The organism is Acuticoccus sp. I52.16.1 (genome assembly GCF_022865125.1).
Classification (GTDB): Bacteria; Pseudomonadota; Alphaproteobacteria; order Rhizobiales; family Amorphaceae; genus Acuticoccus.
In genome coordinates this window covers 1,764,337-1,822,007 of the sequence record NZ_CP094828.1, presented here as the reverse complement: position 1 = coordinate 1,822,007, position 57,671 = coordinate 1,764,337, and the positions used below count along the sequence as shown (strand labels likewise).

The following is a 57,671-nucleotide window of genomic DNA, read 5'->3' as shown; positions in this document are numbered from 1 at the left end:
CGGTGCCGAGATAGTAGGCGACGGCGGGCGGGCCGGGCATCGCCGCAAGCCCCGCGAACAGCCCGGCGACGAGCCCGGTGGGGATCGCCAGCGCGAGGCGGTCGGCGCTCGCCACCTTGGGCGCCCGCAGCAGGAAGACGAGGCCGACGATGACGAGCGCGGCGATCGCGAGGCGCATCACCGCCGGCTCCAGCACCACCAGCAGCGCCACGCCGAACGGGGTGCCGACCACCGCGCCGAGCGACAGGCGGGCGAGGGACGGGCGGTCGAGGATGGTGTGCAGGGCGACGACGTCGCGCAGGCCGACCATCAGCTGGAGCAGCATGGCCATGGTGACGGCCTGGGCCGGGGCGATCACGAGCGACAACAGCGGCACCGCCGCCAGCGCGAAGCCGAAGCCGGTCAGGCCGCGCAGGAAGGCAGCCAGCAGCACCGCGCCGCACAGGACGAGGAGGACGTGCGGCTCCGGCAGAGCCGCGAAGATTGCACTCAAGACAGCCTCTCGGGCGTGGCACCGCGACGAAGCCCGGCCGACCGCCGGCCGGGGCGTCGCGCGTGCGAAGGCGGGCCGCCGGCAGAAGGCGGGCGGCCCGGCGGCGTCGGTGCGCCGGCGTCAGATGGTGGCGGCGACCTCGCCGATGGCTCCGTCGATCGCGGCGGCGATGGCGGCGATCTCCGCCTCGGTCGCGATTAGCGCCGGGGCGATGCACAGCGTGTTGTTGAGGCCCGGCAGCGAGCGGTTGGTCATGCCGATGATGACGCCGCGCTTGCCGGTCGCCGCGACGACGGCGGCCACCAGCTTCTCGCCCAGCGGTTCCTTGGTGGTGCGGTCGGCCACCAGCTCGACACCCCAGAAGAGACCCTTGCCGCGCACGTCGCCGACGATGGCGTGCCGCGCCTCGAGGGCCTTGAGCGCCTCGCCGAGCTGGGCGCCGCGCACCAGCGTGTTGTCGAGGAGGTTCTCCTCCTCGATGATGGCCATGTTCTCCAGCGCCGCCGCGGGGCCGGCGGTGCAGCCGCCGAAGGTGGAGATGTCGCGGAAATAGCCGAGCGGGTCGGCCGGGTCGTCCTTGAAGAGGTCGAAGACGCGCTCGGTCGTCACCGTGCAGGAGATCGCCGCGTAACCGGAGGCCACGCCCTTGGCCATGGTGACGAGGTCCGGCTTGATGCCGTAATTCTGGTAACCAAACCACTCGCCGGTGCGGCCGAGGCCGCAGACCACTTCGTCGATATGCAGGAGCACGTCGTACTTGGCGCAGATCTCCTGCACGGTCTCCCAGTAGCCCTCCGGCGGGACGATGACGCCGCCGCCCGCCGTGATCGGCTCCAGCACGATGCCGCCGACGGTGTCGGGCCCTTCCTCCAGGATGACGCGCTCGATCTCCTTGGCGGCGCGCACGCCGTAGTCGGCGACCGCGCCCCACTGGCTGCGATATTCCAGGCAGTGCGGCACTTGCACGAAGCCCGGCGGGAAGGGGCCGTAATGCGCCGCGCGCTCCGGTTGCCCGCCCGAGGCGAGGGCGGCGATGGTGGTGCCGTGGTAGTCGCGCTCGCGGAACAGGATCTTGTGCTTCTCGCCGCCGTAGCGCTTGTGGGCGATCTGGCGGATGATCTTGTAGGCCTTCTCGTTCGCCTCCGAGCCGGAGTTCGAGAAGTAGACGCGGCTCATGCCGGGCATTTTCTCGATCAGCTTCTCGGCGAAGAGCGCGGCGGGGACCGACCCGGCCGCCGCGGCGAAGAAGTTCATTTTCATGATCTGGTCGCGCACCGCGTCGGCGATCCGCGCCCGGCCGTAGCCGACGTTGACCGTCCAAACCCCGCCCGACACCGCGTCGATCATCTCGCGACCGGTCGCGTCCCAGACCGAGAGGCCCTTGCCCTCGACGATGATCTTCGGGTCCACCGTCTCGAACGCGGCGTGCTGCGTCAGGTGGTGCCACACGTTGGCCTTGTCGGCCTCGATCACGTGGCTGATGTCGTTGGGGTTGAGCGGGATGTTCATGGCGGGGTCCGTGCGGCTCGGCGGGCGGTGGTCGAAGGGGCGTTGCACGACGAGGGCCAGTCGGCCCCCGCGGCGGATTCGCGTGTCGCGTCGAAGCACGTCGTGGCCGGGCGCCCCGGCGGTGGCGTGCCGGGCGAGGCCGACAGGCAGGGTCGAGGATGCGCCTTGCAGGGCGCGGGCGGCGTCGTTCAGGAGGTCGGCAGCGGGGTCTTCGCGCCACCGTCCGACTTTCCGGACGTGGCGATTTGCTCTTCCATCGCGGCGCAGCGGTGATCGTACTCCGGATGGATCGTGCCGAACACCCGGTCCCAGAAGGAAAAATGGTTGGCGTAGTTATAGTTGAACGTCGAGTGATGCATGTCGTGGAACGTCACCGACGCCAACGGCCAGGGCGTGCGCGACGACGGCCCCGCCGCGAACTCGAACCCCGAGTGGCCGATCATGCCGTTGAAGTGGTCGAAGATGCGGTGGGCGACGAGGATCGGCCAACCGAACGGCACGATCAGCGGCACGATCAGGAAGTAGCCCTGTTGGGTGAACGCGTCGAAGAAGGTGTCGGAGTAGTTCGACCACACGGTCGGCGCCACCGACTGGTGGTGCAGCACATGGTACTTCATGAACGGTCCGGTGTGGCCGAGGCGGTGGACGAGGTAGAACCATCCGTCGAAGAGGATCACCGAGGCGCCGAACATCAGCGGCGCGGACCACCAGGTGAGCGCCCACGGCTCGAACAGCGTCCACCCGTTGAGCATGCAGAAGAGCCCCCCGGCGAAGCAGCCGCAGGTGACGATCAGCGAGCGCGCCGAGGCACGGATCTCCTTGGCGCGGCGCTTCTGCCCGTCGCGCTTGGGTTGGATTTTTCGTTCCGGGTGGCGCTGCGACCAGGCGGTGAACGCCCAACCGAAGGCCAGATAGGACCCGAACACCAGGACGTAGGTCAAAACCCAAAGCCCCAGAAACTCCAGAATGGCAGCGGCCATTGCCATACCTCCGACGCGAGAGAACGTCCTTACATTTCATATCGAAAGCAATAACGCCATCCGTCGGATGCAATACAGTTCAGCAACCGCCTCCGGGGGGACGTTAAGCTCTTCCAGGTCCAGTCTGTCGCACTGTTGCCCATTTGCTGCAGATCTGACCGAAGCCACCCATAGATCCCACCATTGGCTTGTCACGGCGGGCCGTTCCAAGCCTATTAAAACTCCGAGCGAAGGGTGAAATTTGTGCGTTTGTCGATTGGCCAGACTTGCAGAGCGGGGGCGCTTGCGATTGCCCTCGGCCTCATGCCTGGGTCGGCGGACGCCTTCGAGATCTTCGGGATGCGCTTCTTCGAGGGGCCGCCCGAGCCGCCGCCCGAGGGCTCGGTCAGCTATACCGTCGAGTTCGAGGTCCTGGACAACGACGGCGGCCTGAAGTCGGCCATCGAGCGGGCCTCGGTGCTGGAGGAAGAGCGCGACGAGCCGAGCCCCGGCGCCGCGGCGCTGATATCGCGCGCCCAGTCGGACTACCAGCGCATCCTCGCCTCGCTGTACGAAAAGGCCCGCTACGGGCCGACCATCTCCATCCTGGTCGACGGGCGCGAAGCGGCGACCATGCCGATCGACGCCGAGCTGGGCGATACCGCGCAGGTGCACGTCACCGTCGATCCCGGCCCCGAGTTCCACTTCGGCCGCGTCGAGGTCACCAATCCGCCCCCGGACGTGCCCGACGACGACAGCCTGCCCCCGACGCTGGAGACCCTCGGCCTGGTCGCGGGTGGGACGGCCGAGGCCAACAAGATCATCGCCGGCGAGGCGTCCCTGGTCGGCCGCTGGCGCGAGAACAGCTACGCCAAGGCCCGCATCGCCGAGCGCACCGCCTCCGCCTACCACGACAACAGCACGCTCGACGTCGCGATCGACGTGGCGCCCGGCCGCCCGGCCGTGTTCGGCCCGACGACGGTCAGCGGCACGAGCCGGATGGACCCCGCCTTCGTCGCCTACTATGCGGGGCTGAAGGTTGGCGAGAAGTTCGACCCGGACCGGATCGATCGCGCGCGCGACCAGCTGCGCCGGCTCGAAGTATTCAAGGCGGTCCGCATCGTCGAGGGGGACGAGATCAACCCCGACGGTACGCTGGACATGGGGATCGAGGTCGCCGAGCGGCCGCTGCGCGTGTTCGGCGGCGGCGTCAACTATTCCACGCTCGACGGTGCGGGCGCCGAGGCCTACTGGCGCCATCGCAACCTCTTCGGCCGGGCGGAGAAGCTGAATCTGGGCGCCTCGGTCAGCGGCATCGATGCGCAGGACCCGACCGAGTACAACTATCGCGTCGAGGCGACGTTCATCAAACCGGGCGTCTTCACGCCCTACACGGACTTCCGCTCGACGATCTACGCCGACCAGGACTCGCCCGACACCTACCGGGCGCGCACGCTGGGCGGCAACTTCGGCCTGCAACACCGGCCGACGACGCGGATCACGATGTCCGGCTACGCCTCGTTCGAGGCCTCCACGATCGACCAGACCGACTACGGCGACGGCGACTTCCTGTTCGCCTCGCTGCCGCTGTCGATCGAGTATGACGGGTCCAACAACGAATACAATCCGACGCGCGGGTACAAGGTGATCGGCTCGCTGGAGCCGTTCTACGAGATCAACAACCAGAACATCGGCGGCATCGCCCAGCTGGAGGGTCGCGCCTACTACGGCTTCGCGGACGACCGCTTCGTTCTCGCCGGGCGGGCGGCGGTCGGCTCCATCTTCGGTGCGCCGTTGCAGGAAATCCCGGCGAACAAGCTGTTCTTCGCCGGCGGCGGCGGGTCGATTCGCGGCTATCCCTACCGCGGCGTCGGCCCGCGCGATCCGGTGACCGACGAGGTGCACGGCGGCCGCAGCTACTTCGTCGGCTCGGTCGAGGCGCGGGTGAAGGTCACCGAGAGCATCGGCGTGGTGCCCTTCTTCGACTTCGGCAACGCGTTCAACAGCGAGCTGCCGGACTTCGACGAGCCGCTGAAGACGGCGGCGGGCATCGGCCTTCGCTACTACACCAGCCTCGGCCCCCTGCGCTTTGACGTCGCCGTGCCGCTGGACCCGTACGACGGCGACCCGAACGTCGCCTTCTACATCGGCCTCGGCCAGGCATTCTGAGCGGCGGAACGTTCGCCCGGTCGGGCAACCAAATCGGCGCGGCCACGCATGCGGCGCCTCGACGGGAGTGGACGATGAAGAGGTTCCTGATCGCCTTCGTGGTGCTGGTTCTCGCCTCGGCCGGCGTGATCGGGACCCGCTACGCCCTGGCGCAGGACGAGGAATCGGGCCGCTTCGTCCGCTTCGTCGAGCGGCAGATCTCCACCCCCGACCGCCGCATCAAGCTCGGCCCGCTGCGCGGCGCGCTGTCGTCCGACGTGCGCCTCGGCTACATCACCATCGCCGACCGGCAGGGCGTGTGGCTGCGCCTCGACAACGTGCACCTCGTCTGGTCGCGCCTGGCGCTGCTGCGCGGGCGGCTCTCGGTCGATCTCCTCGAAGCCGAGAAGATCACCGTCTCGCGCAAGCCGCTGCCGGTGGAGAACGACACGCCGCTTGAGGAGGGCGCCGACCAGTTCGAGCTGCCGAGCCTGCCGGTCTCCGTCATCCTGCGCGAGCTGAAGGTCCCCGAGGTCGACATCGCCGAGGGCGTCATCGGCCCCGCGGCCAAGCTCTCGGTCGACGGCAACATCTCGCTGGCCGGCGGTGAACTCGACACCGACCTCGCGATCGAGCGGCTCGACCGGCCGGGCGACCTGAACCTCAAGGCGAGCTTCGACAACGTGTCGCGCAACCTGTCGATCGACTTCACGGTCGCCGAGCCGGAAGACGGCGTCATCGCTAACGCGCTCGACATCGAGGGCAAGCCGCCGCTGTCCTTCTCGATCAAGGGTGACGGCCCGCTGGCGGAGTTCAAGGCCGACATCGCGCTCGTGGCGAGCGACGAGACGCTGCTTTCCGGCACCACGACGATCGACAATACCGACGCCGGCTTCCGCTTCATCGCCGACATCTCCGGCGACCTGTCGGTGCTGGTGCCGCCGCTCTACGCCCCCTTCGTCGGCGGCGGCTCGGAGGTGAAGATAGACGCGACGCGCGCGCCGAGCGGGGCGATCACCATCGCCGAGGGCCGGCTGAAGTCGGGCGTGGCGCGGCTGGATTTCACCGCCGACGTCGGCGCCGACGGGGTGCCGACCGCGCTCTCGGTCGACGGCGAGCTGCAACGCGGCGACAACGAGCCGATCGCGCTTCCGGGCGGGGGCGGCGACTCGACGGTCCGCTCGGCCATCATCAAGGCATCGCTGGGCGGCGGCTCGGACGCGTTCTCGGCCGAGATCACGTTGACCGACCTCGACACCGCGCTGATCTCCGCGCCGCAGGCCACCATCAAGGCGTCCGGCACCGCGGCCAACCTCGGCGACGCGGCGAGCCGTGCCGTGACCTTCGAGGTCACCGGCGGCGCCTCCGGCATGGACTCCGACCGCGAGGGCGTCGGCAGCGCGCTGGGGGCCGCGCTGGACCTCGCCGCGTCCGGCGCCTGGAACGCGGGCGAGCCCGTCACTGTGCGCAACCTCTCGCTCGAGACCGAGACGGTGAAGGCCTCCTTCGCCGGCACCATCCTCGACGCGGTTTCCGGCCGCATGCGCCTCGCGACCGACGATATCTCGGCCTTCGCGGCGGTCACCGGCCGCGACCTCTCCGGCTCGATCGACATCGCCGCGGACGGTAACGTCGGCTTCGACGGCACGTTCGACCTTGTGCTCGACGGTAACGCCGCAAACGTCACGGCGGGGATCGAGGCTGTCGACGGGCTGATGGAGGGGCGCACGCGACTCAGCGGCCGCGCCGCCCGCTCCGCGACGGGCATCATCTTCGACACCTTCCGCCTCGAGAATCCGCAGCTCAGCCTCAACGCCGACGGCCGCGCCACCACCCAGGAAGCCAACCTCCGGGTGCAGGCCTCGCTCGCCGACCTCGGCCGGGCCAGCAGCGACCTCGGCGGCGACGTCAGCGCCGACCTCTCGGTCACCGGGAACCCGCAGAAGCCGGCGGTGAAGGGGGCGATCACCAGCACATCGCTCACCCTCTCGGGCCAGACCTTCACCAACCTCGCCGCCAATTTCGACGGCACCTACACCCGTAGCGAGGACGTCCCCTTCGACCTCGACGGTTCGCTCGACGTGACGGGGGCGCTGGACGGCGGCCCGGTGGCGATCCGCACCCGCCTCGAGAGCGGCCCCGACGCGCGCGCTCTGCAGGGCCTCACGGCCCAGATCGCCGGCGCCAGGCTCGAGGGCGACGTGGCGTTGCAGCGCGCCGGCACCGTCACCGGCAACCTCGACGTCTCCATCCCGGATCTCTCCCGCCTCGCCTCGCTGGCGATGCAGACGGCGACCGGCAGCATCGACGCCAACGTCACGCTCTCGGTCAACGACGGCAACCAGGTGGCGGCGATCGACGGAACTGCGCGCGGCGTCGTCGTGCCGGGGGTGACCCTCACCGAGGCGGACCTCGACCTCGTGGTCGACAACGTCTTCGGCATCCCGGCGCTCGACGGGCGGGCGAACCTGCGCGAGCTGAAGGTGGCCGGCTTCGACATCGTCTCCGCCGCCCTCACGGCGCAGCGCCAGGGCGAGACGTCGAACCTGTCGCTCGACGCCGACCTCGGCTCGGGCGACCTGTCGGCCACCGGCGCGCTCAGCCGCACAGAGACCGGCTTCAGCGCCCGGATCGCGACGCTGCGCCTCTCCGAGGGCGACTTCGTCACCGAGCTGCGCGCGCCGACCGAGGTCACGGTCGAGGGCGAAGTCATCACCATCGGCGATACGCGGCTCGCCGTCGGCGACGGCACGGTGGCGGTCGCCGGCCGCCTCGGCGAGGAATTGCAGCTCACGGCCGACATCGAGAACCTCCCGCTCGGCGTCGCCAACCTGATCCGCCCGGATCTCGAGACCGGCGGCACCGTCAGCGGCAAGGTCGACGTCACCGGCACGCGCGACGAGCCGGACGTCACGGCGGACGTCCAGGCGACCGGGGTCACGGCGGCGCTTCTCAAGGAGCGCGGGATAGATCCGCTGACGATCACCGCGCGCGGCACCTACATCGACGGCGTCGCGACATTGCAGACGTTCGAGACCAACGTCGGCGGTGGCGAGATCCGCGCGTCCGGCACGGTGGGCGACACGCTCGACGTCACGGCGACGGTGAGCGAGCTGCCGCTGGCGCTCGCCAACGCGCTGCGGCCGGAGCTGGAAATCTCGGGGACCCTGTCGGGCGAGGTGACGGCGACCGGGACGCTGAAGGACCCCGACGCGCGGTTCGACGTGCGTGTCGTCGACGCCGACGCCAAGCCGCTGCGCGATGCGCGGCTGGAGCCGCTGAACGTCACCGCGGTCGGCACCTTCGCCGACGGCACCGCCCAGTTGCAGACGTTCGAGACCACGGTCGGCGGCGGCCGCATCACCGCCAGCGGCACCATCGGCGAGCAGCTCGACGTCACCGCCGAGATCATCAACCTGCCGCTGGCACTCGCCGAGGCGGTGGCGCCCGACCTCGACGCGTCGGGCACCCTGTCGGGCAACGTCAGCGCGACGGGCACGCTGGACGACCCGTCGGCGCAATTCAGCGTGGAGGTGAAGCGGGCGACCGTGGCGCCGATGCGCAGCGCCGGCATCGAGCCGCTCGACGCCACGGCCCGCGGCTCCTACGCCGGCAAGGTCGCCACGCTCGACCGGTTCGAGACCACGGTGGGCGGCGGAGCGATCACCGCCGCCGGCACCATCGGCGACGCGCTCGACGTGACCATCAACGTCGACCGCCTGCCGCTGGCGCTCGCCAACACCGCGGTGCCCGACCTCGGCCTCGCCGGCACCCTATCGGGTCGCGCCGAGGTGACGGGCGCACCGAGCGACCCGGCGGCCGACTTCAGCATCGAGGTGCGCAACGCCACGGCGCGGCTGCTGGAGGGCGCCGACGCCGGCGCGATCAACGCCACCATTGCCGGCCGCTACGCGGACGGTGCCGCGACCCTGTCGACGGCGCAGGCGCGCCTCGGCGACGGCACGCTCAGCGTGACCGGCAGCGCCGGCCCCGACCGGCTCGACCTGACGGCGACGCTCGAGCGTATTCCGCTGGCGATCGCCAACGGCTTCGCACCGGAGCTGGGCGTCACCGGCGCGCTCTCCGGCCGTGCCACCGCCCAGGGCTCGCCCGGCAACCCGCAGGTGACGTTCCAGATCGACGCCCCGCAGGTCTCCGCGGCGCCGATCCGCGACGCGGGGCTGCCCTCCGGCTCGATCCGCGCCGCCGGCACCTACCGCGGCTCCACGCTGACCCTCGGCGAGGCGGCGGTGAACCTCGGTGGCGGCTCGGTGACCGCGCGGGGTACCGTCGGCCAGCGGCTCGACATCGATGTGACCATGACCCAGCTGCCGCTGGCGATCGCCAACGGCTTCGCCTCGGACCTCGGCCTCACGGGGCGCCTGTCCGGTACGGCGACGGCGACGGGGCCGCTCTCCAATCCGGCGGCGCAGTTCAACGTGTCGGGCACTGGGATATCGGCACTGCCGTTGCAGGACGCCGGCGTCGGCGCACTGACCGTCACCGCCGCCGGCCGCTACGCCAACGGCGGTGTCGACATCAGCTCCGCCCGCGCCGAGGGCAGCGGCCTCTCGGTGACCGCTTCGGGCTTCGTGCCGCTGTCGGGCGGCGGGCTCAACGTCTCGGTCGACGCCACCGCGCCGCTGTCGCTCGCCAACCGCTTCCTCGCCGCGCGCGCTACCACGCTCGAGGGCACCGTCGTCGCCGACATCCGCGCCACCGGCTCGCTGGCCAATCCGTCGGTGACGGGCAGCGTGCGCGCCAGCCCCTTCAGCCTGCGCGACCCGCTCTCCAACCTCACGCTCGCCAACGGCCAGCTCTCGGCCAGCCTCGACGGCAATCGCGTGGTGATCCAGCAGCTCTCCGCCACACTTGGCGACGGCACCATCTCCGTCACCGGCAGCATCGGCCTCGGCGCCGGCTTCCCGGCGGACCTGCGCTTCGTCGCCGATAATGCCCGCTACGCCGACGGCAGGCTGGTCGCCGTGACTTTGAGCGCCAACCTCGGCATCAACGGGCCGCTGGTCGCCGGGCCGACGGTGGTCGGCAACGTCGACATCGACCGTGCCGAGATCACCGTGCCGACGCGCCTGTCGGGCACCGCGGCGCTGATGGAGGTCACGCACTTCTACACCCCGCCGGACGTCCTGGAGACGCTGCGCTTCGCCGAGGCCGGCCCCTACGCCAACAGCAGCGCCGGCGAGGGCGGCACCGGTGCCTCGGGGCTCAATCTCGACGTCACGATCAACGCCCCGCGGCGGATCTTCGTGCGTGGCCGCGGCATCGACGCCGAGCTGGGCGGGCAGGTGCGCGTCACCGGGCCGATCTCCGATATCCAGCCGGTCGGCGAGTTCAACCTCATCCGCGGCCGCATCAACATCCTCACTCAGCGCATCGAGCTGACCGAGGGCCGCGTCACCCTGTTCGGCGACCTCGACCCGGTGATCCACCTCATCGCCGAGACGAGCCGCAACAGCGTGACCGTGCGCGTCGTCGTCGACGGGCCGGCCAACGACCCGCAGGTGCGCTTCGAATCGACGCCCGACCTGCCGCAGGACGAGGTGCTGTCGCAGCTCATCTTCGGTCGCTCGATCGACGATCTGTCGGCCTTCCAGCTGGCCCAGCTCGCCGCCGCGGTGGGCGAGCTGGCCGGCGTCGGCACCGGCCCGTCGATCATCGACCAGGTGCGGGCCTTCTCCGGTCTCGACAACCTCGAGATCGTCACCACCGAGTCCGGCGGCACCGCCGTCGAGGCCGGGCGCTACATCGCCGACAACGTCTACGTCGGCGTGCGGGCGGGGGCGCGGTCGACCGGGATCACCGTCAACGTCGACATCACCCGCGGCTTAAAGGCGCGGGCGGAGACCTTCACGGACGAATCGACGCTCGGCCTCTACTACGAACGCGAGTATTAGTGGGAGGTTAGGCTTTCGAATTGTTCTAATCAGACTAGAGATTTTAGCAATTCTAAGTTTTGATATCTTCCGGCGCGTTGACTGAAAGTTGCGTGCGGCCTACAGGCTCCGTCTCTACTTAGGGAGCCTGGACCGTGCACAAGACAATAACCGTCACTCTCCTCGCGAGCCTCCTCATGGGCGCCTCGGCCATGGCCGAGGAAGTGAATGTCTATTCCTCGCGCCACTACGACACCGACGACGCCTTCTTCGCCGCCTTCACCGACGCCACCGGAATCGCGGTCAACCGGATCGAAGACGACGCCGACGTCCTGATCGAGCGCATCCGCTCCGAGGGCGAGCTGGGCGCTGCCGACGTCTTCATCACGGTCGACGTCGGCCGCATCGCACGCGCCGACGAGGCGGGAATCTTCCAGCCGCTCGAGATCGAGGCCGTCGAGGAAAAGGTCGCCGAGAACCTGCGGACGGACGACTGGACCGCCTTCTCGACCCGCGCGCGCCTCATCTTCATCGACAAGGCCGACGTGAGCGACCCGCCGCAGACTTACGCGGACCTCGCCGACCCGAAGTACAAGGGCATGGTCTGCACGCGCTCGTCGTCCAACGTCTACATGCAGTCGCTGCTGGCCTCGATCATCGTCAACGAGGGCGAGGATGCCGCGCGCGCCTGGGCCGAAGGCGTGATGGCCAATCTTGCCCGCGACCCCGAGGGCGGCGACACCGACCAGCTCCGCGGCATCGTCTCGGGTGAGTGCGACATCGCCCTCGCCAACCATTATTATTTCGCCCGCGGCCTCGCCGGCGAGGTCTCCGGGCTGACCGAGGGGATCGACGGTATCGGCATCGTCTGGCCGAACCAGGAGACCAACGGCACGCACGTCAACATTTCCGCGATCGGCGTCACCAAGAACGCGCCGAACCCCGAGAACGCGCGCAAACTGGTCAAGTTCACGCTGACGCCCGAGGCGCAGCACCTCCTCGCCTCCGGCAACAACGAGTACCCGGTGGTCGAGGGGATCGAGCCGTCCGAGGCGGCCGTGACCATGGGGAGCTTCACCGCCGACACCGTGCCGCTGGGTGACGTCGCCGCCGCCAGCACGGCCGCGCAGAAGATCTACAACGAGGTCGGCTACAAGTAGGACGCCGTCCGGCCGCGGGGCGGATCTTGCGCCCCGCGGACCAGTTATGCCGCGATTGTGCAAGCAATCGTGGCCCCGTGGGATTGTGAACCACGGCGAGAGGGCCTTTAGTGCTCCATGGCGGTGCAGAATGCCGCCGAGCATGTTGGAGCCGCCGTGAACTTGCCACCGCTACAGGAGGAGTTCGTCCTCCACTTTGGCGAGATGGGATCGCGGTGGGGCATCAACCGCACCGTCGGGCAGATCTACGCACTGCTGTTCGTCAACGAACGCCCGCTGAACGCCGAGGAAATCGCCGAGAGCCTCGGCTTTTCACGCTCCAACGTCTCCATGGGGCTGAAGGAGCTGCAAGCCTGGAAGCTCGTCCGGCTGAAGCACTTTCCGGGCGACCGGCGCGAATACTTCACCACCCCCGCCGACCTTTGGGAGATCGTGCGCACCCTCGTCGAGGAGCGCAAGCGCCGCGAGATCGACCCGACGCTCACCAAGTTGCGTGAACTACAGATGTCGCGCGAGCGGCTGGACGGCGACGCCTACGCCAACCACCGCATCGAGGAGCTGACCCAGCTCATCGAACTTCTCTCCGGCTGGTACGACGACATGAACGGCCTGGAGACCGACCGGCTGATTCAACTCCTGTCGCTGGGGGCACGCGTCACCGACCTCATGGCCAAGGCCGGCAACGTTCTGCCGATGCGCCGCCGCAAGGGCGCGGCCGAAACGGACGGCGGCGCCACCTGACGGCCCTGTCGACCTCCGCCCTGTCGACGCCAGCCCTGTCGACCTTCAGGGGGCGCCTGCCCTAAGTTCATGGCCAGCGCCATGAACCGGAGGACACCATGCGGGCACTCATCGTCGACAAGAGCGACAGCGGCGTCTCGGCCAAGGTCGAGACCATCGGCGAGGATCGGCTCCCCGCGGGGGAGGCCGGCGACCAGCTCGTCACCGTCGCCGTCAGCCACTCGACGGTGAACTACAAAGACGGCCTCTGCCTCACCGGGGCCGGTGGCCTGGTGCGGACTTACCCGCATGTGCCGGGGATCGACTTCGCCGGCACCGTCGAGGCCTCCGACGACCCGCGCTACAAGCCCGGCGACGCGGTCGTGCTGACCGGCTGGCGCGTCGGCGAGGTCTGGTGGGGCGGTTATGCCGACAAGGCCCGCGTGAAAGGGGACTGGCTGGTGCCGCTGCCCGCCGGCCTGACCCCGCGTCAGGCGATGGCGGTGGGCACGGCGGGGCTGACGTCCATGCTCTCGGTGCTGGCGCTGGAGGGGCACGGGCTGGTGCCCGGCGGTCGGCCGGTGCTGGTGACCGGTGCCTCGGGCGGCGTGGGCTCCGTCGCCGTCGCGATCCTCGCAAAACTCGGCTACGACGTCGCCGCGGTGACGGGCCGGCCGGAGTGGGAGACCTACCTCAAGGCGCTCGGCGCCGACACGATCGTCGCCCGCGCGGCCCTCGCCGAGCCGCCGAGCCGCCCCCTCGGCCGCGAGAACTACTCCGCCGCCATCGACGCCGTCGGCGGTGCGATGCTCTCCCACGTTCTGACGCTGATCCAGTATGGCGGCTCCGTCGCGGCGGTGGGCCTGGCCGGCGGTCCTGCGATGGAGGGGGGCACGGTGCTCCCCTTCATCCTGCGCGGCGTCAATCTCCTGGGCATCGACTCGGTGATGCAGCCGCGCGAGGCGCGCCTCGCCGCCTGGGAGCGCCTCGCCGCCGACCTCCCGCTCGGGCTCCTCGAAACCATGATCGAGGACGTGGCCCTGGAGGACGTCCCCGGCCTCGGTGCCGAGATCCTCGCCGGCAAGGTCCGCGGCCGCCTCGTCGTCGACATGGCGCGCTGAACGACGAGCTTCGTCGCACCGGCGACGGGTCAGCCGGCCCGCCGCGGGGCCTTCCAGGGGTTGGCGGCGGCGTCGTCGCGGGCGAACGTGGCGATGGCCTCGGCGTAGCTCTGCGTCAGGTCGATGTCGTTCCAGCCGTTGAGGAGCTTGGTGCGCCACACCGGCTCGATCTCGAACCGCACCACCGTCTCGCCCGCCCGGATCGTCTGCGCCTCGAGGTCGACGGTCAGCGGCGTGTCGGCGGCGCGGGCGAGCAGCGTCTCCGCGTCCGCCTCCGACACGCGAGCCGGCAGCAGGCCGTTGTTGACCGCGTTGGAGGCGTGGATGTCGCCGAAGCTCGGCGCGACGACGCAACGGATGCCGTAGTCCACCAGCGCATAGACCGCCGCCTCGCGCGAGGAGCCGCCGCCGAAGCCGCGCCGCGCCACAAGGATCTGCGCCTCGCGGAAGCGGGGGTCGTTCAGGGGGAAGTCGCCGCTCGGGGTCCCGTCAGCGTCGATCCGCAGGTCGTGCAGCAGGAACCGGCCGTAGCCCTCGGATCGTGGGCGCTTCATGAAGCGGGCCGGGATCAGCTGGTCGGTGTCGATGCCCGAGAAGGGGAGGGGGCAGGCCTGCGCCGTCAACGTGGTGAACGGGGTCATGCGGGCTCCTCCACGGGGCGGCCGTCCAGCAGCGGGCGCAGGTCGGTGAGGTGGCCGGTGACGGCGGCGGCGGCCACCATCGCCGGCGACATGATGTGCGTGCGTGCACCGGGCCCCTGCCGGCCGCGGAAGTTGCGGTTGGTTGTGGAGGCGCAGCGCTCGCCCGGCGGCACCAGGTCGCCGTTCATGCCGACGCACATGGAGCAGCCCGATTCGACCCACTCCAGCCCCGCCGCGGTGAAGATCCGGTCGAGACCCTCTTCCTCCGCCTGCCGCTTCACCAGCGAGGAGCCGGGCGACACCAGTCCCGGCACCCGTGCCTTGCGCCCGGCCAGCACCGCCGCCGCGGCCCGCAGGTCCTCGATCCGCGCGTTGGTGCACGAGCCGATGAAGACGCGGTCGACCGAGATCGCGTCGAGCTTCATGCCGGGCGCGAGGCCCATGTAGTCGAGCGCGGTGCGCACGTGGGCGGCGCGGGCCTCGTCGGCGATGCGGGCGGGGTCGGGTACCGTCCCGGTCACCGGCAGGGCGTCCTCCGGGCTGATCCCCCAGGTCACGGTGGGGGCGATCTCGGCACCGTCGAGCACCACCTCGCGGTCGAACGCGGCATCGGGATCGCTGGCGAGGTCGGCCCACACTTCGGCCGCCATGTCGAGCCGTGCGTCCTCGGGGGCCATCGGGCGGCCCTTCAGGTAGGCCAGCGTCGTGGCGTCGGGGGCGATCATGCCGAGCCGGCCGCCGCTCTCGATCGAGAGGTTGCACAGCGTCAGCCGTCCCTCCATCGACAGCGCGCGAACCGCCGACCCCGCGTACTCGATGGCATGTCCGCGCGCACCGTCCGAGCCGACCTTGGCGATGAACGACAGGGCGATGTCCTTGGCGCTGGCGCCGGGCGGCAGCGTGCCCTCCACTCGCACCCGCATCCGCTTCGACTTGCGCTGCCAGATGGTCTGCGTCAGCAGCACGTGCGCCACTTCGGACGCGCCGATGCCGAAGGCCATCGCCCCGAACGCGCCGTGGGTCGAGGTGTGGCTGTCACCGCAGACCAGCGTCAGTCCCGGCAAGGTCAGCCCCTGCTCGGGGCCGACGACGTGGACGATGCCCTGGCGCGGGTCCGTCAGTCCGAAGAGGTGGACGCCGTGGGCGGCGCAGTTGGCGCTCAGCTTGTCCACCATGCCGACGATCGACGGGTCGACACCGTCGAGCGAGGCGCGGGCGCGGGTCGGCACGTAGTGGTCGGCGACGCCGAAGGTGAGGTCCGGGCGGGCGACCGTCGCGCCCCGCTCCTTCAGTGCGTTGAAGGCGTGGTGCGATCCCTCGTGGACGAAGTGGCGGTCGATCCACATCAGACTCTCGCCGTCCTCGCGGGTGACGACGACGTGCGCGTCCCAGACTTTGTCGTAGAGCGTCCTAGGCTCGGGTGCGCGTCCGGACTTGGGGGGATCGGCGGCCGGCATTAGGGTTCCTCCGCAGGGCGCGATCCCACCGGGGCGCGCTCGCTCCTGTATTAAACACCATACAGCATCGAACGTAAGGTGCATGGCGCGGCCGGCCAGTCGGTCCGCGCGGGGCGAAAGGAACCGACTTCATGGCCGACCTCCCACTCGACGGGCGCGTGGCGATCGTGACGGGCGCCAGCGGCGGCATCGGCGCGGCGATCGTGGCGCGCTACACCAAGGCCGGCGCTCGCGTCGCCGCGCTCGACCTGGCGCGCAGCCTGCCCGCCGCACCCGGCGGCGGCATGGTGATGGAATGCGACGTGACCGACGATGCGGCGGTGGCGCGCGCGGTGGCGGCGGTCATGGAGCGGTTCGGGCGGATCGACATCCTCGTCAACAACGCGGCCGGGCCGGTGCTGGTGGGCAAGGTGACCGAGATCACCGCCGCGACCTGGCGCCAGACGCTGGAGATCAACCTCACCGGCGCGTTTCTGATGTGCCAGAGCGCGATCCCGCACATGGCGGCGGGCGGCGGCGGAGTGATCGTCAACGTGGCCTCGCAGCTCGGCACGGTGACGACGAAGGGCCGCGCGCCCTACTCGGCCAGCAAGGCCGGGCTCATCTCGTTCACCCGGACCCTGGCGGTGGACCATGCCGAGGACGGCATCCGCGCCGTCAGCCTCTCGCCCGGTGCGGTGATGACGAGCCGGCTGACCACGGTGATGAACGGGGAGGCGGGCGTCGAGGAGGCCCTGGGGCCCAAGCACGCGCTCGGCCGCGTCGGTCGCCCGGAGGAGATCGCCGAGGCCGCGCTCTTCATCGCCAGCGACGGCGCCAGCTTCATGACCGGCTCCGACATGCTGGTCGATGGCGGCTACTGCGCCACCTGAGCCCCCGCGGGCGCCGCCTCTCGGCGCGGGTTCTCCAGCGCCGCGAAGCCAGTGGCGCCGAAGTCGGCGACCCAGGCGGCGTAGTCGCCCGCCGCCTCGTCCGGGGTCATGAAACGGTAGCCGAAGTCGCGGGCGAGGCGGGCGTTGCTCAGCGCGCTGCGCCGGCGGGACAGGTCGTCGTTGTAGGAGATGTTGGGCGGGCCGATGGACCAGTCGACCGGCAGGCGCATCGAGAGGGCTTCGGCCAGCCGCGCCGGGCTCCACGTCTCACCCAGGCTGATATTGTAGGTGTCGTGCGCCAGCGTGTCGGTCGTCAAGAGCAGCGCGAAGACGCGAGCGACGTCGCGGCTGGAGGTCCAGTCGCGCCAGCCGCGGTCGGCGATCACCACCGGTTCGCTCGCCACCGCCTTGCGGGCGAGCTGGTAGGGCGGGCTCAGCGTCTCGCGCACGCCGGTGTCGTGCTCCCAGGGGCCGAAGGCGGCGGTGATGCGCCCCAGCGCGATCGACAGGCCATGCCGCGCCGCCGCTTCCAGCGCCAGCCGCTCGCAGGCGAGCTTGGTGTAGCCGTAGAGGGCGTTGGGGGTCGGCGCCATGTCCTCGGTGACGAGTGCCGCGGCGAAGGCGTAGCCGGCATAGACGGCGGTCGAGCTGGGGTAGACGAAGCGGGCGATACCGAACTCGCGGGCAAGTTCCAGCAGCACCGCCATCGAGACGACGTTGATGTCGATCACGTCGGTCGGCGGGGCGATGGTCCCGGCCGGGCCGAGGGTGATCGCCGCGCCGTGGAAGATGCGCGTGACGCCGAAATCGGCGATCGCGGCGCGCAGGGCCGCGGCGTCGCGAACGTCGGCGGTGACGGGGTGGAGCTGGCCGGGCAGCACGGAAAAATGGTCGCGCGCGATGCTCGGCAGCGGCCGGTTGCCGAGCGCCACGACGGTATGCCCGTCGGTGAGCAGGCGCTCCACCACGTTGAGGCCGACGAAGCCGCCGGCCCCGGTCACCAATATCGTCATCTATGCGATCTCCCGCGCGGTCATATGGCCGTGGTAGACGGCCTCGAGGGCGGTCCGCGGGGCGACGTTGTCTCCCACCTGCCGTACGTCGATACCACGTCGCTTAAGCGCTTTGTAAAGTGATTGATCGGCGGTGTTGTGCTGCGCGAAGACCAGGGCCGAGTAGGGGCCGTGGCTCTCGCGCTCGCCGGTGGAGACGTCTTCGACCTCGAGTCGGGTGCCGTCCCAGGCGAGCGCCTTGCGCAGCGGCATCAGCTTCACCTTGCGCTCCCGCAGCCGCCTGGAGGTGGCGAGCGTGGAGTAGATCGTCGTGCGCCAGGCGAACGCGCCGATAGGCACGAACACGCTCACGCGCTTGCCGAGGTCGGCCAGATGCTCGACCGCGGCGAGGGCGGCCCACTCGCCGGTGACGTCGGCCACGGCGACGGTATCGCCCAGCGCGGCGGGATCGCCGATGGCCTCCGCGACGGTGACGGTGCGGCCGCCGCCGGGGAGGGGCTGACGCACAGGGTCGGAGCCGGTGGCGAGCACCACGACGTCCGCCGCGAAGGCGGCGATGGCGTCGGCGTCGGCCGTGACGCCGTGGGCGATCGGCACCTGAAGTCGGGCGAGGGCGCCGCGCTCGTAGGCCAGGAACTCGGCGAACTCGGCGCGCTTGGGCATCGCGGCGGCCTGGGCGAGCTGGCCGCCGAGCGTGTCGCCACGCTCCCACATCGTCACCTCGTGGCCTCGCGCGGCGGCGACGCGGGCCGCCTCCAGCCCAGCCGGCCCGCCGCCGACCACCAGCACGCGACGCGGCGTGGCGGCGGGGGCGTCCTCGGGCTCGGGCCAGACGGTCTCCAGCCCCGCGACGGGGTTGGTCAGACAGCGGATGGGCAGGTTCTTTTCCAGCATTCCCGCGCACCCCTGATCGCAGGCGACGCAGGGGCGAATCTCGTCCTCGCGGCCGGCGACGGTCTTCTTCACGATCGCCGGCTCGGCGAGGTGCGCGCGGGCCATGCCGACCGCGTCGGCGCGACCGGCCGCGATCATCGCGTCGGCTTCGGCGAGGCGGGAGAAGCGGCAGACGGCGAACACCGGGATGGCGTGTCCTTCGGCGCGCAAGGCGGCGCGGATGCGTTCGGGCAGCATGCGGAAGGGCGCCGGATCGAGCGCCATGTCGGCCATCTGTGTCGCCAGCGAGTAGCTCGCGTGGTAGGCCGAATGGGAGACGTTGACGAAGTCCACCCGCGTCTCCGCCGCCAGCGCCGGCACCATCCGCTCGACGTCGTCGATGCCGAGGCCGCCGTCCACGTACTCGTCGCCGCTGACGCGGATGCCGAGGCACAGGTCCGGCCCCACCGCGGCGCGCACGGCCGCCAGCACCGCGGCGGGGAAGCGCAGGCGGTTCTCGATCGTCCCGCCGTAGGCATCCTCGCGCTGGTTGGAGAGGGGGGAGAGGAACTGCTGCAACAGGTGGCCATGGCCCATCTGCAACTCGATCCCCTCGAAGCCGGCCTCCACCATGTTCCGCGCCGTCTTCACGTGGCCGTCGATGACCTCGGCCATGTCGTCCTCGTCCATCGGGCGGGGCGGCAGGGCGGTGGTGGACCACGGGATCGGCGAAGCGCCCCAGGAGACCGTGCGCTCGAAGTCCCCTTCGACCTGGCGGCCGAGGTGGATGATCTGCCCTAGGATCCGCGCCCCTTCCGCCTTCACCGCGTCCGTCACCCGCCGGAAGGGGGCGATGCAGGACGGGTCGAACCCCTGCACGGCCTGCGGGCGGCCGAGCGAGTTGGGCGTGACGCGGATCGATTCGAAGATGATCGCTCCGACCCCGCCGCGGGCGCGTGCCTGGTGGTAGGCGCGGTGCCGGTCGCTGGGCAGGTGGTTCTCGCCGTAGTTCGTCGTGTGGGCGGGGACGAAGATGCGGTTGCGAAAGGTCAGGTTGCCGACCCGGAGCGGGTCGAGCACGCGGCCGAGGGGCGGTGCCATGGGATCAGCCAGAATGTTTGCGTCGCGGGGTGTGCGGTGCCCGGCGATTGATCATGCACACAATGGCAGCATATTCGGCTTGACGGCACCTGTCACTCATTTCATACAATGGCTGTATCAAAGTTGATACCGATGAGGTTTCGGGCGTGCGCGAGGCGACGGATCCGTTGAAGACCCAGCGCGTGTACCTGCTCCTGCGGGACCAGATCGCCGGAGGGCAACTCCCCGCCGGCACGCGCCTGCCCGCCGAGCCCGCACTCGCCGACGCCTACAGCGTCTCCCGCGTCACCATCCGCCGTGCGCTCGATCGGCTGGCCGCCGAGGAGCTGATCGACAAGCGACCCGGCTCGGGCACCTTCGTGCGCAAGGACGAGGCGAAGGTGCAGACCATCGTCGCCGACGTCGCCAACGTGTTCTCGCACCTGCGCGAGATGGGCCGCACGACCGACGTGCGCCTGCTGACGTTCGGCTACCAGATGCCGCCCCAGCGCATCCGCGATGCGTTGCGGATGGAGGCCGACGAGCGCGTCCAGGTTTCGGTCCGCGTCCGCCATGTGGACGGCGAGCCCTTCTCCTACCTCACCGCTTCGGTGCCGGAGCGCATCGGCCGCAACTACTCGCGCGACGAGCTGGCGACGGTGCCCCTGCTGCGGCTGATCGAGCGGTCCGGCTTCCGCGCCGAGCACGCCTGCCAGGACATCAGTGCCGCGCTCGCCAGCCCCGACGTGGCGGACGCGCTGGACCTCACCGTCGGCGCGCCGCTGATCTCGCTGACGCGCGTCGTCTACGGCCCCGACGGCGAGGGCCTGGAACACCTGCACGCGCTCTACCGGCCGGACCGGTACAGCCTGCACATGGATCTCGTTCGAACGAGAGGGGACGGCGACAGTCGCTGGAGCCCCGCCACGTCCGTCCCGGCGGCGAGCCTGCCGGCAGAACCGGAGCGATAAGAGAGGGGAGAGCATGACCAAACGATTCAACGACACGACGCGCCGAACCGTGCTGAAGGGCGGCGTCGCCGCGGCGGCCGTGCTGGCGGCGCCGGGCATCCTGCGGGCGCAGAGCCCCGCGCCGGTCAAGGTCGGCCTGTGCCAGCCGATTTCCGGCTTCTTCGCCCTCGACGGCGACCTGGCGCGCATCGGCGCCGAGCAAGCCGTCAAGGAGATCAACGAGGCGGGCGGCATCCAGTCGATGGGCGGCGCGCCGATCGAGCTGATCATCGGCGACTCGCGCTCCAACGCCGAGGCGGGCGCGCAGGCGGTCGAGGACCTCAACGAGGCGGGCGTCGCGGGCGTGCTCGGCGGCTTCGCCTCGGGCATCTCGCTGACCGCCACGCAGGCCGCCTCGCGCTACAACCTGCCCTATATCGTCGACACCGCGGTCTCCGATACGATCACCGAGCGCGGCCTCGCCAACACCTTCCGCTTCGGCCCCAGCTTCACGATGGCGACCGAGGTCGCCCTCGCCAACCTGGAGAAGCTGAACAGCGACGCCGGCAACCCGGCCAAGACCGTCGCCCTCGTCCACGAGGACGGCCTGTTCGGCTCCGGCCTCGCCGGGCTGATGGAGAAGCGCCTGCCGGACCTCGGCTTCGAGATCGTCGCGACGCTCTCGCACCCGACCCCGGCGCGCGACATGTCCAACGTCGTCCTGCGCCTGCGCTCGCTGCAACCCGACCTCATCATCCCGTCGCACTACTACAACGAGTTCGTACTCTTCGCGCGGACGTTGCAGCAGCAGCGCGTGCGGCCGATGGGCGTCTATGCCGTGTTCGGCGGCGCCGCCTCGTCCTACCGCTTCGTCGACGAGTTCCCGGAGGCGGCCGAGGGCGTGATGGACTGCAACCACTGGGGCGATCCGAACCTGCCCAAGACGCAGGAGCTGAAGGAGATCGTCGAGGCGCAGGGCAAGTTCCTCGCCTACAACACGCCGACGAACTACTCCCTGGTGAAGGTCTTCGCCCAGGCGCTGGAGAAGGCCGGGTCGACCGACAAGGACGCCATCATCGAGACCCTGCGCACCCAGGAGTTCGAGAGCGGCGTGATGCCGTACGGCATGACGAAGTTCGACGAGACCGGCCAGAACACCAGCGCGCTGCCGCTGAACACACAGGTCCAGGACGGCGCGATCAACGTGATCTACCCGCAGGAGTATGCTCAGGCGGAGCCGGTCTTCCCGGTCAACCAGTAAGCCCGCGCGCGGGCCGGTGCGCCGGCCCGCCGCCCCGACCCCCGGCCCCGACACCGACCAAGGGCGCGTATGTATTCGCCGCTGATCATTGCCGAAGCGCTGTTGAACGGCCTCATGCTGGGGGCCGTCTATGCGCTCGTCGCCCTCGGCCTGACGTTGATCTACGGCGTCCTGCATATCGTCAACTTCGCCCACGGCGCGCTGCTGACGGTGGCGATGTTCGGCGTGTGGATCGTCAACGAGACGCTGGGGATCGACCCGTACGTGTCGATCCTCCTCATCGCGCCGGTGATGTTCGCGCTGGGCTACGGCCTGCAACGCGCGATCATCGGCCCGGCCTCGCACGGGTCCGACAACAACATCCTCCTCGTGACGCTCGGCCTGTCGATCGTCATCCAGAACGTGCTCCTCGCCGTCTTCCGGTCCGACACGCGCACCATCTCCACCGACTATGCATTCGAGGTGATCGAGGCGGGGCCGCTGCTCCTGTCCTATCCGCGGGTGATCGGCCTGGGCGTCGCCGTCGTGACGGCGGCGCTCCTCTGGGTGGTGCTGAACCAGACCGCCACCGGCCGGGCGATCCGCGCCGTCGCCAAGGAGAAGACCGGCGCCAGCCTCGTCGGCATCGACGTGGCGCGCATCTACGCCATCACCTTCGGGCTCGGGTGCGCCTGTCTGGCGGTGGCGGCGGGGCTCTTGATGCCGACCTTCTACGTCAGCCCCACCACCGGCGCGGCGTTCGTGCTGGTCGCCTTCACCGTGGTGGTGCTGGGCGGCATGGGGTCGATCACCGGGGCGCTGATCGGCGGATTGCTCATCGGCGTCGTGGAGAGCGCGTCGAGCCTTTTCCTGGGCGACAGCCTCGGTCAGATCGGCATCTTCCTCATCTTCATCCTGGTCCTGCTCTTCAAGCCGACCGGCCTCTTCGGAGCGCGCCAGTGACCTCCCGCGACTTCCTCCCCGCCCTCCTGGCGCTGGCGATCCTGGCGGCGCTGCCGTTCGTCGGCCTCTCGGGCAGCCTCCTCAACCTCCTCATCTTCACGCTGATCGTGACGATGACGGCGCAGGGGTGGAACATCCTCGGCGGATTCGGCGGGCAGACCTCGTTCGGACACGCCGCCTTCTTCGGCACCGGCGCCTACACCACGGCGATCCTGCAGATCACGTTCGACATCAACGCCTGGGTGGGGCTCCTCGCGGGCATTCTCGTCGGCGCGGCGGTGGGGGCGTTCATCGGCGCGGTGTCGTTCCGCTCGGGCCTGCGGGGGTCGTACTTCGCGCTGGTGACGCTGGCGTTCGCCGAGGTGCTGCGGATCTGCGCCAACTCGGCTCCCTTCACCGGCGGCGCGGCGGGGCTCTTGGTGCCGATCGACTACGGCGCGGCGAACCTCCAGTTCGAGGACCGGCGCATCTTCGCGCTGATCCTGGTGGGCTTCGTCTTCGTCGCCCTGCTCGTCACGCGCTGGCTGGAGCGCTCGCGCTTCGGCGCCCACCTGGTCGCGGTGCGCGAAAACGAGGAAGCCGCGCAGGCGCTCGGCGTCGACGTCTTCCGCGTGAAACTCGGCGCGATCGTCCTGTCGGCGGCCGTCACCGCGGCGGCGGGCGCCCTCTACACGCAGAATTATCTCTTCATCGACGCCAACGTCGCCTACGGCACCTGGATCTCCATCGAGGCGCTGTTCGCCGCCATCGTCGGCGGGCTCGGCACCATGCTGGGGCCGCTCCTGGGCGCGGTCGTGCTGCACGGCCTGTCGGAGGTCACCAAGGCGTTCTCGGGCGACATTCCGGGGCTCGATCTCGCCGTCTTCGGCGTCATCCTGGTGCTGACCGTGGCGTTCGCGCCGAGCGGCATCTACGGCCTCGGCCGGCGCCTGTTCGCCCGCCGCACCCGCCGGGAGGACAATTGATGCTCGTCGTCGACGGACTGACCAAGCGCTTCGCCGGCCTCGTCGCGGTCGACGACGTGTCGCTTCGGGTGCCGCAGGGGGCCATCGCCGGGCTCATCGGCCCCAACGGCGCCGGCAAGACGACGCTGTTCGCGATGATCGCCGGGTTCCTGCCGCCGACCGAGGGCCGCGTCGCCTACGAGGGCGCGGACATCACCGCCGAGAAGCCGCACGTGCGCGCCCGCCGGGGCCTCGCCCGCACGTTCCAGATCGTGAAGCCCTTCGCCGGGCTCTCGGTGCACGAGAACATCGCCGTCGGCGCCTACCTGCACACGCCGCACCGGCGCGAGGCGATGGCGAAGGCGGCGGCGGTGGCCGAGCGCGTCGGCCTCGCCCGCGACCTCGACCGCGCGGCCTCGGGCCTCACGGTGGCGGGGCGCAAGCGGCTGGAGCTCGCCCGCGCGCTCGCCACCGCGCCACGGCTCCTGCTGCTGGACGAGGTGCTCGCCGGCCTCAACCCGTCCGAGATCCGTGACATCCTCCCGCTGGTGCGCACCATCCGCGACGAGGACGGGGTGACGATCCTGATGATCGAGCACATCATGCAGGCGGTCATGGACCTTTGCGAGCACGTCACCGTCATCAACCAGGGCGCGGTGATCGCCGCCGGCACGCCGCGCGAAATCAGTGCCGACCCGGTCGTCGTCGAGGCCTATCTCGGCCACGGCGCGGCGGAGCGGCTGCGCGGGGAGGCCGGACATGCTTGAGGTCCACGCCATCCGCGCCGGCTACGGCGGCACCGAGGTGCTGCGCGGCCTCGACCTCGCGGTCGGCGCCGGCGAGATCGTCGCGGTGCTGGGCGCCAACGGCGTCGGCAAGACGACGCTCAACATGGTCCTCTCCGGCCTGGTGAAGCGGGACGCGGGCACGGTGACGTTCGACGGCGAGCGGATCGACGGCCTGTCGGCCGCGCAGATCGTCGCGCGCGGTCTCATCCACGTGCCCGAGGGGCGGCGGATCTTCCCCAATCTCTCGGTTCGCGAAAACCTCGAATGCGGCTGCTACCGCCGGGCCAAGTCCGCGCGTCAGGCCAACCTCGAACGCGTCTTCGCAACCTTCCCGCGCCTGAAGGAGCGGCACCGGCAGTCGGCCGGGACGCTGTCGGGCGGCGAACAACAGATGCTGGCGATCGGCCGCGGCATGATGGGCGAGCCGAAGCTCCTCATCCTCGACGAGCCGTCGCTCGGGCTCTCCCCGCTCCTGGTGGAGGAGATGTTCGCGCTCATCGCCGCGCTCAACGAAGGCGGATTGCCCATCATGCTGGTGGAGCAGAACGTCGTGCAATCGCTTCAGCTCGCCTCGCGGGCCTACATCCTGGAGAACGGGCAGGTGGCCCTCTCCGGACCGGCCGCGACACTGCGGGACGACCCGGAACTGAAGCGCGCCTACCTGGGCCTCTGAGCGGCTCCAAACCAAGGACGACAAAATGGGCTTGAGGGAGAGACTTCAAGACGATCGCCCCGTCGTGGCGCCCGGCGTCTACGACGCGCTGACCGCCTCGATCGCCACCGACGCGGGGTTCGAGCTGCTGTACCTGTCGGGCGCCGCGATCGCCTACACGCGGCTCGGCCGGCCGGATATCGGCCTCGTCTCGATGAGCGAGGTCGCCGAGACGATCGCTCTGGTGCGCGACCGGGTGCCCACCCCGTTCCTGGTCGACGCCGACAACGGCTACGGCAACGCGCTCAACGTCGAGCGCACGGTGCGGACCTTCGAGCGGGCGGGGGCCTCGGCGATCCAGCTCGAGGACCAGACCGCGCCCAAACGCTGCGGTCACCTGCGCGACAAGTCGCTGATCTCCGTCGGCGAGATGGTCGGCAAGGTGAAGGCCGCCGTCGACGTGCGCGCGAGCGAGGAGACGCTCATCGTCGCCCGTACCGACGCGGTCGCGGTGGAGGGATTCGAGCGCGCCATCGACCGGGCCCGCGCCTACGCCGAGGCGGGGGCGGACGTCCTCTTCGTCGAGGCGCCGCGCTCGGCCGAGCAGCTCGAGGCCGTGGTCGACGCGCTCGGCACCACGCGGCCGCTGCTGGCGAACATGGTGGAGGGCGGCGACACGCCGATCACCTCCGCCGACGAGCTGGGCGCGCTGGGCTTCTCCATCGTCATCTTCCCCGGCGGCATCGTCCGCGCCCTCGCCCGGCATGCGCAGGACTACTACCGCTCGCTCGCCGCCAACGGTTCCAACCGCCCGTTCGCCGACCGCATGTTCGACTTCACGGCCCTCAACGCCCTCATCGGCACGCCCGAGATGTTGGAGCGCGGCAAGGCCTACGAGACCACCGAGACCAAAGAGGACGCCGCTTGAGCGCGCTGGACCCCGTCACGCTCGCCGTCCTCAAGGGGCGGCTGGAGCAGATCGTCGACGAAATGGACGCGACGCTCTACCGCTCCGCGTTCAACCCCATCATCGCCGAGGCGAAGGACGCCTGCCACGGCTTCTACCACCGCGAGACCGGCGAGACGCTGGTGCAGGGTACCTCGGGCCTGCCCATCTTCGTCGGCGCGATGGCGTTCGCCGTGAAGTCGGTGATCGACAAAGTGGCCAGGGACGGGGGGCTGAGCGAGGGCGACACCTTCATCTTCAACGACCCGTACGACGGCGGCACCCACCTCAACGATTTCCGCCTCGTGCGGCCGATCTTCCGGGACGGCGCGCTGTTCTGCTGGATGGCCTCGGTGGGCCACTGGCTCGACGTCGGCGGCAACGTGCCGGGCGGATACAATCCCAAGGCCACCGAGAGCTTCCAGGAGGGCGCGCGCATCCCGCCGGTGAAGCTGATCCGCGCCGGCGAGATGCAGCAGGACATCCTCGACATCATCGACGCGATGGCCCGGGTGCCGATGTCCAACTGGGGCGACCTCAACGGCCAGCTCAACGCGCTGGACCTCGGCGAGCGACGCCTCGGCGCGCTGCTCGACGAGTACGGCGACGCCACCATCGCCACCGCCTTCGAGGCGTTCTCCGACCGGGCCGAGGCGCTGATGCGCGCCGCCATCGAGGCGCTGCCGGACGGGCGCTACTCGTTCGAGGATGTCCTCGACAACGACGGCATCGTCGACGAGATGCTGACCGTCGCGCTCGACCTCACCATTTCCGGCGACACGATGGCGCTCGATTTCTCGCGCTCGTCGCCCGGGCCGCAGGGGCCGATCAACATCTCGCGCGCGACCACCATCGCCGCCTGCTACGTGGCGCTGAAGCACGTCTTCACCGACGTTCCGGCCAACGCCGGCTGCCTGCGGCCGATCTCGTTCGAGATCACCGACGGCTCGCTGCTCGGCGCCAAGGCCCCCAAGCCGACGGCCGGCTATACCGAGACGATCCTGCGTCTCATCGGCGTCGTCTTCGGCGCCGTCGCCCAGGCGGACCCGGTGAAGGCGATGGCCGCGCCCTTCGGTACCATCAACGCCCTCTCCATCGCCGGCCATCGCGACGACGGCTCGCGCTGGGTGATGTTCTCGTTCTTCGGCGGCGGCCTCGGCGGCAACCCGGAGTCGGACGGGCTGAACCACGCCAACAACCCGATCTCCACCGCGACGATCCCGCCGATCGAGATCCTGGAGGCGGCCTATCCGGTGATGTTCACCCAGTGGGCGCTGCGGCCGAACTCGGCGGGGGCGGGCGCGCACCGCGGCGGCGTCGGCGCCGTCTACGAGATCGAGCCGCTGACCGACGCGGACGTCTCGCTGCTGGGCGAGCGGGGCAAGCGCGCGCCGTTCGGTGTCGCCGGCGGCGGCGATGCGGCGACCAACCGCTTCACCTGGCAGTCGGACGAGGGCGAGAAGAGCCCGCCGATGGTGTCGAAGATCACCGGGGTGCGGGTGCGCGCCGGGCAGCGGGTGCGGCTGGAATCGCCCGGCGGCGGCGGCTGGGGCGACCCGAAGACGCGCGACCGCGAGGCGGTGAAGCGCGACGTGCGGCTCGGCTTCGTCAGCGCCGACGAGGCCCGCGATGTGTACGGATTGAGCGAGGCGGCGGAGTGAGCGCACTTGGAAAGATCGTCGGCGTCGACGTCGGCGGCACGTTTACGGACCTCTTCTTCTACGACGAGGACGCGCGCGCGTTCCGCACCAACAAGGTGCCCTCGAACCGGGGCAACGAAGCGGTCGGCTTCATGGACGGGCTGACGAGCTTCGGCGCCGTCGCCGAACTGACGTCGATCGTCCACGGCACCACGGTCGGCACCAACGCGCTGCTGGAGCGCAAGGGGGCGCGCACCGGGCTCATCACCACCGCCGGTTTCCGCGACGTCCTGGAGATGCGCCGGCGCGACCGGCGCCGCACCTGGGGCCTGTCGGGCGACTTCGTCCCGGTGGTGGACCGCGACATGCGCCTCGAGGTCGCAGAGCGGACGCTGGCGGACGGCACGGTGCGCACCGCGGTCGACCCGGCCGAGGTCGCCGCCGCGGCGCGCGCGCTGACCGCGGCGGGGGCGGAGGCGGTGGCCATCGTCTTCGTCAACGCCTACGCCAACCCGGCCAACGAAGAGGCCGCGCTCGCCGCCGTACGCGAGGTCTGGCCCAACGACCACGTCGCCGCCTCCTCGCAGATCCTGCCCGAGATCCGCGAGTTCGAACGCACCTCGACGACGGTGCTCAACGCCTACCTGCAGCCGGTGGTCGGCTCCTACCTGGACCGTCTGGAGACGGCGCTGACGCGCGACGCCTTCGCCGGCCGCTTCCACATCGTCCAGTCCAACGGCGGCGTGATGTCGACCGAGACGGCTTGCCAGCTGCCGGTGCGAACCGCGCTGTCGGGACCGGCGGCGGGCGTCATCGCGGCGGCGGCGATCGCCGAGGCGGCGGGGTTCCCCAACGTCATCACCGGCGACCTCGGCGGCACCTCGTTCGACGTGTCGCTGGTGGTCGACGGCAAGACCGCGCTGTCGGCGCAGACGACGATCGACTACGGCCTCGTCGTGCGCACGCCGATGATCGAGATCACCACCATCGGCGCCGGCGGCGGCTCCATCGCTCACGTCGACCGCGGCGGCCTCCTGGAAGTCGGCCCGGAGAGCGCCGGCTCGGTGCCCGGTCCGGTCTGCTACGGCGGCGGCAACGACCGGCCGACGCTGACCGACGCCAACGTCGTCCTCGGCCGCATCAACGCGGCCAAGCCGATCGGCGGCAAGCTGGCGCGGCTCGACGTTGCCGCCGCTGAGGCCGCCATCGCCACCCACGTCGCCGAGCCGCTGGGCCTCGACGTGATGGCGGCGGCCGAAGCCATCGTGAAGATCGCCGACTCGAAGATGGCCGGCGCGATCCGGCTGATGTCGATCGAGCGCGGGCACGACCCGGCGCGCTTCGCGGCGATGCCGTTCGGTGGCGGCGGCGCGCTGCACGCCGGCGCGCTGATCAAGGACGTCGGCCTCAAGGCGGCGCTGGTGCCGCGCTATCCGGGCGTCACCTCGGCGCTCGGCTGCGTCATCGCCGACATCCGCCACGACCAGGTGCAGACCGTCAACGTCGCGCTGGAGGGGATCGACATCGCCGCCCTCGACGCGCGCATGGTGGCCGAGGCGCGGGCGACGCGCGAGGTGGTGGAGAACGCACGCCTCGCGGTGGAGCGGATCGAGACGCGCTTCGAGCTCGACATGCACTATATCGGCCAGACGCACACCATCGGCGTGACCGTCCCGGTGGCGCTCGACGGCGAGACGACGGGCGTCACCGTGGCGATGATCCGCGCGGCGTTCGAGGCGGCCTACCAGCGCTCGTTCAGCCGCCTGCTGCCGGGGGTGCCGATGAAGATCGTTAATTTGCGGACCAGCGCCATCGGCATCCGCCCCGGCTTCGACATGGCGGCGCTGGCCCCCACGGCCACCGGCGACGTCGCCGCGGCCCGGACCGGCCGCCGCCCCGTCTGGTTCGGCGGCGCCTGGCACGAGACGGACGTCTACGCCCGGCTCGACCTTCCCGTCGGCGCCGAGATCGACGGCCCGGCGATCCTGGAACAGCCCGACGCCACCACCGTCGTCGACCCGGACCTGAAGGCCCGCGTCGACCGGTTCGGCAACATCATCGTGGAGCGCAAATGAGCGGACACGCCATCCCCGTGGAGCGGACCGCGCTCCTGATCGTCGACCTGCAGAACGATTTCATCCATCCGGACGGCGCCTACGGCCGAGCCGGCCAGTCGGCGCCGGCCATCGCGGCGCTGCCGGAGCGGGTGAAGCCGCTCGCCGACGCGCTGCGGCAGAAGGGGGGCTGGGTGATCTCGACCCAGTTCACGCTGGTTCCGGCCAAGCGCGGCGAGCCGATCGTCTCCCCGCACCTCAAGGCATTGCGCCCCTTCTTGAAGAAGGGCGACTTCGCGCCCGGCCAATGGGGGCACCAGCTCGTCGACACGCTGCAGCCGGCGGACCTGACGGTGGAGAAGATCGCCTACTCGGCGTTCTACATGACCCGCTTCGAGTGGGTTCTGCGCAAGTGCGACATCCATAAGCTGATCGTCGCCGGCATCGTCACCAACGGCGGGGTCGCCTCCACGGTGCGCGACGCCCACGTGCGCGACCTCGAGACCGTGGTGCTGTCGGACGGCACGGCGGCATTCACCGAGCGCGTCCACGAAACGTCCATCGAGGCGCTGCGCCCGGTATGCCGCGTCGCGACCGTGGCGGAGATGACGGACGAGGTGCTCGCCGCGTGACCCTGCCCGCCGCCAGTGCCGGTGCCGGCGCCGGTCCGGCGAGCGGGCGCGTCGAGGTGTCGGCGCGCGCGTTCGCGCTCGGCGTTCCGGTGCTGATCGTCGGCGCCGGCGCGGCGGGGCTGGTCGCGGCGTTGGCCGCGCGCGAGGCGGGGGCCGAGGTGCTGGTCCTGGAGCGGGACGCCCTGCCGCGCGGCTCGACCGCCCTGTCCGCGGGCCTCGTGCCGGCCGCGGGGACCGCCTGGCAGGCCGCCGCCGGGATCGCCGACAGCCCCGCGGCGTTCGCCGCCGACATCATGAAGAAGGCGAAGTGCGAGCCGGACCCGGCGCTGGTGAAGACCGTTACCGAGGCCGTCGGCCCGGCGCTCGACTGGCTGGGGGCGGCGCATGGGCTGCCCTTCTCGGTGGTCGACAACTTCCACTATCCCGGCCACTCCTCGCTGCGCATGCACGGCCTCCCCTCGCGCTCCGGCGAGGAGCTGATCGACCGGCTGCGCCAGGCGGCGGAGGCCGCGGAGGTCGACATCCTGACCGACGCGCACGTCACCACGCTGATCGCCGCACCGGACGGGCGCGTGCGCGGCGTCGTCGCCGTGCGCCCCGACGGCAGCGAGGAGGCGATCGGTTGTGAGGCGCTGATCCTCGCCTGCAACGGCTACGGCGGCAACAAGGCGCTGGTCGCCGAGCACATCCCGCAGATGGCGGACGCGCTCTACTTCGGCCATCCCGGCAACCAGGGCGACGCGATCCTGTGGGGCGCGGCGCTGGGCGCGGCGGTGCGCGATCTCGGCGGCCACCAGGGGCACGGCTCGGTGGCGCACCCGGCGGGGATCCTCGTCACCTGGGCGAGCGTGATGGAGGGCGGCTTCCAGGTGAACACCGCCGGCGCGCGCTTCTCCAACGAGGCGGACGGCTACTCCGAGCAGGCGGCCCGCGTGCTTGCCCAGCCGGGCGGGATCGCCTGGACCATCTTCGACGCGCGCATCGCCGCGATCGCCGCACAGTTCGAGGACTACCGCAACGCCGTCGCCGCCGGCGCCATCGTCGAGGGCGACACGCTGGAGGCGCTCGCCGCCGCCGCGCACCTTCCCGCCGACGCCCTCGCTGCGACCGCCGCCGCCGTCGACGCCGCCAAGCGCGGCACGGCGCCCGACCCGCACGGCCGCGACTTCGCCGGCGTCGCGCCGCTGGCGCCGCCGTTCCGCGCGGTGCGGGTAACGGGGGCGCTGTTCCACACCCAGGGCGGCCTCGCGGTCGACGGCGCGGCGCGGGTGCTGCGGGCGGACGGCACGGCGCTCCCCAATCTCTACGCGGCCGGCGGCGCGGCGTGCGGCGTCTCCGGGCGCTCGGCGGCGGGCTACCTCTCCGGCAACGGCCTCTTGACGGCGGTGGCGCTCGGCCGCCTCGCCGGACGAGCGGCGGCCGGCTGACCCCTTCGCCCGGTCCGCGCGGCCGGGCCACCTGCCGCCCCCGAGGCGGCGCAACACTTCGGAGACGACATGGCGACGATCTATTCCACGCGCGTGGTGGCGAACGGCGGCCGGCGCGGCAAGGTGAAGAGCGACGACGGGATCCTGGCACTGGACCTCGCGATGCCCACCGAGATGGGCGGCCTCGGCGGTGCGACCAACCCCGAGCAGCTCTTCGCCGCGGGCTATGGCGCCTGCTTTCAGAGCGCGCTGATGTTCCTGATGCGCGGCAAGGATATGACGGTCGACAACGACATGATCGAGGTCGGCTGCACCGTCGGCCTGGACCCGAAGGCCGAGGGCGGCTTCACCCTTCGCGCCGCGCTGGACGTGACGCTGAAGGGGATCGACCAGGGCACCGCCGAGGCACTGGTCGCCGAGGCGCACCGCATGTGCCCCTACTCCAACGCCGTGCGCGGCAACATACCGGTCGACATCTCGGTCACCGGCACGGACTGACGGCGGCGGCCGCGGGGCGGCCGCCTGCGGGTTCCGTCAGCTCGCGAGCGCGGTCGGGGCGGCGACGGGAATGTCGGTGCTATAGGCGTAGGTGTTGGTGATCGAGTGCTTGTCCGCCCGGAAGGACTTGTACAGGTAGTACAGGTGCCAGTGCTGCGCGCAGGCGTTCACGAACACCGGGAAGGTCGCATCGGTGCCGAACCTGTACGTCCGCCGTTTGCGGAAGATTTTGGCGTAGCGCGGCAGAATGTTGCCGGCTTCGCCGGCGGCGCGTGCCGCCCGCGCCAGCCGCCACAGCTGGGCCACCGCGCCCACGTAGGCGAGCGCTCGGTGGCTGAGCGGCGGCTTGCCGCGCCGGTCGGCCATCGCCATGCGCTTGTCCCGCAGCGTGGGTGACATGGCCATGGTTCTGAAATATCGGTCGAAATAGGCCTCCGGCTCGAACAGACGCTGGTTGAGGCTCGCCACGCCGGCGGACAGTTCTTCGGCGCTCATCTGCAACGGCTCGAAATTGCAGTTCGGATTGTCGAGCCGCAGCCGTCCCTCCATCTGCATGCGGGTGAAGAGCGGCGTCGTCGGCAGGACGGTCAGCGTCGCGATCCCCGCCCGCGCGAGGGCCACCTCCTGCACGAACTCTTCCTGCATCTGGAAGATGTCCGGCCCATCGCTGTCGAAGCCGACGATCATGCCGCCGGTGACGATGAGGCCGGCATCGCGGACGCGGGCCAGCTTGTCGGCCATGCTGTCGCCGCGGATGTTCTGCACCTTCTTGGTCTCGGCAAGCGAAGCCTCGCTGGGCGACTCGATGCCGATGAAGATGGAGCTCATGCCGGCTTCGTACATCAACTCCAGCAGGTCCGGCTCGTCCGCCAGATTGATCGACACCTCGGTCGCCAGCTTCAGCGGGTAGTTGTTGGCCTTCTGCCAGGCCACCAGCTCGACGAGCAGTCCACGCGCCAGCTTCTTGTTGCCGATCAGATTGTCGTCGACGAGGAAGACCGTGCGCACGCCGCGCCGCCGCAACGTCTCCAGCTCGGCGATCACCTCGCCGGGATCTTTGGCGCGCGGTTTGCGACCGTAGATCGTGATGATATCGCAGAACTCGCACATGAAGGGGCAGCCGCGCGAAAACTGCACCGAGGCGCTGAGATATTTGCGATGGTCGACCAGATCGTAGCGCGGCTGCGGCAGCTTCGACATGTCGGTTTTCGCCGCCTGCTCGATGCGCGGCACGAACGGCCTGCCATGGGCGACGTCGTCGACGAACCGCGGCCAGCTCTCGTCCGCCTCGCCGACGAAGACGACGTCGCAGCGACGGGAGAAGAAGTCCTCGTCGATGCTGGCATAGGGACCGCCGACGGCGAGGATGCCGGGATAATCGGCCAGTTCGTCGAGGATTTCGCGCAGGCGGATGCGCTGCACGATCATCCCCGTCACGCCGACGATGTCGAAGCTTCTGAGGTGCTCGAAGTCGAGCGGATCGGTATTCTCGTCGAACAGCGCGATGTCGTGGCGCCGATCCACCAGGGCGGCGAGGAGCGGAAGGACACCAGGCGCCATGGTCGCCCGGGCACGGGTCGAGGCGATGGGGACGTAGTAGTCGTCACCGTAGAAGGACGGCTCGAAGCGGGGGCAGACGAGGGCGATCCGGAGCGAGTGAACCGAAGGAGTCGTGCGCGGCGTTCTGCGGGTTCGCGGGACGAACGAACCGGAGCCCAACATCGGAGAGACGGCATGGTCACTCATGGCGGCGCTTTCAATATCCGCCGCCAGAAATAACCAAAACTGTCAAGAAATGAAAGCTGAACTTGTTATCCCCATTGACGTGAGCCCAATCGTTCATCCACCCGCGACTGGAATCGTCGTCTGAGATTTGCGCGTCTTGATGTTGCCCCCTGAAGTGTCCTCGGTCTGAACTGGACTCCGTCGGAATGAGACGGAGATGAAGAAGAGCCGCTTTAGTGAGGAGCAGTGACCTGCCCCGGTAATTTCGGACCAACAATTCCTTGAGAGGCTGCCCTCCGGCATGGAGGGAAGGATGCGCAAGTCGAGATTCACGGACGAGCAGATGGTGTCGATCGTGCGGGAGGCGGATCGCGACACGACGCCGACGGTGGCGAAGCGTCACGGTGTCAGCGAGCAGACCATCTACACGTGGCGCAAGCGTTTCGGCGCGTTCGAGGCCGACGACGTGCGGCGGCTGAAGCAGCTGGAGGCGGAGAACACGAGGCTGAAGAAATTGGTGGTCGAGCGGGACCTCGAGATCGAGGTGATGAAGGAGATCGCTGCAAAAAAATGGTGAGCGTGCCGGAGCGTCGCGCGGCCGTGGCCTATGCGGTGAGCCGGGGCCTGTCGCAGCGGCGCGCCTGCACGCTGATCGGAGTAGCACGGTCGGCGCTCACCTATCGCTCGCGGCAGGCGCAGAAGGACGCGCCGGTGCTGAGGCGCATGGTCGAGCTCTCGGCCCAGTATCCGCGCTACGGGTACCGTCGGATCGCGGTCTTCCTCGGTCGCGACGGTCACGCCATGAGCTTCGAGCGGGCGTACCGTCTGTGGCGGCGAGCCGGGCTGCTGGTGCCGCGCAAACGGCCGCGCAAGCGCATCGCCGCCGGCCGGCCGCGTCCGATGGCACCGACCGGAGCGAACCAGGTTTGGAGCTACGATTTCGTGTTCGACTGGTGCGCCAACGGCCAGAAGCTGAAGTGCCTGACGATCACCGACGAGTGGACCAGGGAGGGCCTGGCGATCGAGGTCGATGGCCGCATCCGCTCCTCGCGAGTCATCGAGGTGCTGTCGCGCCTTGTGTCCGAGCGCGGCGCGCCGCTCTACCTGCGGTCCGACAACGGGCCGGAGTTCGTCTCCCGCGCGCTGCTGGCGTGGATCGTCGATCAGGGCGCCGACACGGCGTTGATCGATCCGGGCAAACCCTGGCAAAATGGCACCGGAGAGAGCTTCAACGGCAAGTTCCGCGACGAGTGCCTGAGCCTGGAATGGTTTCGCTCGCGCGCCGAGGCCAAGATGACGATCGAAGCCTGGCGCCGGCACTACAACGAGGTGCGACCTCACTCGAGCCTCGGCTATCTGACGCCGGCCGCCTTCGCGGCGAAGACCAGCACCGAACACCCAGCGGCCACGACGGGGCGGACCGCTGCGGTATGTGGGGCCTCCACGGCCCGCCCCGTCGTCAAACCGCCCCACACGGGGCTCAACGAGGCAGACACAGGGGCAGCGTTCTCAAGCTAAGCGTGGTCCGAAGAATCCAGGCAGGTCAGCGACGCTGATCGGGACGGCCAAGCTGAACGACATCGACCCTCAGGCCTGGCTCGCCGACGTGCTGGCGCGGATCGCCGCCACGCCGCAGGGACGGCTTCCCGAGCTGCTGCCGTGGAACTGGACGGGGCCAGCGCCCTCAGCCGCCATCGCCTGAGCCACGGCCGCCGCCTGCCACGGCATACGATCCGCCGTGCCCGCGGCCCACACCGGATGCTTACCGCCTGGCTGACCCTCACCCTCGAGCGCATCGCGAGCGGCTGGCCCAACTGTCAGATCGACGACCTCATGCCCTGGCATCCGCTTCCCGCCTGAACGGCCTCGGCTGATCGCTTACTGTTGGGTGGCGGAGGAACGGGGATAGCCCGCACGACACGCGGCTTTGGGGCCGAGTGTGGGCGGGTTGGGGGAGGCTTTTGGGCCTCGGGATGTTGGGGTGGTGTAAAGAGAAGGGGGAACGCGTGCTCGGCAGGCCTGGCGGCGACCTACTCTCCCGTGGCTTGAGCCAGAGTACCATCGGCGCTGAGGAGTTTAACGGCCGAGTTCGGAATGGGATCGGGTGGGGGCTCCTCGCAAAGGCCACCAGGCCGGCGAAGCACGCGTTGTTCGTGAAACTGGTGAGCGTAGGCTCATCCGGCGCGATGGCCGGTCTTTCCGTGTATCGAGATCCGCCTATGGCGGATGGGCATTGGGTAATGAGAGCGATCAAGCCAATCGAGCGATTAGTACACGTAAGCTCCACACATTGCTGCGCTTCCACATCGTGCCTATCAACGTCGTCGTCTACAACGGCTCTCAAGGGAGAACTCGTTTCCAGGTGGGTTTCCCGCTTAGATGCTTTCAGCGGTTATCCCGTCCGTACGTAGCTACCCTGCAATGCGGCTGGCGCCACAACAGGTCCACAAGAGGTACGTCCACCCCGGTCCTCTCGTACTAGGGGCAGATCCTGTCAATTCTCCGACACCCACGGCAGATAGGGACCAAACTGTCTCACGACGTTCTGAACCCAGCTCACGTACCGCTTTAATTGGCGAACAGCCAAACCCTTGGGACCTGCTCCAGCCCCAGGATGCGATGAGCCGACATCGAGGTGCCAAACAACTCCGTCGCTATGGACGCTTGGGAGTCATCAGCCTGTTATCCCCGGCGTACCTTTTATCCGTTGAGCGATGGCCCTTCCACGCGGGACCACCGGATCACTATGGCCGACTTTCGTCTCTGCTCGACTTGTCAGTCTCGCAGTCAGGCAGGCTTATGCCATTGCACTCAACGAGCGATTTCCGACCGCTCTGAGCCCACCTTCGCACGCCTCCGTTACTCTTTGGGAGGCGACCGCCCCAGTCAAACTACCCACCATACACTGTCCCGGACGTAGGTCGCGGTTAGACATCCATGAAAACAAGGGTGGTATTTCAAGGGTGGCTCCACGCAGGCTGGCGCCCACGCTTCAAAGCCTACCACCTATCCTACACATGTCGTCACGAATGCCAGTGTAAAGCTATAGTAAAGGTGCACGGGGTCTTTCCGTCTGACCGCAGGAACCTCGCATCTTCACGAGGAATTCAATTTCACTGAGTCGATGCTGGAGACAGCGGGGAAGTCGTTACGCCATTCGTGCAGGTCGGAACTTACCCGACAAGGAATTTCGCTACCTTAGGACCGTTATAGTTACGGCCGCCGTTTACCGGGGCTTCAATTCGGTGCTTGCACACCTCCTTTTAACCTTCCGGCACCGGGCAGGCGTCAGACCCTATACGTCGTCTTGCGACTTCGCAGAGCCCTGTGTTTTTGATAAACAGTCGCTACCCCCTGGTCTGTGCCCCTCCAACCCGGTTGCCCGAATCAGAGGCCTCCTTCTCCCGAAGTTACGGAGGTAATTTGCCGAGTTCCTTCAGCATCGTTCTCTCAAGCGCCTCGGTATTCTCTACCATTCCACCAGAGTCGGTTTCGGGTACGGTCATTTGGGGAGCTATTTCCTGGAACAACCAGGCTGCCCGACCAATCCAATAAGGCCAGACAACTTTCGTCATTCGTCACTCATCCCTGGTCACGGAATATTAACCGTGTTCCCATCGACTACCCCTTTCGGGTTCGCCTTAGGGGCCGACTAACCCTGCGCAGATTAGCTTTACGCAGGAACCCTTGGAATTTCGGCGGGGGTGTCTCTCACACCCCTTACGTTACTCATGTCAGCATTCGCACTTCCGATACCTCCAGGTGCCCTCACGGGTCACCCTTCGCAGGCTTACGGAACGCTCCGCTACCGCTTGTCAAAGACAAGCCCACAGCTTCGGCACGTGGCTTTAGCCCCGCTACATTTTCGGCGCGGAGACCCTTATTTAGACCAGTGAGCTGTTACGCTTTCTTTAAATGATGGCTGCTTCTAAGCCAACATCCTGGTTGTTTTGGGGTCTCTACATCCTTTCACACTTAGCCACGATTTGGGGGCCTTAGCTGGTGATCAGGGTTGTTTCCCTCTCCACGACAGACGTTAGCACCTGCCGTGTGTCTGCCGGATAGTCCTCTCGGGTATTCGGAGTTTGGTTGAAGTCAGTAAGGCGGTAAGCCCCCATTCCTCATCCAGTGCTCTACCCCCCGAGGGATACGTCCGACGCACTACCTAAATAGTTTTCGCGGAGAACCAGCTATCACCGAGTTTGATTGGCCTTTCACCCCTAACCACAAGTCATCCGAGAATTTTGCAACATTCAACGGTTCGGTCCTCCAGTTGGTGTTACCCAACCTTCAACCTGCTCATGGCTAGATCACTCGGTTTCGGGTCTAATCCGACGAACTGAACGCCCTGTTCAGACTCGCTTTCGCTACGCCTACACCTATCGGCTTAAGCTTGCTCGTCAGACTAAGTCGCTGACCCATTATACAAAAGGTACGCAGTCAGGCTTTCGCCCTCCTACTGTTTGTAAGCATCCGGTTTCAGGGACTCTTTCACTCCCCTTGTCGGGGTTCTTTTCACCTTTCCCTCACGGTACTGGTTCACTATCGGTCATCGAGGAGTATTTAGGCTTGGAGGGTGGTCCCCCCATGTTCAGACAGGATTTCACGTGTCCCGCCCTACTCGAACGGCAGATCATCTTACACATACGGGGCTGTCACCCTCTATGGCCCAACGTTCCAGTTGGTTCTGCTTGTGTCACTGCACGGCCTGGTCCGCGTTCGCTCGCCACTACTAACGGAATCTCGGTTGATTTCTTTTCCTCAGGGTACTGAGATGTTTCACTTCCCCTGGTTCGCTCCCTTGCGGGTACCCTTAACGGGTGGGTTTCCCCATTCGGACATTCACGGATCAAAGGTTGTTCGCACCTCCCCGTGACTTTTCGCAGCGTACCACGTCCTTCATCGCCTCTCGATGCCAAGGCATCCACCGAATGCTCTTAAGGCACTTGATCACTCTCATTATCAATGCCCACCCGAACGCCCCTGCGGGAGCGCGCCTCCCGGAGGAGGACGGATGGACTGATAAGGAAAGACCAGTTTCACGAGATCTGTCCGCAGCGCCACGATCGGCCCGGTCAGGAGCCATCCCGCCTTCGTCATCCGACGTCGGCGGCAATCACGGCAGGTGAGGGGGCATCAGCACGTGACCGGATCCCGAAGGACCCGGCGGGTCGTGCTGGATGTCGGAGATAACGTAATCCCTCACCATCGCACCGGTCCGGACATGATGCACGTCTCGCGAGCTCCGCTCGGGATCCGTGCGTCCAGCCCAGTGGGCGAACAAATCTTCTCTTTACGATGTCAGTGATGCGGTGGCCGGAGACGAGGCTCACGGCCGGCCCGAACCTCCGTGGAGGCCGGGAAACGGGTTTCTTTCAATCAGAACGGCGTTCGCTTCGCGCGGCGAAGATGGTGGAGCCTGTCGGGATCGAACCGACGACCCCCTGCTTGCAAAGCAGGTGCTCTCCCAGCTGAGCTAAGGCCCCTCTTTCTCTCGCGCTCCTCGAGCACGCTCGGAGCCGAACGACCCTCGAGCCGGCCGGCACCTCAGATGAACCTTCGTGTCGTCGGTCTGGCTCGACCCTTCGTTTCGCGCGGCGAGCAGGGCGCCCGTTGGAGGCAGCCGCATCGCGCTCGAGTAGGCCGACAGCGCCCCGCGCTTCGCGCGGAAAATATGGTGGGCATGGATGGACTCGAACCATCGACCTTACGCTTATCAGGCGTACGCTCTAACCACCTGAGCTACATGCCCTCGTTTGATGTGCTACCGCGCTTCGCGCTGCTCGAGCACGAGGTGGGTGCGCATCGGGAACGCTGCGGCGAACCGCAAAGCTCAAGACGGCCTGATACGCGGCCGAGGATCGAAACACAACCGGTCCGAAGACCGGTGGATCCAACCACCAAAACCGTTCTGATGAAGAAAGAGAAACGAAGGCGGCGCCATCCCGCCAAATGCCGGCTTTGAATGCCGGCGTGTTTCCAAGAGACAAAGAAAGGCAAGCCTTGATCTTCGTCTTCCTTAGAAAGGAGGTGATCCAGCCGCAGGTTCCCCTACGGCTACCTTGTTACGACTTCACCCCAGTCGCTGACCCTACCGTGGCCGCCTGTCCCCTTACGGTTAACACAGCGTCTTCGGGTAGAACCAACTCCCATGGTGTGACGGGCGGTGTGTACAAGGCCTGGGAACGTATTCACCGTGGCATGCTGTTCCACGATTACTAGCGATTCCAACTTCATGCTCTCGAGTTGCAGAGAACAATCCGAACTGAGACAGCTTTTTGGGATTCACCCATTGTCACTGCCATTGTAGCACGTGTGTAGCCCAGCCCGTAAGGGCCATGAGGACTTGACGTCATCCCCACCTTCCTCTCGGCTTATCACCGGCAGTCCCTCTAGAGTGCCCAACCAAATGCTGGCAACTAGAGGCGAGGGTTGCGCTCGTTGCGGGACTTAACCCAACATCTCACGACACGAGCTGACGACAGCCATGCAGCACCTGTGTCCTTGTCCCCGAAGGGAACCCAACGTCTCCGCTGGTAGCAAGGCATGTCAAGAGCTGGTAAGGTTCTGCGCGTTGCTTCGAATTAAACCACATGCTCCACCGCTTGTGCAGGCCCCCGTCAATTCCTTTGAGTTTTAATCTTGCGACCGTACTCCCCAGGCGGATAGCTTAATGCGTTAACTGCGCCACCGAAATGCATGCACCCCGACGGCTAGCTATCATCGTTTACGGCGTGGACTACCAGGGTATCTAATCCTGTTTGCTCCCCACGCTTTCGCACCTCAGCGTCAGTACCGTGCCAGTGAGCCGCCTTCGCCACTGGTGTTCTTCCGAATATCTACGAATTTCACCTCTACACTCGGAGTTCCACTCACCTCTCACGGACTCAAGACCACCAGTATCAGAGGCAATTCCGAGGTTGAGCCCCGGGATTTCACCCCTGACTTAATGATCCGCCTACGCGCGCTTTACGCCCAGTAATTCCGAACAACGCTAGCCCCCTTCGTATTACCGCGGCTGCTGGCACGAAGTTAGCCGGGGCTTCTTTACTAGGTACTGTCATTATCATCCCTAGCGAAAGAGCTTTACAACCCTAAGGCCGTCATCACTCACGCGGCATGGCTGGATCAGGCTTGCGCCCATTGTCCAATATTCCCCACTGCTGCCTCCCGTAGGAGTCTGGGCCGTGTCTCAGTCCCAGTGTGGCTGATCATCCTCTTAGACCAGCTATGGATCGTCGCCTTGGTGCGCCGTTACCACACCAACTAGCTAATCCAACGCGGGCCCATCAATCGGCGATAAATCTTTCTCCCGAAGGACGTATCCGGTATTAGCGTCCGTTTCCGAACGTTATTCCGAACCGATAGGTAGGTTCCCACGCGTTACTCACCCGTCTGCCACTCACCCCGAAGGGTGCGTTCGACTTGCATGTGTTAAGCCTGCCGCCAGCGTTCGTTCTGAGCCAGGATCAAACTCTCAAGTTGAGACATTTAATCCAGCAAGAATCACATTCTCATGTCCAGCCGCCGAAGCGACCGGACGCTGACGAGGACACACTCTCCGCATCACTGCGGAGCGGTCCGTCATCTAGAGACGTGTCCGCCGTTGTCTTGTTGATCCCCGAAGGGATCCGCAGGGACAACGCCGCCCACGTTTCTCTTTCTTCGCATTCACTTGTCAAAGAACCCGGTGCCCAGCGGCGCCGTGGAGGACAATGTCCTCCGAAAGAAGCGAAAAGCCGCCCCCGTCCCGATCTCTCAGGCCATCCAGGCTTCGCTTTCCGTGGAGCCGACAGGTCAGTCGCGATCGCCTCAGTCGGCGTCGCCCCGTCGGTGATGGGGATATACGGACCCGCCCCCGAGGTGTCAACGACCGATTCGCAAAAACTTCACAAGGCCCGACGCCGGGGTGTGGAGAACCGGATTACATCTCGGAAAGGATTGGCGGAATCTGGTGGCGGCGGGCGCGTCCTCGCAGAGGCGGGGCGGCGAAGGGATCTCTTTAACGCTCCGGAGCCGTTGGCGAAGTCCGGCGCCGCGAAGTGCGCGGGCGCACCGCTGCCCGCCCGCGGCAACCCTGCCGCCAGCCCCCGCGACGATCTTCCATCCTTTCGTCGCCCGCCGCCTTCCCTTATGAAGGTGGCCTTCCGTGTATGCGTTTCATGAGGATCGACCGTGGCATCAGAAAGCCGCAAGCCTAGAGCCGTCGAACTCGGTGACGAACCTCCCATCATGATGGGAGACGCCGACCCGTCGCGGTACTCCCGGCGCGGGGTCAGCCTTCGATGGCTCTTCGGCGCCGTCGTGACCGCCATTACCTCGACCGCCCTGATGGGGGGAGCCCTCGTCGCCGCGCTCGACGGGCGCTACGTCGTGTCCGCGCAGGCCGCGCCGCTCAGCGACGCCACCATCCAGCCGCGCACCGCCCGCAAGAGCCAGAAGGGCGACCGCGTGCGCCCGTCCTTCGAGGCAGTGTCGTCGCGCCGGGTGATCGAGATCGCCACCGTGGTGCGGCAGGGGGAGGAGCGGCTCATCGCCAAGCGCCCCTATGTGATGGTCAACGCGTCGCTGGTGCTCGACTCCAAGGACATCGGCGATGTTCCCGATTTCAACGCGCGCGAGCTGGTCTCGACCGAGACCAAGGCCGGCAAGAGCGTCACCGACGCCATCTCGTCCCAGGCGGTCGACGGCGAGATCACCGTCTCCGTCTCCGACTTCCCGCTCGACGACAGCGTGACCTTCCAGGACGACCTCGAGCTGGAGGACCGCGACGTGGTCCGCCAGTTGCGCGGGGCCGAGCCACCCGCCGCCGAGCCCGGTGCGCCGACCGTGATCGCCTCGGTCGACGGCGCGGCGCTCGCCGACGATGCGGCGTTCGTGGACCCGTCCGAGGAAGTGGCACCCAACCTCGTCGTCATCCCGGAGAACGTCTCCGAGCTCGTCAAGACCACCGTCGCCGACGACGAGGAGCCCAGCGACAACGAACTCGTCGAGCTGGTGCAGCCGGGCGATACGCTCTCCAAGATCCTCGTCGGCAGCGGCGTGGAGGCGCGCGACGTCAAGGCGATCGACAAGGTGCTGACCGACGTCGGTGTCGCCAAGCTGATGCCCGGCCAGACGCTGCGCATCGGCTTCCAGCTCGACGAGGACGGCGCCGAGGCGCAACGTCGCCCCGCCCGCCTGTCGATTTATCAGGACGAGACCCACGTCGCCTCCGTGGCGATGACCGACAGCGGCGAATTCGTGCTGGGCGAGGCACCCGCCGGCCCGGCGCCGGACGTCGCGACGCTGCAGGTCTCCGCACCGCGCAGCCAGACGCCGTCGCTCTACAAGAGCCTCTACCAGACCGCGGTCGACCACGAGCTGCCGGACCGCGTGCGCGACATCCTCGTCGCCTCCTTCGCCAACGAGGTGGACTACAACGCCTCCGTGCGGCCGGGCGATGCGCTCACCGTGCTGCATTCGCAGGTCGAGCCGGGCTCCGAGGAGCCGAGCGAGCTGCTCTTCGCCTCGCTCACCGCGGGCGGGGTCGAGAAGCGGTTCTACCGCTACAAGTCCGACGACGGCACGGTCGACTATTATGACGAGGACGGCCGATCGGGCGATCGCTTCCTCATGCGCAAGCCCATGGAGCGCGGCGTCTACCGCTCGGGCTTCGGCATGCGCCGCCACCCGATCCTGCGTCGCCAGCGCATGCACAAGGGCGTCGACTATGCCGCCCCGCGGGGCACGCCGATCTACGCGGCGGGCGATGGCGTGGTGAAGCAGGCGGGCTGGAAGGCCGGCTACGGCCGCTGGGTCGCGATCCAGCACCTCAACGGCTACATGACCGGCTACGCGCACCAGTCGCGCATCGCCAAGGGGATCAAGCCGGGCTTGCGGGTGAAGCAGGGCCAGGTCATCGGCTACGTCGGGTCGACGGGCTTCTCCACCGGCCCGCACCTCCACTTCGAGGTGCACGTCAACGGCCGCCCGGTGAACCCGCTGAAGATCCGTCTGCGCCGCGGCAAGGAGCTGTCGGGCGAGGCGCTGGTCGCCTTCCGCTCCGAGCGCGATCGGATCGACGCGCTGCTGACCGAGAAGCGCATCGAGGTGGCGCGCCGCTGAAGCGCCCACCGCAGTACGAGGGTACCAGAGCGCGCCGGGCCCCGGCGCGCTCTTTTCGTTGCGGCGGCCGGGTCCGCCGCCCGTCAGCGCGTTCGGTCGTTCAGGCGAAGAGCCGGCGCGGGCGCCGCGAGGGGGCGGCCGGCTCTTCCGGGGCCGGGCGGGGCGGCGGCGCCTGCCCCAGGACCAGCGGCAGCGCCGCCAGCACGGCGCCCGACATGAGCAACGCCACCACCGGGCCGAGGCAGAACGAGGCGCCGATCGCCGCGAGAACGACGAGGGTGCCGAAGGCCCGGCCCGGCCGCCGAAGTGCCGCCAACGCGAACACCGCCACCTGCAATGCGAACAGCGCGCCACACCACGAGAGCATCGCCTGGCCCGGCGTCAGCGGATCGGCGAGGGGTTGAAGCAGGCCGGGGAGGGGCATCGGCGCCGCGGTCGCGCCGAACGCGCCGGCCCCCAGCAGGACCACGATGAATACGCCGTGTCGCTGCATTCTTTGTCTCCCTCGCGGACGTGCCGACTTCCGCCTGTTTACCAATTTAAGCGTGTGACTGCAATTTAAGATATGTCCATGGAAAGCGGCCGCCGGCGCACCCGCGCACGAAAAACGCGCCGGTGAGGTTCACCGGCGCGTTTGGTTCGGATGTAAAAGGCGCGCGTCGCCGGCCGTGATGCGCGGTCAGGCGGCCTCGACCGCCTTGCCCGCCGGCTCGAAGATGAGCCGCTCGGCGGTCGGCACGGCGACCACGGTGTCCCCGTCGGCGACGGTGCCGGACAGGATCGCCTCGGCGAGCGGGTCCTGCACCTCCTTCTGGATCACCCGCTTCAGCGGGCGGGCGCCGTAGACCGGGTCGTAGCCGCGCTCGGCCAGCCACTCGCGCGCATTCTGCGGCACGTCCAGCGTGATCTTCCGTTCGGCCAGCAGCGCGTCGAGCCGCTTGAGCTGGATGTCGACGATCGCCGTCATCTGCGCCCGCTTCAGGCGCGAGAACAGGACGATCTCGTCGAGCCGGTTGAGGAACTCGGGCCGGAACGTCGCCCGGACCATCTCCATCACCTGCGGTCGCACCGCTTCGACGTCGTCGTGCTCACCCTGGTTGGCCAGGAACTCGGCCCCCGTGTTGGACGTCATGACGATGATCGTATTGCGGAAGTCGACCGTCCGTCCCTGGCCGTCCGTCAGGCGCCCGTCGTCGAGCACCTGAAGGAGGACGTTGAAGACGTCCGGATGGGCCTTCTCGATCTCGTCGAACAGGACGACCTGGTAGGGCCGGCGCCGCACGGCTTCGGTCAGTGCGCCACCCTCCTCGTATCCGACATAGCCCGGAGGGGCGCCGATCAGGCGGCTGACGGCGTGCTTCTCCATATATTCGGACATATCGATGCGGACCATCGCGGTATCGTCGTCGAACAGGAAGTGGGCCAGCGCCTTGGTCAGCTCGGTCTTGCCGACGCCCGTCGGGCCGAGGAACATGAAGGAGCCGATCGGCCGGTTGGGATCCTGCAGACCGGCGCGCGAGCGACGCACGGCCGCCGAGACGGCGTGCACGGCCTCGGCCTGGCCGACGACCCGCCGCTCCAGCTCCTCTTCCATGCGCATCAGCTTGTCGCGCTCGCCTTCCAGCATCTTGTCGACCGGGATGCCGGTCCAGCGCGAGACGATCTGGGCGATGTGCGAGGACGTCACCGCCTCTTCGACCATGCCGCCGGACCCCGCGCCCTCGGCCTCGGCGATCTTGCGCTCCAGCTCCGGGATCACGCCGTAGGCGAGCTCGCCGGCCTTGGCGAGGTCGCCGCGCCGCTGCGCGTTGGCCAGCTCGTTGCGCGCCTGGTCCAGCTCGGCCTTGGCGCCCTGCGCCCCGGCGAGCTTCTCCTTCTCGGCGCGCCACTTGGTGGTCAGCTCGTCGGACCGGTCCTCGAGGTCGGCAAGCTCCCGCTCCAGCCGCTCCAGGCGGTCCTGGCTCGCCTTGTCCTCCTCCTTGCGCAGCGCCTCGCGCTCGATCGACAGCTGCATGATGCGCCGGTCGATCTCGTCCAGCTCCTCGGGCTTGGAGTCGACCTGCATGCGCAGCCGCGAGGCCGCCTCGTCGACGAGGTCGATCGCCTTGTCCGGCAGGAAGCGGTCCTGGATATAGCGGTTGGAGAGCTGCGCGGCCGACACGATCGCCGAGTCGGAGATGCGCACGCCGTGGTGCAGCTCGTACTTCTCCTTCAGGCCGCGCAGAATGGAGACGGTGTCCTCCACGGTCGGCTCGTCGACGAACAGCGGCTGGAACCGGCGGGCGAGCGCGGCGTCCTTCTCGACGTACTTGCGGTACTCGTCGAGCGTCGTCGCGCCGACGCAGTGCAGCTCGCCGCGGGCCAGAGCCGGCTTGAGGAGGTTGGACGCATCCATCGCCCCGTCGCCCTTGCCGGCGCCGACCAGGGTGTGCACCTCGTCGATGAAGAGGACCACGTCGCCCACCGACTTGATCTCGCCCAGCACCGACTTCAGCCGCTCCTCGAACTCGCCGCGATACTTCGCGCCGGCGATCAGCGCGCCCATGTCGAGGCTGAGGAGCTTCTTGTCCTTCAGGCTCTCGGGCGTGTCGCCGTTGACGATGCGCAGGGCCAGGCCCTCGGCGATCGCGGTCTTGCCGACGCCGGGCTCGCCGATCAGGATCGGGTTGTTCTTCGTGCGGCGCGACAGCACCTGGATCGTGCGGCGGATCTCCTCGTCGCGGCCGATGACCGGGTCGAGCTTGCCGTCGCGCGCGGCCGCGGTCAGGTCCTGCGTGTACTTTTTCAAGGCGTCGTAGCTGTCTTCGGCGCCGGCGGAATCGGCGGTGCGGCCTTTGCGCAGGTCGGCGATCGCGCTCTCGAGCGCCTGCGGCGTCAGCCCGGCGGCCTTCAGGATCTTGAAGCTCTCGGTCGAAGGCTCGGAGGCGAGCGCCAACAGCAGCCGCTCGACGGTGACGAACGAGTCGCCCGCCTTCTGCGCCAGCGTCTCGGCCTGGTTCAGCACCTTGACGGTGCCGGAGACGAGCCGCAGGTCGCCCGCGCCGGAGCCATCGACCTTCGGCAGTTTGCCCAGCGCCCGCTCGACGGCGGCGTGCGCCTCCTTGGGGCGGGCCCCGGCGGCCGTCATCAGGCCGGCGGCGAGGCCGTCGGGGTCGTCCAGCAAAGCCTTGAGGATGTGTTCGGGCGTGAACTGCTGGTGCCCGGCGCCGATCGCGTTGGTCTGCGCGGACTGGATGAAGCCGCGCGTGCGATCGGACAGTTTCTCGATGTTCATACGTGTCCCCCTGTCTCGGCGCACGTCATGAAGATGCCCGCGCACCGCAACGGAAATTCGCGGTGCGAATGCCACCGCGGGTGCCGCACGAAGCCGGCACCATGACAAAGATAATGCGTCCTTTGCCCAGCAAAAGACGCCGCCGCGCGGCGAGCGGCGGCTTTTGTCGTTGTGGCGGCCAGCAAAAGGACCGCCATTTAAAGTTGGGCCGCGCCCGACGAATTGCCGTGACGGCGGCGCTCGCGTCTCCTATCCTCTCTCGACGGACCCGGTCCGCCACGTGGGGTGATCGCATGCGTCAGTCTCAAGATTTTCGTCTCATCCGCTTCCTCGCCGCGCACGCGCTCGTCGGCGCGGGGATCGCGGCCGTCACGGTGACGCTGCTCATGCTGGGCGACGTCGGCGGCCTGGGCGGTCTCGTCGCCCGTAGCGACGTCGGCGTGCTGGCCTTGGCGGTGATGACGGCGTTCTTCGTCGTCACCTTCGCCAGCGTACAGATGAGCGTCGCGCTCATGCTCCACCGGTCGAGCGGGAACGGGGGCCGCACCCGCGACGGCTGGGCCGGAATGCTGGTCCCGCCGCAGCGGGAGTTGCAGCCGGTGCGTGTCCGCGCCGGCCGCCGCTGACACCGGCGCCGAGCAAGACGAGACGCAGCCCGGACCGGAACACGTCCGCGGCCCATGAACTGAGACGCGATCGGCCCGGCCTCCGCATCGAGGCAGGGCAACCCCGGTGTACATGTCGACGGCATATCTTCACATAGGCATGAACAAAACCGGGACGACGGCGCTGCAGAGCCACATGGCCCGCGTGCGCGACCTCGCCCGTGCCGACGGCCTCGTCTATCCGGAGGTGCTGGGCGACAACCACTCCATGCCGCTGGCCGCGATCTTCCGGCCGGACGACCCGACCTTGGCGCGCCTGCTCGACCGACGCGGCGGATCCGAGCTTCTCGGCCGGGCGGACATGCTGCGCACCGGCCTCGAGGCCACCTGTGCCGCGGCCGCGGCCGCCGGTCACGACCTCTTCCTCTCCGGCGAGGGGGTCGGCCACTTCCCGCAGGACGCCTGCCGTGACCTGCGGGCCTTCCTGCTGCGCTACGTCGATAGGATCGTCGTCCTCGCGATGGTGCGCCCGCCGCGATCCTTCGCCCGCAGCGCCGCCCAGCAGCGCGTGCGCTACAAACTGACGTTCGACGATCTCGCCGCGCGCCCGCCGGTCCCGACCTACGCGGCCCGGTTCGAGCAGCACCGCCGCGTGTTCGGCGCGGACGCCGTGCGCTTCGCCGTCTACCACCGGGGAGGGCTGGTGGACGGATGTATCCTGCGCACCGTGCTGGGCATGATCGAGCGACCGCTGCCCTCGCTCGCCGGCGAGCGGGCGCCGCGTGAGAACAGCGCCGTGTCGATGACGGCGATCAAGCTCCTCTCCGCCCTCAACGGCCGCGACGGTGATCCGCTCGCCGTGCTGCCGCCGTCGATCGCGTCCCTCCTCACCGAGGGGGGCGGCGGGCGCTCGGTCGAGGCTTTGCGGCGCGCGGTCGTCGGCGTTCCGGGCCCGCCCTTCCGCCTGCCGGTCGAGGTCGCCGCGGCGGTGGACGCCGCCCTCGCCGAGGATCGCGCCTACGTCGACGCGGTGCTCGGCGTCCCGATCGACAGCTTCGACGACCGGCGCGACATCGCCGGCGCGCCTCGCCTCGCCGACATGGCGCGCTTCTCGCCGGACGAGGTCGATGCCGTCCGCGACCACCTCGCCCGACGCCGGCCGCGCCGTCGCACCACGCGAGGAATGTTGTCGGCAATATGGCGAAAACGAGGCTGACCGGGCCCCTCGACCGCGCGGCCGAACGGCCGAAGCCGTGCCGCGGATCGTGGCCGCCGGCCTGACGTTGCGAGCCCCCCGATGCGCGCCGAAGGCGAAAAGCAGTCGAAAAAGGATGTTGACGCCCGCCCAATAGGCATGCCGTTATGTGCGGCACCAGCAACCTGACGGGTGACGCCCTGAGCTCACAACGACAGACACCAGGCGCCGCGGTTAAGTTCGATGGCGTGCAAAAGAGCTACGACGGGGAAACTCTCGTCGTGAAAGACTTGAACCTCGACATTCGCGCCGGGGAATTCTTGACGATGCTCGGCCCATCGGGCTCGGGCAAGACCACCTGCTTGATGATGCTCGCCGGCTTCGAACCGCCGACCCACGGCGAGATCTATCTCGACGGCCGGCCGATCGGCCAGCTGCCGCCGCACAAGCGGGGCATCGGCATGGTGTTCCAGAACTACGCGCTCTTCCCGCACATGACCGTTGGCGAGAACCTCGCCTACCCGCTCAAGGTGCGCGGCATGAGCCGGGCCGACGTCAAGGCCAAGGTCGATCGCGCGCTGGCGATGGTGGAGCTGTCCGGCTTCGGCGGTCGCCGCCCGGCGCAGCTCTCCGGCGGCCAGCAGCAGCGCATCGCCGTTGCCAGGGCGCTGGTGTTCGAGCCCAACCTCGTCCTGATGGACGAGCCGCTGGGCGCGCTCGACAAGCAGCTGCGCGAGCAGATGCAGTACGAAATCAAGCACATCCACGAGAATCTCGGCGTCACGGTCGTCTACGTCACCCACGACCAGACCGAGGCGCTGACGATGTCCGACCGGGTCGCCGTCTTCAACGACGGCAAGATCCAACAGCTCTCGCCCCCGGCGGAGCTCTACGAGCACCCCACCAACTCGTTCGTCGCGCAGTTCATCGGCGAGAACAACAAGCTGTCCGGCACGGTCACCAAGATGGTCGACGGCCATTGCGAGGTGACGCTGGACACCGGCGCCACCGTGACCGCCTCGCCCGTCAACGTCGACGGGGAGGGGGGGCGTACCACGCTGTCGCTGCGCCCGGAGCGGGTGACGATCGGCAACGGCGCGGCCGACACGACGCTCGGCGGCCGTGTTGAAGAGCTGATCTATCTGGGCGATACCATTCGGGCACGACTTTCGGTTGAAGGGAACGACGAATTCATCGTCAAGGTCCCCAACGACAAGCGCGTCGTGGCACTGGCCGAAGGAACGGACGTGACCGTCGGCTGGTCCACCGAGGACTGCCACGCGCTCGATCCGATCGTGACCTGAACCGGACGCGGAGCGGACGGCGCCACGCGCCGCGCCCGCCCCGCGGTCGACGTTTCGACGACGACGCCGGACGATCCGGCAAGACAAACCAAGGGAGAGTGAATTTTGCTCAGGCAAATTCTGATCGGCACCACCGCATCGCTGTTGGCCGCGGGGGCCGCCGCCGCGCAGGAGCCGCTCAACATCGTGTCGTGGGGCGGCGCCTACTCGATGAGCCAGCGCAAGGCCTACCACGAGCCGTACACCGAGAAGACCGGCATCCAGATCCTGGAAGAGGACAAGTCCAACCAGGCGCTGGCGGGCATCCGCAGCCAGGTCGAAGCCGGCAACGTGACCTGGGATGTCGTCGACATGCTGCAGGCCGACGCCCAGCGCGCCTGTGACGAGGGCCTCCTGGAGGAGATCCCGTTCGACCAGCTCGCCGAGGCCCCGGACGGCACCTCCGCCGCCGACGACTTCATCGAGGGGACGACCGGCGACTGCTTCGTGCCGCAGATCCTCTACGCCACCATGTTCGCCTACAACACCAACGCCTACCCCGACGGCGGGCCGAAGACGGTGGCGGACGTGTGGGACACCGAGAAGTTCCCCGGCACCCGCTCGTTCGAGAAGATCCCGCAGAAGAACCTCGAGTGGGCGCTGATCGCCGACGGTGTCGACCCCTCCGAGGTCTACGACGTGCTGGCGACGCCCGAGGGCCAGGACCAGGCGTTCGCCAAGCTCGACGAGCTGAAGGACGACATCATCTGGTGGGACGCCGGCGCGCAGCCGCCGCAGATGCTGGCCGACGGTGAGGCCAACATCGTGACCGCCTACAACGGCCGCATCTTCAACGCCCAGGTCAACGAGGGTCAGCCCTTCGAGATCATGTGGGACGGTCAGATGTTCGAGGTCGACGGCTGGGTCGTCCCGGTCGACACCGGGCAGTTCGACGAGATCATGGAGTACCTGAACTTCGCCACCGATACGCAGCGGCTGGCCGATCAGGCGAAGTGGATCTCCTACGCCCCGGCCCGCACCTCCTCGGTCGAGCTCGTCGGCAACCTGTGGAAGGAAGACGGCGGCAAGGATGTCGAGACCGACATCGACATGAAGCCGCACATGCCGACCGCGGAAGAGAACTTCCAGAACGCGATCCAGTTCAACACCGACTTCTGGGCCGACTACGGCGACGCGCTCGAGGAGCGCTTCAACGCCTGGCTCAACTCGTAACCGAGCCTTCGCGGCGCGCTCCCGACGGGCGCGCCGCCCCCACCTCGGGTGAAGGACGAGACGCCCATTGAGTCGCAACGAGCAACGGAACGCGCAATGACCGACGCCGCCGCACCGCGCGCCATGGCCGCAGAGCCGCCACAAGGGCCGCTGACGACGGCGGACGGCAAGCCGCTGAAGCAGGCGCTGCGCAAAGCCAACGCCAAGGCCCGCCGCAACGCGCTGCTCCTCGTTCTGCCGCTCTTCGCCTTCCTGCTCCTCACCTACACCATCCCCATCATCCAGATGATGACGCGCTCGGTCTCCAACCCGGAGGTCGCGAGCTACCTGCCCAACACCGCCGAGGCGATCGCCGACTGGGAGGGCGCCGACCTCCCGTCCGAGGACGTCTTCGCCGCGATGGTGACGGACCTCAACGCCGGTGGCCGCTCGACGATCGGCCGCGTCGCCGCCCGCCTCAACGCCGAGCTGCCGGGCGTGCGTTCCACCATGATGGGGGCGATGCGCGCGTCCGAAGAGTTCAAGGCGCCCTACAAGGACGCGCTGCTCGCCGATGACGACGACTGGGGCGACCCGCGTCTGTGGAAGCTGATCCAACGCGAATCGCGTACGCTGACCCCGGCCTACTACCTCCGCGCCCTCGACTACGAGTACAACCAGGACGGCGACATCGTCCGCCGGCCCGAATATCTCCAGGTCTACACGCAGACCTTCTGGCAGACGGCGTGGATGAGCGGGCTCATCACGGTGCTGACGATCCTGCTGGGCTATCCGGTGGCCCACCTCCTGGCGACCCTGCCGCCCGCGCGGGCCAACCTCTTGATGATCCTCGTCCTCCTGCCGTTCTGGACCTCGCTCCTGGTGCGAACGTCGGCGTGGATCGTGCTCCTGCAGCAGGAGGGGGTGGTGAACGACGTCCTCGTGCTCCTGCATATCGTCGATGAGCAGGGGCGGATCCGGATGATCTACAACCGCATCGGCACCATCGTGGCGATGACGCACATCCTGCTGCCGTTCATGATCCTGCCGCTCTACTCGGTGATGAAGACCATCCCGCCCTCGCTGACGCGCGCCGCCCGGTCCATGGGCGCGACGCCGCTGCGCGCCCACCTCACCGTCTACATGCCGCTGACGGTGCCGGGGCTGGCGGCCGGCGTGCTGCTCGTCTTCATTCTGGCGATCGGGTACTATATTACCCCGGCGCTGGTCGGCGGCGAGTCCGGTATCTTCATCTCCAACCTCATTGCCGACCGGATGACCGGCTCGCTCTCGCAGCTTCGGCTGGCGCTGGCGCTGGCCACCATCCTCCTCGTCGGCGTCCTGGTCCTCTACTGGCTGTTCAACAAGCTGGTGGGTGTCGACCGGCTGAAGTTCGGGTGATCTGATGGCACGTCCCGCATACGAATCCGGCCTCGAGCGCGCCTGGCGGATCACCTACCTGGTGCTCTGCGGCCTGATCTTCTTCTTCCTCGTCGCGCCGATCATCGTCATCATCCCGCTGTCGTTCAACGCGACGCCGTACTTCACCTTCACCAAGGAGATGCTGGCGCTGGATCCCGACGGATATTCGATGCGCTGGTACGACAACCTGTTCAACAGCGGCGAGTGGACACGCTCGATCCAGAACTCGTTCTTCATCGCCACCATCTCGGCGATCATCGCGACCTCGCTCGGCACGCTCGCAGCGCTCGGCCTGTCGCGGCGGGAGATGCCGGCGCGGGCCGCGATCACGGCGTTCCTGATCTCGCCGATGATCGTGCCGCTGATCATCACCGCCGCGGCGCTCTTCGCGTTCTACGCACGGGTGAACCTGTCGCAGACCTACTTCGCCATCATCATGAGCCACGTCGTGTTGGGCGCGCCGTTCGTGGTGATCACGGTGACCGCGGCACTCTCCGGGTTCGACAATCAGCTCATCCGCGCCTCGCAGTCGCTGGGGGCGAACCAGACGACGACCTTCTTCAAGGTGATCCTGCCGCTTTTGACGCCCGGCATCGTCGCCGGCGCGCTCTTCGCCTTCATCACCTCGCTGGACGAGGTGGTGGTGGTGCTCTTCCTCGCCGGGCCGCGTCAGGTGCCGATGACGGTGCAGATGTTCGGCTCGTTGCGCGAGGAGATCAGTCCGACGATCCTGGCCCTCGCCACGATCCTGGTATGCGTCTCCATCCTGCTGCTGACCTTCATGGAGATGATGCGCCGCCGGACCGAGAAGATGCGCGCCGGCGGCTGAGCGCCGAGACCGCGAGGGGAGGGGGCGGCGCATGCCGTCGCGCCCCCGCTGGCAGCTTCGCGCGAAACGCTTATCTTCACAGCGTGGCAAAGAATAGCGATAGAACCCCCGTCAAGCCGGACGCGCGGACGCCGGATGCGTCCAGCCGCGGCGATATCGAGGCTTTCCTGGCGCGGGCCAAAGCGATGGCGCCGACGACCGGCGGCGCGCGGGGCCGGCTGATCTTCGCGCTCGACGCGACCATGAGCCGGCAGCCGACCTGGGACCGCGCCTGCCACATCCAGGCCGACATGTTCGCCGAGGCCGACGCGGTGGGCGGGCTCGACATGCAGCTCGTCTATTTCCGCGGGTTCGGCGAATGCCGTGCCTCCAAGTGGATCTCCGACGGCGGCCGGCTCGGCGAGATGATGACCCGGATCGACTGCCGGGCCGGTCGCACGCAGATCGCCAAGGTGCTCGCCCGCGCGCTCGACGAGACGCGCCGCCAGCCGGTGCAGGCCCTCGTCTACGTCGGCGACGCGATGGAGGAGAACGTCGACCTCCTGGGCGAGCGGGCGGGGCAGCTCGGCCTCCTGAAGGTGCCCGTCTTCATCTTCCAGGAACGGCGCGACCCGGCGGCGACGCGGGCCTTCGCCGAGATCGCCCGCCTGTCGGGCGGCGCGCACCTGACACTCGACGGCGCGGCGGGGGCGGAGCTGGCCAGGCTCCTCAAGGCCGTCGCCGTCTACGCCGCGGGCGGGCGCAAGGCGCTGGCGGACCGCAGCGCCAAGGGGGACGGGGGCGCGCGCCTCCTCCTGGAGAAGCTGTCGTGATCCTCCTCCTCCTGCCGCTGCTGGTGGGGTTGCTGCTGTTCGCGGCCATGGTGGTCGCCGCGCGCTGGTTCGCCGGCGCCAACACCGCCGCGCTGGCGCAGAAGGTGCGCCACGGCGGCAACGCCGGCCTCATCCTTGTGGGCCTCTTCCTGCTGCTGCGCGGGCGTCCGACTCTGGGCATCTCGCTGATCGGCGCGGGGTTGGGGCGCCTGTCGCGGCAGGGGGCGTTCACCGGCGGGCCGTTCGGTGCCAACCCGTTCGGGGGGGCGGGGCCGTTCGCGGGCGGGCAACGCTCCCGCCGGTCGAGCGGCACCGGGTCGACGGTGCGGACCGCCTCGCTCGAGGCGACGCTCGATCACGATTCTGGGGATATGGACGCCACGGTGCTGGCGGGTCGCTTCCAGGGCCGTGCCTTCTCGGGCATGCTCCCGCCCGAGCTCACCGAGTTGTGGCGCGGGTTCGCCGCAGCCGGCGAGGAGGACTCAAAGCTCCTCGTTGAGGCTTATCTCGACCGCCGGCATCCCGGTTGGCGTGACGGCGTGGAGGCTGATGGAGACGCGCGGTCGCAGGGATCGCGCCGAGCGGGCCGCACGAACGGCGGTCCCATGTCCGAGGATGAGGCCTACGAAGTGCTCGGCCTTCTCCCCGGTGCGTCCGAGGGCCAGATCCGCGCAGCGCATCGCCGCCTCATGAAGCAGATGCATCCCGACCATGGGGGCTCTGCTTTTCTGGCCGCCCAACTCAACGAGGCCAGAGACGTCCTTCTCGGACGGAGTTGAAACAACGCTCATCGCTCGACTCACAACTGGCGCACATGGGCGCGCCAGTCATTGGGTGCGCCGGTGCGTTACATGGATACCGCCCAACATGGCCGGTTGTGGTTAGTGAAGCGTTTGCAGGCCGAAACAGCGTCGGCCTCGGACCGGAAACCACCGAAGCGCGCCCGGAAAACGGTGCCGTTCGGGGTGGTCGTCTCCAGGGTTACCCGCGTCTGCTGGGCCATGGCTGGCTCGATTCGCGCCGCATCGTCGAGAATGGACTTGGCGGCAGCTTCGCTGTCGACCGCGCCGAGCTGGATCTGCCAACCGCTCTTCACCGCCGCAGGCGTCGCCGCGGGCGACTGATTCGCCGCCGTCTTGGTCGCGCTGGCGGAGGCTGATTCGCCGAGGGCCGCCGGCTCGTCCGCCAGCAGTGCCATGCGCGCGTCGTTCTTCGCCGAGCCCGGATCACGCGGGGCGCGCTCGCCCACCGTCTGCGGGGCGGAGCCCATGGCGATGATCGTGACGCCGCTCGTCGGCACCGTGCGCATCGCGATGATGGCGCTCAGTCCGTCGCCGCGCGTCTGCGCCGTCGCGCCGAACACGTCGAAGGCGGCGGCGAAGCGGGGGGCGGGCGACTGGGGCGCGGAGGCTGTGCCGGCGGCCGGATCGAGCGAGGCGACCTGGATCTCCGGCGCGGCGTCCGCCGTCTCTCGCGTGCGGGGCGCGGCGCCTGCGGCGGGGATGTTCTCGGCGAGTTCGGTGGTGCCGGCCGGCAGCGGCTCGGTCGCCGGGGCGAGGGTCGCGCCGGTGGAGGCGATGACGGCCTGCAGCGCGTCCGTCGCGGTGCGGGGCGTGCCGACGATCTCGGTCGGGCCGACCGCTTCGCGCGTCTTGGAGGCGAAGGCGAGGATCGTCTGGATCGGATCTTCCGCCGGCGTCTCCTCGCGCGAGGCGAGGCGGGAGGCGAAGCGCACCGCGAGCGTCGGCCGGGCACGCGGCGTCGGCGGCGGGCCGAAGTCGCTCCACGCGGCGTAGACCATCGGGGTGCCCCGCTTCGCCTTGGGCATGTAGCGGTTGATGAGCTCCGTCATGTGCTGATTGCGCGAGGCGCCGGTGCGACCGCCCATGACCACCCCCACTACCTGCCGCCCGTCGCGGCGCACGGAGGTGACGAGGTTGAAGCCGGAGGCGTGGATGTAGCCGGTCTTGATGCCGTCGACGCCCTCGACCCGGCCCAGCAGGCGGTTGTGGTTGCCGTAGCGGCGCGAGCCGTACTCGAAGACCCGCGTCTGAAATACGCCGTAGTACTGCGGAAAGTCGCGCTGGATGGCGAGGCCGAGGGTGGCCTGATCGCGCGCGGTGGTCACGTTGTCGGGGTCGGGCAGGCCCGAGGCGTTGGTGTAGGTCGTCTTCGACATGCCCAGGCGGCGCGCCGTCTTGGTCATGCGCCGCGCGAAGGCGGGCTCGGATCCCTCGATGTTCTCACCGACCATCGTCGCCACGTCGTTGGCGGACTTGGTGACGAGCGCCTTGATCGCGTCCCGCAGGGCCATGGTGCCGCCGGGCTTGATGCCGATCTTGGACGGCGGCCGGGCCGAGGCATAAGCCGACATCGTGAGCTTCGAGTCGAGGGTCAGCCGGCCGGCGGCCAGCTCCTCGAACACGAGGTACAGCGTCATGATCTTGGTGAGGGACGCGGGGTATCGCGCGTCGTCGGCGTCCTGGGCGTAGAGGTCCTCGCCGCTGATCGCGTCGACGACCAGGCCGGCATA

At 68.6% G+C, this 57,671-nt stretch carries 39 protein-coding genes, 2 tRNA genes, 3 rRNA genes and 2 pseudogenes (2 of these 46 only partly in view); 30 read left to right on the top strand and 16 right to left on the bottom strand.

Annotated elements, in window-relative coordinates; translation table 11 throughout:
* From MRB58_RS08215 to MRB58_RS08205, 3 genes are all read right to left on the bottom strand, one after another.
* Nucleotides 1–493, bottom strand: partial view of a sulfite exporter TauE/SafE family protein gene (locus MRB58_RS08215; protein ID WP_244781233.1) — the 5' portion only. Its footprint begins 272 nt before the window's first position; only the first 493 of its 765 coding nucleotides appear in the window; the start codon lies at nucleotides 491–493; the stop codon falls past the left edge of the window.
* A 120-nt stretch (nucleotides 494–613) separates the two neighbouring features.
* Entirely contained in the window at nucleotides 614–2,002 is a 1,389-nt protein-coding gene (locus MRB58_RS08210; RefSeq protein WP_244781232.1) for an aspartate aminotransferase family protein, read from the bottom strand.
* Nucleotides 2,003–2,190: 188 nt separating this feature from the next.
* Nucleotides 2,191–2,982 (bottom strand): sterol desaturase family protein, encoded by a 792-nt coding sequence (locus MRB58_RS08205; RefSeq protein ID WP_244781231.1) that lies wholly within the window; start codon nucleotides 2,980–2,982, stop codon nucleotides 2,191–2,193.
* Nucleotides 2,983–3,285: 303 nt separating this feature from the next.
* Between MRB58_RS08205 and MRB58_RS08200 the strand changes: the two genes are divergently transcribed.
* From MRB58_RS08200 to MRB58_RS08180, 5 genes are all read left to right on the top strand, one after another.
* The gene (locus MRB58_RS08200) at nucleotides 3,286–5,130 is read left to right on the top strand and encodes an autotransporter assembly complex family protein (RefSeq protein ID WP_244781230.1); all 1,845 of its coding nucleotides are present in this window, start codon (nucleotides 3,286–3,288) and stop codon (nucleotides 5,128–5,130) included.
* 74 nt (nucleotides 5,131–5,204) lie between these two features.
* The gene (locus tag MRB58_RS08195) at nucleotides 5,205–11,024 is read left to right on the top strand and encodes a translocation/assembly module TamB domain-containing protein (protein WP_244781229.1); all 5,820 of its coding nucleotides are present in this window, start codon (nucleotides 5,205–5,207) and stop codon (nucleotides 11,022–11,024) included.
* Between the two features lie 134 nt (nucleotides 11,025–11,158).
* A complete protein-coding gene (locus MRB58_RS08190; RefSeq protein WP_244781228.1) occupies nucleotides 11,159–12,163 on the top strand; it encodes an extracellular solute-binding protein in 1,005 nt (334 codons plus the stop codon).
* 156 nt (nucleotides 12,164–12,319) lie between these two features.
* Entirely contained in the window at nucleotides 12,320–12,904 is a 585-nt protein-coding gene (locus MRB58_RS08185; protein WP_244781227.1) for a GbsR/MarR family transcriptional regulator, read from the top strand.
* A 98-nt stretch (nucleotides 12,905–13,002) separates the two neighbouring features.
* Nucleotides 13,003–14,004, top strand: a complete 1,002-nt coding sequence (locus tag MRB58_RS08180) for an MDR family oxidoreductase (protein WP_244781226.1) — start codon at nucleotides 13,003–13,005, stop codon at nucleotides 14,002–14,004.
* Between the two features lie 29 nt (nucleotides 14,005–14,033).
* Here the strand turns inward: MRB58_RS08180 and leuD are convergent, their stop codons facing one another.
* Together leuD and leuC are read right to left on the bottom strand one after the other, a co-directional pair.
* Complete coding sequence (gene leuD, locus MRB58_RS08175; protein ID WP_244781225.1) at nucleotides 14,034–14,645, bottom strand: 3-isopropylmalate dehydratase small subunit; 612 nt, start codon at nucleotides 14,643–14,645, stop codon at nucleotides 14,034–14,036.
* Nucleotides 14,642–16,102 carry a 3-isopropylmalate dehydratase large subunit gene (leuC, locus tag MRB58_RS08170; protein ID WP_244781224.1) on the bottom strand — a complete coding sequence of 487 codons (1,461 nt, stop codon included), beginning with the start codon at nucleotides 16,100–16,102 and terminating at the stop codon, nucleotides 14,642–14,644. The genes leuD and leuC overlap by 4 nt, the downstream gene beginning before the upstream one ends.
* Before the next feature lie 131 nt (nucleotides 16,103–16,233).
* On the opposite strand from leuC, the gene MRB58_RS08165 reads away from it, so the two are divergent.
* Nucleotides 16,234–16,974: an SDR family NAD(P)-dependent oxidoreductase gene (locus MRB58_RS08165; RefSeq protein ID WP_244781223.1), complete on the top strand. Its 741-nt coding sequence runs from the start codon at nucleotides 16,234–16,236 to the stop codon at nucleotides 16,972–16,974.
* On the opposite strand, the gene MRB58_RS08160 is transcribed toward MRB58_RS08165, so the two are convergent.
* On the bottom strand, nucleotides 16,959–17,987 hold the full coding sequence (locus tag MRB58_RS08160) for an NAD(P)-dependent oxidoreductase (RefSeq protein ID WP_244781222.1): 1,029 nt from the start codon (nucleotides 17,985–17,987) through the stop codon (nucleotides 16,959–16,961). The genes MRB58_RS08165 and MRB58_RS08160 overlap by 16 nt on opposite strands.
* Nucleotides 17,988–19,961, bottom strand: coding sequence for an FAD-dependent oxidoreductase (locus MRB58_RS08155; protein WP_244781221.1), 1,974 nt, complete (start codon nucleotides 19,959–19,961; stop codon nucleotides 17,988–17,990).
* A 146-nt stretch (nucleotides 19,962–20,107) separates the two neighbouring features.
* Here MRB58_RS08155 and MRB58_RS08150 point away from each other — a divergent pair, with 146 nt between their 5' ends.
* The 12 genes from MRB58_RS08150 (at nucleotide 20,108) to MRB58_RS08095 (ending at nucleotide 32,674) form a co-directional block, all read left to right on the top strand.
* The gene (locus tag MRB58_RS08150; protein WP_244781220.1) at nucleotides 20,108–20,911 is read left to right on the top strand and encodes a GntR family transcriptional regulator; all 804 of its coding nucleotides are present in this window, start codon (nucleotides 20,108–20,110) and stop codon (nucleotides 20,909–20,911) included.
* A 13-nt stretch (nucleotides 20,912–20,924) separates the two neighbouring features.
* Nucleotides 20,925–22,151, top strand: coding sequence for an ABC transporter substrate-binding protein (locus MRB58_RS08145; RefSeq protein WP_244781219.1), 1,227 nt, complete (start codon nucleotides 20,925–20,927; stop codon nucleotides 22,149–22,151).
* 69 nt (nucleotides 22,152–22,220) lie between these two features.
* Nucleotides 22,221–23,093 carry a branched-chain amino acid ABC transporter permease gene (locus tag MRB58_RS08140; RefSeq protein ID WP_244781218.1) on the top strand — a complete coding sequence of 291 codons (873 nt, stop codon included), beginning with the start codon at nucleotides 22,221–22,223 and terminating at the stop codon, nucleotides 23,091–23,093.
* Nucleotides 23,090–24,058 carry a branched-chain amino acid ABC transporter permease gene (locus MRB58_RS08135; protein WP_244781217.1) on the top strand — a complete coding sequence of 323 codons (969 nt, stop codon included), beginning with the start codon at nucleotides 23,090–23,092 and terminating at the stop codon, nucleotides 24,056–24,058. Before MRB58_RS08140 ends, MRB58_RS08135 begins: the two co-directional genes overlap by 4 nt.
* Entirely contained in the window at nucleotides 24,058–24,804 is a 747-nt protein-coding gene (locus MRB58_RS08130) for an ABC transporter ATP-binding protein (RefSeq protein ID WP_244781216.1), read from the top strand. Before MRB58_RS08135 ends, MRB58_RS08130 begins: the two co-directional genes overlap by 1 nt.
* On the top strand, nucleotides 24,797–25,498 hold the full coding sequence (locus MRB58_RS08125) for an ABC transporter ATP-binding protein (RefSeq protein WP_244781215.1): 702 nt from the start codon (nucleotides 24,797–24,799) through the stop codon (nucleotides 25,496–25,498). Before MRB58_RS08130 ends, MRB58_RS08125 begins: the two co-directional genes overlap by 8 nt.
* 25 nt (nucleotides 25,499–25,523) lie before the next feature.
* Complete coding sequence (locus MRB58_RS08120) at nucleotides 25,524–26,405, top strand: oxaloacetate decarboxylase (protein ID WP_244781214.1); 882 nt, start codon at nucleotides 25,524–25,526, stop codon at nucleotides 26,403–26,405.
* Nucleotides 26,402–28,084 carry a hydantoinase B/oxoprolinase family protein gene (locus tag MRB58_RS08115; RefSeq protein ID WP_244781213.1) on the top strand — a complete coding sequence of 561 codons (1,683 nt, stop codon included), beginning with the start codon at nucleotides 26,402–26,404 and terminating at the stop codon, nucleotides 28,082–28,084. The genes MRB58_RS08120 and MRB58_RS08115 overlap by 4 nt, the downstream gene beginning before the upstream one ends.
* Entirely contained in the window at nucleotides 28,081–30,138 is a 2,058-nt protein-coding gene (locus MRB58_RS08110; RefSeq protein ID WP_244781212.1) for a hydantoinase/oxoprolinase family protein, read from the top strand. The genes MRB58_RS08115 and MRB58_RS08110 overlap by 4 nt, the downstream gene beginning before the upstream one ends.
* Nucleotides 30,135–30,749 (top strand): cysteine hydrolase, encoded by a 615-nt coding sequence (locus MRB58_RS08105; protein ID WP_244781211.1) that lies wholly within the window; start codon nucleotides 30,135–30,137, stop codon nucleotides 30,747–30,749. Before MRB58_RS08110 ends, MRB58_RS08105 begins: the two co-directional genes overlap by 4 nt.
* Before the next feature lie 56 nt (nucleotides 30,750–30,805).
* Nucleotides 30,806–32,176, top strand: a complete 1,371-nt coding sequence (locus tag MRB58_RS08100) for an FAD-dependent oxidoreductase (protein WP_244781930.1) — start codon at nucleotides 30,806–30,808, stop codon at nucleotides 32,174–32,176.
* 69 nt (nucleotides 32,177–32,245) lie between these two features.
* The gene (locus MRB58_RS08095) at nucleotides 32,246–32,674 is read left to right on the top strand and encodes an organic hydroperoxide resistance protein (protein WP_244781210.1); all 429 of its coding nucleotides are present in this window, start codon (nucleotides 32,246–32,248) and stop codon (nucleotides 32,672–32,674) included.
* 36 nt (nucleotides 32,675–32,710) lie between these two features.
* Here the strand turns inward: MRB58_RS08095 and MRB58_RS08090 are convergent, their stop codons facing one another.
* Nucleotides 32,711–34,420: a radical SAM protein gene (locus MRB58_RS08090; protein ID WP_244781209.1), complete on the bottom strand. Its 1,710-nt coding sequence runs from the start codon at nucleotides 34,418–34,420 to the stop codon at nucleotides 32,711–32,713.
* Between the two features lie 292 nt (nucleotides 34,421–34,712).
* Between MRB58_RS08090 and MRB58_RS08085 the strand changes: the two are divergent.
* From MRB58_RS08085 to MRB58_RS08075, 3 genes and pseudogenes are all read left to right on the top strand, one after another.
* Nucleotides 34,713–35,794: pseudogene (locus MRB58_RS08085) on the top strand (IS3 family transposase); the annotation flags it as partial.
* 157 nt (nucleotides 35,795–35,951) lie between these two features.
* A pseudogene (locus MRB58_RS08080) lies at nucleotides 35,952–36,101 on the top strand (transposase domain-containing protein); the annotation flags it as partial.
* Between the two features lie 56 nt (nucleotides 36,102–36,157).
* Complete coding sequence (locus tag MRB58_RS08075; RefSeq protein ID WP_244781208.1) at nucleotides 36,158–36,259, top strand: transposase domain-containing protein; 102 nt, start codon at nucleotides 36,158–36,160, stop codon at nucleotides 36,257–36,259.
* A 157-nt stretch (nucleotides 36,260–36,416) separates the two neighbouring features.
* Here MRB58_RS08075 and rrf read toward each other — a convergent pair.
* From rrf to MRB58_RS08050, 5 genes are all read right to left on the bottom strand, one after another.
* Nucleotides 36,417–36,531: ribosomal RNA gene (gene rrf, locus MRB58_RS08070) — 5S ribosomal RNA — on the bottom strand.
* 114 nt (nucleotides 36,532–36,645) lie between these two features.
* Nucleotides 36,646–39,351, bottom strand: a 23S ribosomal RNA gene (locus MRB58_RS08065).
* A gap of 458 nt (nucleotides 39,352–39,809) precedes the next feature.
* Nucleotides 39,810–39,885: transfer RNA gene (locus MRB58_RS08060), tRNA-Ala, on the bottom strand.
* Nucleotides 39,886–40,074: 189 nt separating this feature from the next.
* A tRNA-Ile gene (locus MRB58_RS08055) sits at nucleotides 40,075–40,151 on the bottom strand.
* A 271-nt stretch (nucleotides 40,152–40,422) separates the two neighbouring features.
* Nucleotides 40,423–41,884, bottom strand: a 16S ribosomal RNA gene (locus tag MRB58_RS08050).
* The 16S, 23S and 5S rRNA genes sit together here with 2 tRNA genes alongside, the layout of an rRNA operon.
* A gap of 819 nt (nucleotides 41,885–42,703) precedes the next feature.
* Between MRB58_RS08050 and MRB58_RS08045 the strand changes: the two genes are divergently transcribed.
* Nucleotides 42,704–44,506, top strand: coding sequence for a M23 family metallopeptidase (locus MRB58_RS08045; protein ID WP_244781207.1), 1,803 nt, complete (start codon nucleotides 42,704–42,706; stop codon nucleotides 44,504–44,506).
* Nucleotides 44,507–44,606: 100 nt separating this feature from the next.
* Here MRB58_RS08045 and MRB58_RS08040 read toward each other — a convergent pair whose 3' ends face one another.
* Together MRB58_RS08040 and clpB are read right to left on the bottom strand one after the other, a co-directional pair.
* The gene (locus MRB58_RS08040; RefSeq protein ID WP_244781206.1) at nucleotides 44,607–44,999 is read right to left on the bottom strand and encodes a hypothetical protein; all 393 of its coding nucleotides are present in this window, start codon (nucleotides 44,997–44,999) and stop codon (nucleotides 44,607–44,609) included.
* Between the two features lie 186 nt (nucleotides 45,000–45,185).
* Nucleotides 45,186–47,780, bottom strand: a complete 2,595-nt coding sequence (gene clpB / locus MRB58_RS08035; protein WP_244781205.1) for an ATP-dependent chaperone ClpB — start codon at nucleotides 47,778–47,780, stop codon at nucleotides 45,186–45,188.
* A gap of 293 nt (nucleotides 47,781–48,073) precedes the next feature.
* Between clpB and MRB58_RS08030 the strand changes: the two genes are divergently transcribed.
* The 8 genes from MRB58_RS08030 (at nucleotide 48,074) to MRB58_RS07995 (ending at nucleotide 55,917) form a co-directional block, all read left to right on the top strand.
* On the top strand, nucleotides 48,074–48,406 hold the full coding sequence (locus MRB58_RS08030) for a hypothetical protein (RefSeq protein ID WP_244781204.1): 333 nt from the start codon (nucleotides 48,074–48,076) through the stop codon (nucleotides 48,404–48,406).
* A 139-nt stretch (nucleotides 48,407–48,545) separates the two neighbouring features.
* Nucleotides 48,546–49,601: a hypothetical protein gene (locus tag MRB58_RS08025; RefSeq protein WP_244781203.1), complete on the top strand. Its 1,056-nt coding sequence runs from the start codon at nucleotides 48,546–48,548 to the stop codon at nucleotides 49,599–49,601.
* Between the two features lie 146 nt (nucleotides 49,602–49,747).
* Nucleotides 49,748–50,884 (top strand): ABC transporter ATP-binding protein, encoded by a 1,137-nt coding sequence (locus MRB58_RS08020; protein ID WP_244781202.1) that lies wholly within the window; start codon nucleotides 49,748–49,750, stop codon nucleotides 50,882–50,884.
* 105 nt (nucleotides 50,885–50,989) lie between these two features.
* Entirely contained in the window at nucleotides 50,990–52,096 is a 1,107-nt protein-coding gene (locus MRB58_RS08015) for an ABC transporter substrate-binding protein (RefSeq protein ID WP_371747248.1), read from the top strand.
* A 96-nt stretch (nucleotides 52,097–52,192) separates the two neighbouring features.
* The gene (locus tag MRB58_RS08010; protein WP_244781201.1) at nucleotides 52,193–53,476 is read left to right on the top strand and encodes an ABC transporter permease; all 1,284 of its coding nucleotides are present in this window, start codon (nucleotides 52,193–52,195) and stop codon (nucleotides 53,474–53,476) included.
* Nucleotides 53,477–53,480: 4 nt separating this feature from the next.
* Entirely contained in the window at nucleotides 53,481–54,326 is an 846-nt protein-coding gene (locus tag MRB58_RS08005; protein WP_244781200.1) for an ABC transporter permease, read from the top strand.
* Between the two features lie 185 nt (nucleotides 54,327–54,511).
* On the top strand, nucleotides 54,512–55,138 hold the full coding sequence (locus MRB58_RS08000; protein WP_244781199.1) for a VWA domain-containing protein: 627 nt from the start codon (nucleotides 54,512–54,514) through the stop codon (nucleotides 55,136–55,138).
* The gene (locus MRB58_RS07995; RefSeq protein WP_244781198.1) at nucleotides 55,135–55,917 is read left to right on the top strand and encodes a DnaJ domain-containing protein; all 783 of its coding nucleotides are present in this window, start codon (nucleotides 55,135–55,137) and stop codon (nucleotides 55,915–55,917) included. The genes MRB58_RS08000 and MRB58_RS07995 overlap by 4 nt, the downstream gene beginning before the upstream one ends.
* 68 nt (nucleotides 55,918–55,985) lie before the next feature.
* On the opposite strand, the gene MRB58_RS07990 is transcribed toward MRB58_RS07995, so the two are convergent.
* Nucleotides 55,986–57,671, bottom strand: the 3' portion of a protein-coding gene (locus MRB58_RS07990; protein WP_244781197.1) for a serine hydrolase. 69 nt of this gene lie beyond the right edge of the window; the window shows 1,686 of its 1,755 coding nt (coding positions 70–1,755); the start codon falls outside the window, past its right edge; the stop codon is at nucleotides 55,986–55,988.

Coding starts and splice junctions, on each gene's coding strand:
- MRB58_RS08140 (WP_244781218.1), top strand. CDS start 22,221: ATGTATTCGCCGCTGATCATTGCCGAAGCGCTGTTGAACGGCCTCATG.
- MRB58_RS08105 (WP_244781211.1), top strand. CDS start 30,135: ATGAGCGGACACGCCATCCCCGTGGAGCGGACCGCGCTCCTGATCGTC.
- MRB58_RS08145 (WP_244781219.1), top strand. CDS start 20,925: ATGACCAAACGATTCAACGACACGACGCGCCGAACCGTGCTGAAGGGC.
- leuC (WP_244781224.1), bottom strand. CDS start 16,102: ATGCCGGCCGCCGATCCCCCCAAGTCCGGACGCGCACCCGAGCCTAGG.
- MRB58_RS08160 (WP_244781222.1), bottom strand. CDS start 17,987: ATGACGATATTGGTGACCGGGGCCGGCGGCTTCGTCGGCCTCAACGTG.
- MRB58_RS08120 (WP_244781214.1), top strand. CDS start 25,524: ATGGGCTTGAGGGAGAGACTTCAAGACGATCGCCCCGTCGTGGCGCCC.
- MRB58_RS08025 (WP_244781203.1), top strand. CDS start 48,546: ATGAACAAAACCGGGACGACGGCGCTGCAGAGCCACATGGCCCGCGTG.
- MRB58_RS08180 (WP_244781226.1), top strand. CDS start 13,003: ATGCGGGCACTCATCGTCGACAAGAGCGACAGCGGCGTCTCGGCCAAG.
- MRB58_RS08130 (WP_244781216.1), top strand. CDS start 24,058: ATGCTCGTCGTCGACGGACTGACCAAGCGCTTCGCCGGCCTCGTCGCG.
- MRB58_RS08210 (WP_244781232.1), bottom strand. CDS start 2,002: ATGAACATCCCGCTCAACCCCAACGACATCAGCCACGTGATCGAGGCC.
- MRB58_RS08020 (WP_244781202.1), top strand. CDS start 49,748: ATGTGCGGCACCAGCAACCTGACGGGTGACGCCCTGAGCTCACAACGA.
- MRB58_RS08165 (WP_244781223.1), top strand. CDS start 16,234: ATGGCCGACCTCCCACTCGACGGGCGCGTGGCGATCGTGACGGGCGCC.
- MRB58_RS08000 (WP_244781199.1), top strand. CDS start 54,512: ATGGCGCCGACGACCGGCGGCGCGCGGGGCCGGCTGATCTTCGCGCTC.
- MRB58_RS08005 (WP_244781200.1), top strand. CDS start 53,481: ATGGCACGTCCCGCATACGAATCCGGCCTCGAGCGCGCCTGGCGGATC.
- MRB58_RS08155 (WP_244781221.1), bottom strand. CDS start 19,961: ATGGCACCGCCCCTCGGCCGCGTGCTCGACCCGCTCCGGGTCGGCAAC.
- clpB (WP_244781205.1), bottom strand. CDS start 47,780: ATGAACATCGAGAAACTGTCCGATCGCACGCGCGGCTTCATCCAGTCC.
- MRB58_RS08090 (WP_244781209.1), bottom strand. CDS start 34,420: ATGAGTGACCATGCCGTCTCTCCGATGTTGGGCTCCGGTTCGTTCGTC.
- MRB58_RS08205 (WP_244781231.1), bottom strand. CDS start 2,982: ATGGCCGCTGCCATTCTGGAGTTTCTGGGGCTTTGGGTTTTGACCTAC.
- MRB58_RS08030 (WP_244781204.1), top strand. CDS start 48,074: ATGCGTCAGTCTCAAGATTTTCGTCTCATCCGCTTCCTCGCCGCGCAC.
- MRB58_RS08195 (WP_244781229.1), top strand. CDS start 5,205: ATGAAGAGGTTCCTGATCGCCTTCGTGGTGCTGGTTCTCGCCTCGGCC.
- MRB58_RS08095 (WP_244781210.1), top strand. CDS start 32,246: ATGGCGACGATCTATTCCACGCGCGTGGTGGCGAACGGCGGCCGGCGC.
- MRB58_RS08040 (WP_244781206.1), bottom strand. CDS start 44,999: ATGCAGCGACACGGCGTATTCATCGTGGTCCTGCTGGGGGCCGGCGCG.
- MRB58_RS08075 (WP_244781208.1), top strand. CDS start 36,158: ATGCTTACCGCCTGGCTGACCCTCACCCTCGAGCGCATCGCGAGCGGC.
- leuD (WP_244781225.1), bottom strand. CDS start 14,645: ATGACCCCGTTCACCACGTTGACGGCGCAGGCCTGCCCCCTCCCCTTC.
- MRB58_RS08010 (WP_244781201.1), top strand. CDS start 52,193: ATGACCGACGCCGCCGCACCGCGCGCCATGGCCGCAGAGCCGCCACAA.
- MRB58_RS08200 (WP_244781230.1), top strand. CDS start 3,286: ATGCCTGGGTCGGCGGACGCCTTCGAGATCTTCGGGATGCGCTTCTTC.
- MRB58_RS08125 (WP_244781215.1), top strand. CDS start 24,797: ATGCTTGAGGTCCACGCCATCCGCGCCGGCTACGGCGGCACCGAGGTG.